The sequence below is a fragment of the Luteibacter sp. P1_D3 genome (genome assembly GCF_056406135.1).
In genome coordinates this window covers 1-41780 of record NZ_JBFUAT010000038.1, presented here as the reverse complement: position 1 = coordinate 41780, position 41780 = coordinate 1, and the positions used below count along the sequence as shown (strand labels likewise).

The following is a 41780-nucleotide window of genomic DNA, read 5'->3' as shown; positions in this document are numbered from 1 at the left end:
GTGTCCTTGTATTCCACCTGGCCGATCGTGTTGTCCGTGTTCGCACCGGTGTTGACGAAGGTCTGCGTGATCGGAATCTGGTCGCCGACCTGGATGTGCGCCTTCTGATTGTTCAGCACCACCAGCGACGGCGCGGACAACGTCTTCGTATTGCCACTGGTCTCCATCGCCTTCAGCGCGACGGACAGATTGTTGTTGACGAACGAGTAGAAGAAGCTGTCCGTGGTCGGGTTGTAGACGTTGCCGCCGCTGCCGAGTGCCCACTGCTGCTGGTTGCCCGGCTGGCCCACCGACCCGTTCTTACCGCCGACGAGGCCTTCCAGGTACCACTGCACACCGAACTGGAAATTACCGGTCAAGGCCACTTCGAGGATGCGTGTTTCGATCTGTACCTGCAGCGGCACGGCATCGAGGCGCTTGATCGCCTGCTCGATTTCCGCCCACTGCGCCGGGCGGCAACGGACCATCAGCTGGTTGTTGGAGTCCACCGAGGTGATGCGCACGCCTTCGTCGGTCGTGATGGCACCCGTGTGCGAGCGATGCGAGTTGTCGTCATCGCCAAATCCACTACCGGCGAAGCCGCTCTGCGAGYCGCCGATCGACGAACCACCGCTGCTGCCGAAGCCCGACGACGAAGAGCCGTTGATCCCGTTGCCGCCGGTCGTATTGAGGTAACCGCCAGACGACGAGGACGAGGAGCCACTGCCGAACGTGCCCGAACTGTTGCCAAAGCCGGAGCCGGAACCGTTACGCGAATCGCTGTCGCCACCAAGCGTGCCGGAACTCAGGCCCGGACCGACCTTGCCGCCACGATCGCCCGAGCGACCACCGCTGGAGCCGCCGCCGTAGATGTCGGAGAGATAATCGGCCAGGTCGGACGCCTGCACATTGCGCACGTCGTAGACGTAGAGCTGCGCTTCGTTGCCACCGCCATGGTCGATGCGATCGATCCAACTCCGTACCTCATCCAGATAGGCCGGCTGCGGGCTGATCACCACCAGCGAGTTGGTCCGCTCGATGGGGATGAAGCGCAGTAGCCCCGCCATCGGCGTATTGCCCTTGTCGCCGAACAGCTTGTCGAGCATCGGCGTGAGGTCTTTGACCTCCGCGCGTTGCAGGCTGAACACGCCCACGGACATGCCGCGCAACCAGTCCACGTCGAAGGTGGCCACGGTGCGCTGGTAATTTTCCAGTTCACTCGGCGTGCCGGCCATCACCAGCACGTTGCGGGTGGGGTCGGCGAGCAGCACGGCGTCGGCACGCGCGAACGGCTTGATCAGCTTCTGCATCTCCGTGGCGGAGATGAAGTGCAGCGGAAACAGGCGTGCCTGCAGGCCGCCGGCCGGTGCGTTCGCGCCGATGCTCGGCACGAGGTTGCCGGCGACGGCATCCTTCGCCGGCATCACCACGTAGCGACCGTTGCTGTGGACCAGCGCATTGCCGGTCCACGACAGCAGCGTCTCGAGGATCGGCAGGGCCTGCTCGGCCGTCACCGGCTGCGAGGTCGAGAAGGACACGTTGCCCTGCACGCCCGGCACGATCGAATAGTTTTCATGCAGCAGGTCGCCGAGGATCGCCTTGACGACCGACTCGACCGGCTGGTTCTCGAAATTGAAGGTCACCGTACCCGCGCCTTCGGCCACCGGCGTCGGCTTCGCCAGGCCGACCGCTTTGACGAACTCGCCCGTGCCCGTCGTCACTTCCGGCGGGGCCACGCCCGGCGTGGCCGGGTTGGTACTGGGAAGGATGACCGACCGGGGTGCGGGTTTTTCGGTGCCTGCCATGGCTTCGCGCTGCAACGCCCCGTCGTCGCGCGGCTGAGGCAGGGTCGAGCATCCGGCCAGCGCTATCGCGAGCGCCACGGCGCCGGTCAGCTTACGTCTCTGCGTCAAACAACGTACTCCCTCGTTGGTCGCAAAAGGGCCGCCGCACACGCGGCGACCCTCTCGATTGCGCCAACTCTAAAGGGAGGCTCCCACCTAGCGCTAGTTCTTACGTCTCAAGCCGTGAAGCAAGTCCGCTCATCAGCGATATGGGAGCCGCGTCAGCGGCGATAACCAGGCCGCGATCATCTGGCCCGCTGCCGCGGGATCGCCGATGAATCGGCTCCCACAGGGCTCTACTCAGCCCATTCGGCGTGGAAACTGCCCTTTTCATCCACCCGCTCGAAGGTATGGGCGCCGAAGAAGTCGCGCTGGGCCTGAATGAGGTTGGCGGGGAGCCGCTCGGCCCGATAGCTGTCGTAGTAGGCAATGGCGGCGGAGAAGCCGGGCACCGGCACGCCCACCCGGACCGCCTCGGCGACCACCTCACGCAACGCGCCCTGGTAGTTCTGCACAATGTCGCGGAAGTAGGGGTCGAGAAGCAGGTTCTTGACGTCGCCGTCGTTCTTATAGGCGTCGGTGATTTTCTGCAGGAAGCGGGCCCGGATAATGCAACCGGCGYGGAAAATCTTGGCGATGGCGCCGTAGTCCAGCTTCCAGTCGTTCTCGTCCGAGGCCGCGCGCAGCTGGGCAAAGCCCTGGGCATACGAGATGAGCTTGCTCATGTAGAGGGCGCGACGGACCGACTCCTTGAACGCGGAGCGGTCACCTGAGAACTTCTCGGCCTTCGGACCGGCCAGTTGCTTGCTCGCCGCCATCCGCTCCTCCTTCAGGGAGGACAACCCGCGGGCGAACACCGACTCCGTGATCAGCGTGAGCGGGACGCCGAGATCGAGCGCGCTCTGGCTGGTCCATTTGCCGGTGCCCTTCTGCGCAGCCCGGTCGAGGATCATGTCGACAAGCATCTTGTCGCTCTTGTCGTCTTTCTTGGTAAAGATCTTCGATGTGATCTCGATCAGGAAGCTATCGAGCTCACCCTCGTTCCATTCGCTGTAGACATCGGCCAGCGACTGGTTGTCGAGGCCGAGCACGTGCTTGAGCACGGCGTAGCTCTCGGAGATGAGCTGCATGTCGCCATATTCGATGCCGTTGTGCACCATTTTCACGTAATGACCGGCCCCGCCCGGGCCGATATAGGTGACGCAGGGCTCCCCATCCGGCGCCTTCGCGGCGATCTCGGTGAGGATGGGCGCGACCAGGTCGTACGCGTCGCGCGGACCGCCGGGCATGATCGACGGGCCCTTCAGCGCCCCCTCCTCGCCACCGGACACGCCGGTACCGATGAAGTGCAAGCCGTCCTTCGCCAGTTCCTCGCCACGGCGCACCGTGTCCTTGTAGTACGTATTCCCGCCATCGATGAGGATGTCGCCCTTGTCCAGCAAGGGGCGCAACTGCTCGATCACGGCGTCGGTGCCCTTGCCGGCCTGCACCATCAGCAGGATGCGCCGGGGTTTCTCGAGCGAGTCGACGAACTCTTCGAGCGAGTACGTCGGCACGAGCTGCTTGTCCTTGCTCTCGGACATCACCTCGTCGGTCTTTTCCTTACTTCGGTTGAAGATGGAAACGGCGTGCCCGCGGCTTTCGATATTCCAGGCCAGGTTGCGACCCATGACGGCCATGCCGATCACGCCAATCTTCTGCTTGCTCACGAGAACCTCCAGGTTGGGGAATTGCGGGAGACGGGGCTTTGGAAACCTGTCAATCAAACCGCCATTCGGGCACACGTTCTTGTTCGTATCCGGCTTTGTTGCCCAGCAACATGCACCAGCGTGAACCTTCGACGTACCACGGAACGTGATGGCGCTCGGCTATGATGGCGGGCGAACCGGCGGCGGGACCGCCCGGATGGACTCGACAACGCATGAACCAGGTGAAGTCGCATTCGCGCGACAAACGCGTCGCCAGCGCCCGTGAGGCCCTGGCCGGCCTCGTGGCCAACGGACAGATCATCGCCGTGGGCGGCTTCGGCCTCTGCGGTATTCCCGAGCTGCTGATCGAAGCCCTGCGCGATTCCGGGGTCAAGGGCTTGACCGCCGTGTCCAACAACGCCGGCATCGACGGCGTCGGTCTCGGCCTGCTGCTGGAGACCCGTCAGATCCGCAAGATGGTTTCCTCCTACGTCGGCGAGAACAAGGAGTTCGAGCGCCAGTTCCTGGCCGGCGAACTCGAGGTCGAGTTCACCCCGCAGGGCACCCTGGCCGAGAAGCTGCGCGCCGGTGGCGCTGGCATCCCCGCCTTCTTCACCCGCACCGGTTACGGCACCCAGGTGGCCGAGGGCAAGGAAACCCGCGAGTTCGACGGCAACATGTACGTGATGGAGCGCTCCATCGTCGCTGACGTCGCCCTGGTCAAGGCCTGGAAGGCCGACCCTTCCGGCAACCTCGTCTACCGCAAGACCGCGCGCAACTTCAATCCGATGGCGGCGACGGCGGGCAAGGTCTGCATCGCCGAAGTCGAGATCATGGTCGAAGTGGGCGAGCTGGATCCGGACCAGGTCCATACGCCGGGCATCTACGTCGATCGCATCGTGCACAATCCCGCGCCGTCCAAGCGCATCGAACAGCGCACCGTGCGCGCCTGAGGAGAACACCATGGCCTGGACTCGTGAACAGATGGCGCAGCGCGCCGCGCTGGAACTCTCCGACGGCGACTACGTGAACCTGGGCATCGGCTTGCCGACCCTGGTCGCCAACCACCTGCCCGACGGCGTGGACGTGTGGCTGCAGTCCGAAAACGGCCTGCTCGGCATCGGCCCGTTCCCGACCGAAGAGGAAGTGGACGCCGACCTGATCAACGCCGGCAAGCAGACCGTCACCGCGCGGCCGGGCGCGTCGTACTTCTCCAGCGCGGATTCCTTCGCGATGATCCGCGGCGGCCACGTGGACATTTCCATCCTCGGCGCCATGCAGGTCACCGCCGAGGGCGACATCGCCAACTGGATGGTGCCCGGCAAGATGGTCAAGGGCATGGGCGGCGCGATGGACCTCGTCGCCGGCGTGAAGCGTGTCGTCGTGGTGATGGAACACACCGCCAAAGACGGCACGCCGAAGATCCTCACCGAATGCAGCCTGCCCCTCACGGGCAAGGCCGTGGTCGACCGCATCATCACCGACCTGGCGGTGTTCGACGTGACGCCCGGCGGCCTCGAACTCATCGAACTGGCCCCCGGCGTCGACGAAGGTCACGTACGCGCCAGCACCGAGTGCGCCTTCACCGCGAAGCTGTAACCGGTAGGAGCCGATTTATCGGCGAAAGGGTGCTCGCGGCAACGCAGCACCCTCGCCCGCTGGACTGCAGCACCCGGGCCCGCTGCCGCGGGATCGCCGATGAATCGGCTCCTACAACGGCGAGTGGCCAGCATTCTGGGTCGCAGAAATAAAGTCGCCCCGCAGAGGACGCCTCGGTATGGGCCTCGGGGGGGGAGGTAGGCCAGATACCGGTGTTTAGCGTCGATGCGGGGCGAGGGACCTACCGACCCAGGGGGAGGGTTGATTGGTAGGTCGAGACGGATAATAGATTTCCTAGGAAATTCTCGCCAATATATCTTTCACGACTCACTTAGACGAAAATCGACTATGTTCGATCTGCGCCAGCTGCGCTACTTCGTGGAAGTGGCGGAAACCCTCAGCTTCACCCAAGCCGCCCAGCGCCTGCATATTTCGCAGCCTCCGCTGTCGCAGCAGATCCTCGCCCTCGAGGCGGATCTCGGTGTGCGCCTGTTCGACCGCAACCGTCGCCGTGTCGCCCTGACCGAGCCGGGCCGGCTGTTCCTCAGCGAGGCCAAGGCCATCCTGGCGCGCGCGGAAAGCGCACGAACCGTGGTGACCGAGGCGGCCGCCGGGTTCACCGGCCAGCTGAGGCTGGCCTATGCCGTCTCCGTATCATTTCACCGCGCGCTGCCGGAAACCTTGCTGCGCTTCACACAAGCGGCACCCGGCGTCAGCCTGCACCTGGGCGAGATGCTGACCGGCGCCCAGTACGACGCCATCCTCAGCGGACAGATCGACGTCGGCCTGCTCCGGGCCCACCCCGAGGGCGTGGCCAATGCCCGTCAGCTCAATGTCGAGGTGATCGACCACGAACCCCTGGTCATCGCCCTGCCCACCGGCCACCGTTTCGCCAGACGCGAATCCCTGCGCATGGAGGAACTGGCCCACGAGCGTTTCGTGGCCCCACCCCGGGCCCACGCAGCGACCCTGATCGACCGCCTGATGCTGCTGGCGAACAAGGCCAAGTTCCGCCCCAATGTGCGCCAGGAAGCCCAGCAGATCCCTTCCCTGCTGCCCCTGGTCGCCGCAGGCCTGGGCCTGGCACTGGTTCCGGGATCGTTGCAGTCGGTGCATCTGGACGGCGTCGCCTTCGTGCCGGTGGACGATCCGGAAGCCTTTCTCTTGCTCGCGGTGGCCAGTCGCGTGGACAATACCTCCCCCGTGCTGGAAAGCTTCCTGCGCACGGTGCGCGAGGCACGTACCGCGCTTGGCCTTGCCTGAAAGGTCAATCTTTCCCTGCGCTTGCGTAACAGCGACCGGATCGCTACAATTCCGTTTTTCCTTGTCCTTAAAGTTTCAGGAGCTAGCCGTGAAGGTGCTTTCCTCTTTGAAGTCCGCGAAGTCGCGTCACCGTGACTGCAAAGTCGTTCGCCGTCGCGGCAAAGTGTTCGTGATCTGCAAGAGCAACCCCCGTTTCAAGGCTCGTCAGCGCTAATAGCTAGCTGCGACGGGTAAAAAGAAAGGCCGCGAAAGCGGCCTTTTTTTATGCGTCACGCCAATGTAGGGGCTGATCAGCCGCGCGCCTCGGTCAGGTATGGCGAGTCCGGGATATCGCCCGTATCACCCATGAAGACGCAATTGCGCCCTGCCCGCTTCGCACGATAAAGCGCCGCATCCGCCACCACGAGCAGGCGATGCAGTTCGAAACCACACTGCAGCGTGGACGAGACGCCGAAGCTCGCGGTGACCGCCAGTTCGGGACGCGCCTGCGTAGCGGCAGTCGCCGAGATCGACAATCGCAGCTGCTCCGCACGCGCACGCGCCTGGGCGGGACTGCAATCGGGCAACAGGATCGCGAATTCTTCGCCACCGAGCCGACCGAAAACATCGCAGGCATGCAGGGCGCGGTGACAAACGTCGACGGCACGCTTGAGCACTTCGTCGCCCACGGCGTGGCCATAGCTATCGTTGACGTTCTTGAAGTGATCCAGGTCGAACAGGATCAGGCACAGCCCGCGATCGGAACGCGCACCGTAGGCAAGCACGCGATCGGCCTGCTCGACGAAGTGTTCGCGATTGCAGATGCCCGTCAGACCATCACGACGCGCCAGCTTCATGAAACGCATCTGCGAGCGGCGCAGCCAGAGAACCAGCCAGACGATAGCCGCAAGACTGGCAGCGAGAATGATGATGTAAAGACGACTGGTCTCGACGTCCTTGCGATCGAGCGCACCACTCAGGCGCAGGATTTCGTTCTGCTTGTTGAGCGACTGGACTTCGGCCTTCTTGGCGGCCACCTGTTGGTCGACCACCTGGAACGCCAGTCCGCGGGCTCCGACATCGGTCAGATACGCCTTGTCCGCCGCCATGTACTGCTCATGGTAGGCGAGCGCTGCCGCGGCATTCCCGGCCTGCTTCTCCACGCGATAGAGCACTTCGTAGGCCTCGATAAGGGCCTCGGTGTACTCGCCCTTCACCGAATTCGCGATCGCCGAATTGGCGTAACGGCGTGCTTCGGCCATCTTGCCCAAGCGGAAATAAGCCAACGCAAGCGTACCGTCCGTTTCCGATGAAAGCGTGGCGTAATTGAGTTGACGCATCGCGTCGCCATACTCGGTCAGCAAAGCGACCGCATCTTCCGGCCGCCCCTGCGCGAGGAAGATCCAGGCCATGTCGCCGCGCATGATCTGCCCGAATAACTTGTCGCCGCTAGCCATGCAGACATCGATCGCGCGAGCGAACAAGGGATCGAGCGCGCCGATCTTCTTGGCGTCGCGCTGTGCACGCAACAGGTGCTCCGCGCCCTTGCAGATGGTCTCCCCCGGCGGCGGCTCGTCGATCATCAACCTGGCGTAGGCCTCGGCCTGATCGTATTGTCCCGCGGCACTGAGCAGCTGCGATGCCTCACCCAAGCCCTGGAAGCGCGCATTCGCGTCCCTGATGGACGGCATCATGTCCTGCAGCTGACTGAGGCGAACGAAGGCCAGCTGGTAACGATGCCCTTCGCCCAGGAGATTCACCAGCGTGGCAAGGGCACGGAACCGCAGCAGGTTGTTCGGTGCGTTGTCTGCAACGTCATCGAGAATGGCTCGGCCACCCTCGAAATTGCCAAGGTAGACCGCGCGCCACCCAAGCAGGAAACGAAGCTTCCAGCGCGAGCTGTCGGCGAGCGAGGCATCGTTGGCATCCAGCTTCGACAGCATCTCGCTGAAACGCGGGAAGTCCTTCAGCTTGATGGTATCGGCCAAGTCGATAGCCTCGGCCGCGGCAGTCGCTCCGTCCTGGGGCGAAGCTGCTGCGCCGGCCACGAGACCACTGGCGACAAGGAGACCGATCGCCAATACCCATCGCAGTTGGCGGCATGCCCGCCTCATCGAATCAGAGACGCGTGTGCGACTCAGAAGACAGAGAAAGCTTATCTTCGCCTTCCTCATCCTCTTCGTCGTCCTGACGATCGTCTTCTTCTTCGCGGTCCTCATCCGGACCGTCCGGCATCAGTGCGGCGAAAAACACGCCCTGCCCGAGGAGCAAACGAAGGCCACCGGCGTTGCCGGCATGGATCTCAGCGCTCAGTTCCGGTGAGATGCCGGCGGCTTCCAGCTCGGCGGACATCTGCTCGGCCGATGCGTGACGCAAGGCGGCATCCTGTCCGACACGGGCCAGAAACTCTACAACGTTCCCCATACCTCATCCCCTGAGCACCGGGCTTGCCGGCTTTGACGGCGTCTCCTCCCCACGAGGTCGCTCGCGCGGCGATGATACCGCCAGACAGCCCGCTCGTGTAAAGCCAGCCAAAGGGCTTATGCCGCCTCGGATCGCATCAGCGATTCCAGGCGGCTGCGGATGTCGGCGTCGGGGACCATCGCCTGCGCCGGAGCCAGCGCCACGGTGTCCGATGTGGTGACAGGTGTCGCCGGAAGATCGGCCAGGCGAATGCGCCGGATGGACGGTGCCTCGATCGGCAGGGTCGGCACGCTGTAGATAATGACCGGATGGTCCAGCGGGTAGTGCCGGGCGAGCACGTCGACGAGGACCTGGCGATACGGCTCACCCGTGCTGCGTTTGCCCAGGGAGAGGTCGCCTACATGACCGACCTGCCAGAGGAACAACCAGGCCGACGGATCGACATTCCGCTTGTGCAACAGGAACTGCGTCGCCTCGAAGTGCTGGCAACCGAGCAGCCCGGGGTCGATGCCGAGATCCGCGTAGAGGCAGTCCTCGGAGGAGACGCCGGGCTCCATGCGTGCGTCGTAGCCTTCGGCGCGCGCGATCTCGATGGAGCGATGCGGTGCCAGCGCGAAGATGCCCGGATGGCCGTAAAAAACGCCGCAGACACGCTTGCCGGCACGCACCTCGGTGAGGATCGCCTCGACCATTTGCTCGTACGTCCGACGACGTGATTTGCCCTCGGCGTAGTAGGGCTGGAGGCTGCGCACGTCGGCATGCATTTCGCGCAGCCACATTTCAACCAGCGCGTCGGACACCCCGGCGAATACGACGTCCGCGCGTTCAATTTCGCTTTTCGAAATAGGCGTGAGGTGCGAGCCGAGCGTCATGCCGACGCCCACACACACCAGACTCCCCTTCGACACTCCTGGCGTATGTTCCATTGAACGCTCGTCCCGATTCACCCCGAGGCCCGTTATAACAGAGCCGCCGCCTTCTGCAAGGCGATCCACACCCCGATCAGGAACGGGATACCCACTGCGAGCCAGGCCAGCACGCCAACCACGCCGAAGGGCCCCCTTGCCGCGGCAGCGACGCTTGCGTCCGTGGCCTGGACCTCGTGCTGCAGCGCGCGCTCGCGCTTCAGCTCCTCCTCGGTCATGTGGTGCTTCGGGTCGACCGGGCGGACCAGCAGGTTGCAGATCAGGCCGATCAGCAGCAAGCCGGCGAGGATGTACAGAGTACGGTCGTAGACGAGGTTCTTGGCCACGCCAGCGCCCAGCTGCGCCTCACGGATGCCGGCAATCAGGACCGGGCCGATCACGCCAGCCACCGACCAGGCGGTGAGCAGACGACCGTGAATCGCACCGACCATCTGCGTGCCGAACATGTCCGCCAGATAGGCCGGCACCGTGGCGAACCCACCGCCGTACATCGACAGGATCACGCAGACTGTGATCACGAAGAGCGCCGCCGCGCCGAGGTGGCSGAGCGTCGGCAGCAGGCAATACAGGATGATGCCGAGGACGAAGAAGATGATGTAAGTGACTTTGCGACCGAGGTAATCCGACGCCGAGGCCCAGGCCAGGCGACCCGCCGAATTGAACAGGCTGATCAGGCCGACCAGGCCTGCCGCCGCCGCGGCGATCGCGGTCTTCTGGGCAGCGGTGAGTGCCGTCCCCGGGTCGACGCCCAGCAAGCCGGCGCCGAACACGTCCTGCAACATCGGGCTGGCCATCGACAACACGCCGATACCCGCGGTCACATTCATGCACAGCACGCCCCAGATCAACCAGAACTGCGGGGTCTTCCAGGCCTGGTTCAGATGCACATGGCCGTGGCTGATCATCGTCCGCTTGTTGGTCGCACCGGCGACCGCCGGCTGGTAACCCGCGGGCTTCCAGCCATTGGGTGTGACGCGAAAGCCGAACGCACCCAGCGACATCGCCACGAAGTAGATCACGCCCATGACGATGAGCGTGGTCGATACGCCGGCAATCTCGCCGTTCTTGAACACGTCCATGAGCTTCACCGCGATCGGTGCACCGATCATCGCGCCGCCGCCGTAACCCATGATGGCGAAGCCCGTGGCCAGGCCACGGCGGTCGGGAAACCATTTGATCAGGGTCGACACGGGCGTGATGTAGCCCAGCCCCTGCCCCACACCACCCAATAATCCGCAGCCGAGGTAAACCAGCCAAAGCTGGTGGATCGAGACACCGATCCCGCCCAGCACCAGGCCGCCACCCCAGCAGCTGGCGGCGATGAAGCCCGCCTTGCGAGGACCGGCGTGTTCCAGCCAGCCGCCCCACAGCGCCGCGGCCAGGCCGAGCATCGCAATGAAGGTTTCGAAGATGTGGTTGACCGAGGGCACGGTCCAGTTACAGGTGGTGGTCGTGAGCTGGTCGAGGAAACCCTGGCTCGCGCAGACCGCGGCATCCGCGCCCGGGACCAGCTTGGTCATCGGGATCCAGAACACCGAGAAGCCGTAGGCCATGCCGATGCACAGGTGGATGGCGAGGGCGGCGGGTGGTACTAGCCAGCGATTGAACCCCGGTCCCGCAATCGTACGTTCCCGTGCCAGCAAGCCGGCCGTCTCGTTCCCTGCCATGCGTTTTATCCCCTGCCGATGAGTGGTACTACCCGGATCGCATCTTAGGCAGGTTTTCGGCTGGCGCCACCCTACGTTGGTCTTAGTCGTTCCCGGCGGCGCCATTCGCCGGGCGGCGAATCGAAGGCGCGGCGAAAGCGGCGGGTGAAGTGGGCCTGGTCGGCCAGTCCGCAGCGAACCGCGATGTCACTGAGGGCGTCGTCGGTGGCAAGCATCAGCTCGCACGCCAGTTCGAGGCGACGCATCAGGACATAGGCGTGCGGCGTGCTGCCGAAGGTCGCCTTGAACGTGCGGAAGAAGTACGACTCGCTGTAACCGATCGAGGATGCCAGTTCGGCGATGGCGAGACGGCGTCCGATGTGCGTGTCGATGAAATGTTGCAGGCGCTCGCGCGCCCAGGGGGGAAGACGACTTTCGTTCATAGCTCTAGGGAAACGATACATTCGATGCCCTGGCGGGCCATCTTTGCGTAGRGACAGATGCGTTCGGTGTTGCGCACCAGTGCCTCGGCGACTGCGCGGTCGACACCGGGGAGCGCGATGCGAACACCGGCAACAAGGGTGAACAAGCCATCCATGGGATCGCGGCCGAAGGTCACCGATGCCGTGACCTGCGCGTCGGTCATCGACACACCCGCACGCGCCGCAAGCAGGCTAAGTGCACCGTGGAAGCATGCGGCGAACCCCGCGGCAAACAGCTCCTCGGGATTCGTGCCGCCACCGGGGCCGCCCAACTCGGCAGGCATGCGCAGCTGCAGATCGAGCGTGCCGTCCGCGGATCGGGCGATGCCCGACGCACGGCCGTGCGCCGCCTCCCCGCCCGTCACATGCACCGTGGCGGTGTACAACGGTGCGAAATCGGCCCCGGTGTAGCGATCGAGAAAGGACGCGGGAGGACGTGTCGGCTTCATCAGAGGATGCGGTCAGGCCGTGGCGACATCGGATTGTTTGAACCAGGTGACGAAGTCGATCTTGCCGAGCTTGGCGCCCGGACCGGGAACCAGCGAGTCGGTTTCCAGCACGGTGCCGAAATACAACGCCTTCGGATCGGGAATCGTCTGGCGCGGATCCTTGATCGCGGTGAGGAAGCGCTGCACGAGATCGGCCATGCGAATCTTGTCCGGACCACCGATTTCGATGATGCCGTTGACCGGCGCAGCAAGCGTCGCAGCGGTCATGGCGTCGGCGACATCTTCCGACGCGATCGGCTGCATGTTGCCGGTGGACAGGTGCACGGACTCGCCCTTGGCGCTGGCCTGGACGATACCGTTGAGGAACTCGAAGAACTGTGTCGATCGCACGATCGTGTAGGGCACGCCGGATTCACGAATCAGCGTTTCCTGTACGACCTTCGCRCGCAGATAACCGCTGTCCGGCAGACGATCGGTACCGACCACCGAGAGCGCGACATGGTGCTTGACGCCCGCTTTCACTTCCGCCGCCGCGATGTTGCGGCCCGTGGTCTCGAAGAAATCGAGCACGTCCTTGTCCGCGAACGACGGGGAGTTGGAAAGGTCCAGAACGGTGTCGACGCCGGCGACCGCCGCATCCAGCCCTTCGCCGGTCATGGTGTTGACGCCCGACGAGGGCGAGGCCGAGATCGCTTCGTGACCGAGTGCGCGCAGGCGGGTGACGACCTTGCTACCGATGAGGCCTGAGCCGCCGATGACGAGAATTTTCATGAGGTGTCTCCTGGTCGAACAAGGGGGCGCCGCGGTCCGGAAAGGATCGGGCGGGAGTGGGGAAACAGTAGGCTCGCGGCTAGGCGGCCGGTAGAACCTTGAGCAGGACTACGGTGTTGCCCGTGAGGCACCAATCGTCAGATGGCGCCGGCGAGCAGGTTGCCGAGCACCGCCGCGATCGAAAGACTGCTCACGCATTGCAGGTCCAGCGCACGTACCCGGGCAATCATGTAATCGATGAAGACGCGAATGCGCGTCGGCAACTGTTGCCGGCTGAGGTAACAGATGTAGTGCCCCCGGTCGTCCGGCGCGTATTGCGGAAGGCACGACAGCAGACGCCCGGTCCGAAGGTGTTCGCATACCTGGTAGCCGGCGAGCTGGACCACGCCACGGCCGTCTAGCGCAGCCTCCAGCAGGAGGTCGGTGTCGTTGAAGGTGAGCATGGCCTTCGGCATCACCTTCTGCAGGCGGCCGTCGACCTTAAACTCCCACTCGTGGATACGACCCGACGCCAGCCGGAAGTTGAGGCATTGGTGGTCAGCCAGTTCGGCCGTGCTAGTCGGCAAGCCGTGGACGGCCACGTAGGCAGGTGAGGCGCAGACGACCATCTGCATCGGGATGAGCTGCCGCGCGATCACCTGGCTATCTTCCAGGCGCCCGTTACGGAACGACACGTCGATCTGGTCCGTCGTGAAATCGGCGGTGTGATCGTCGAGCAGGAGGTCCACCGCGATCTCCGGATAGAGGTCACGAAAACCGTTGAGCAGGGGCGCCACCACCTTGCGACCGAAACCGACCGCCGAGCTGATACGCAGCTGGCCACGGGGCGGTCCCTCGCGGAGGTCCTGCATGTCGGCCAGCGCCCGCGTGATGCGTTCGACGCCGGGCTTGCAGTTCTCGAAGAAGATTTCGCCTTCGCGCGTCAACGCATTGCTGCGCGTGGTGCGGATGAACAGCCGTGCACCCACCTGCCCCTCCAGCTTCTGCACGCTGCGGCTAACCGCCGATCGACCAATGCCGAGACGGTCCGCCGCCCTGGCAAAGCTGCCTTCGTTCACGACAGCGATGAAGGCGATAACACCGGCGTAACTAGCGGAAAAACTCGAGGCCAGCGCGTCGACCGGTTCGGCAGCGGCGGTTTCAGGGTGGTTGATAGTCATAGTGCTCCTCCGCGTGCTTTCTTCTCGTGGCGGACAGCATGGATCTGCTCGCGCGCTCGCTCGACAAGCTCCCGGCAATGGGCAGCGTCGCTGCGCAACAGCGCTGCCACGTCATCCACGCGCATGTCGAATACCTGGCTGAGCAGGAAGGCGACACGTGCTTCCGTAGGCAAGTCATCCAGCAAGGCCAACAGTCCGGGCCACACCACGTCGAATGAGTCGTTTCGTTCGTCCATATCCAACAGACGCGGCAAGCAGGGTCGTTGTGACAAGCGCAACGATTTTTTTTAGGGGCCGATGCATCGGCTCCTACATTGGTGCCCGCGACGCAACACCGTGGTCCCGTATCCGGATCTACCGGCACCGATCGGGCGCGCCTAACCTTCGCCTCGCACTCCCTTCCCCAACGCTAACGAGGCAATGACATGCGCGTCGACTATCAGAAGCAGTCCCCGGATCTGTTCAAGAAGTTCCTCGAGTTCACGATGACCCTCAATCACTCGTCGATTGAAGATTCCATCCGCGATCTCGTCCAGCTGCGCGTCTCGCAGATCAACGGCTGCGCTTTCTGCGTGGACATGCACGTCAAGCACGCGACGATCCATGGCGAGCGTGCATTGCGCCTGCATCACGTCGCCATCTGGCGCGAGTCGAACCTGTTCACGCCGCGCGAACGCGCCTGCCTGGCCTGGGCGGAAGTGCTGACGCAGATTCCCGCGCACGGCGTTGCCGATGAGCTCTACGAGCGTGTCCGCACGCAGCTGTCCGAGAAGGAAATCTCCGATCTGACGTTCTCCGTCATGGCCATCAACGCCTGGAACCGCGTCAACGTCGCCTTCCACGTCGAGCCGGGCATTTCCGACAAGGCGTATGGCCTGGAAAAAGCCAACCTCTCCTGAGTCCCGCTTTCCCGGGCGAGACGTACACCGCCTCGCCCTCCCTGCCCCGCGAGGAACCTCCGATGAAACGCCTCACCATGCTCGCCCTGCTTTGGGCATTGATTTCCGGCAACGCTATCGCTCACGACGCGACGGCCCATGACGCGACGGCCCATGGCGATGCCAGTGCGCCGCACGCCACGGTCGCCGAAAACATGACCAAGGCCCTGCCCGACTTCCCCGGCAAGGAGATCCTCACCATCACCGTCGACTACCCGCCTGGCGCCGTCGATCCCGTGCACCGCCACGACGCGCACGCCATCGTCTATGTGCTCGAGGGATCGATCATCATGGGTGTGAAAGGCCAGAAGGAACAGGTGCTCAAGCCGGGCGACACCTTCTACGAGGGCCCGAACGACATCCACACAGTGGGTCGCAACGCCAGCAAGACCAAGCCGGCGAAGTTCGTGGTGTTCCTGCTGAAGAACCAGAACGCGCCGGTGCTTACGCCCGTCAATTAAGACAGGTTCGCCAATTCGGCGCCGTTCCACTGACGTACCCTTGTCACACAGACCAGGGGAGCTACGTCTTAGTGTCCATGAACGACGCAACTGCCACCTTCACCGCGCTCCGCCCGCGCCTGCACGGCATTGCCTATCGGATGCTCGGCTCGGTTTCCGAGTCCGAGGATGTCGTGCAGGACGTCTGGATCACCTGGAATGACGCCAACCAGGCCGCGATCGACAATGCCGAGGCCTGGCTGGTCACCACGACCACCCGGCGTGCGATCGACCGCCTGCGGGCGGCCAAGGCGCGCCGGGAGCACTACACGGGCATCTGGCTGCCCGAGCCGGTCCTGACCGAGGAGGCCGCCTCTCCCGAATCCCTGCAGGAGCTCTCCAGCGACGTGTCGGTCGCCTTTCTTCTCCTGCTCGAACGCCTCACCCCGGAAGCGCGCGCCGCCTTCCTCCTGCGTGAGGTGCTCGATGCCGACTATCCGGAGATCGCGCAGACCCTGGGCAAGACGGAGGCGGCCTGCCGCCAGCTCGTCCACCGCGCCAAGGACCAGATTCGCGACGAACGCCCCCGCCAGTCGGTCACGCCGGACGCCCACCGGCGGCTCATGCATCGCTTCGCCAGCGCGCTGTCCGCCGGCGATTTCTCCGCCATCCGCTCGATGCTGGCCACCGACGCCGTACTGATGGGCGACGGCGGCGGCAAGGTCACCAGCTTCCCGAAGCCGATGCTCGGCGGTCAGCGCATCGCCCAGCTCTTCTATGCGGCGAACCTGCGCTACAAATACGGCCTGCGCCTGCAGATCGCCACGATCAACGGCGAAACGTCGTTGCTGCGCTACCTCAACGGCGCCCTCGAATCCGTGCAGACCTACGTCATCGACGGCGACCACATCACGCAGATCCACGTCCAGCGCAACCCCGACAAGCTCGAGCGCATCCTGCAAGCCATCGCCCGGTAGGAGCCGATTCATCGGCGATACTCCCTGTGGGAGCCGCTTCAGCGGCGATTGGGTGCTCGCGATAACCTGGCCCGCTGCCGCGGGATCGCCGATGAATCGGCTCCTACCAAAGACAGCAAAAAAAACGCCCCGTGAGGGGCGTTTTTCTCGTCGCTTTGCGGCGACCGATCAGACGTAGCGAACCTTTTCGATCGAATACGTTTTCACGCCGTTCGGGGCGGTGAAGTCGAACTCGTCGCCTTCGCTCTTGCCGATGAGCGCACGAGCGATCGGCGAGGAGACGGCGATCAGGCCCTTCTTGATGTCGGCCTCGACGTCGCCGACGATCTGGTAGGTCACCGCGGTGTCGGTGTCCACGTCGATCAGGTCGACGATGGCGCCGAACACGATGCGGCCACTGGCGACGTTCAGGCGCTCGGTGTCGATGATCTCCGAGTTCGACAGCGCGGCTTCCAGCTCCGCGATGCGACCTTCGTTGAAGCCGTGTTCCTCGCGGGCGGCGTGGTATTCGGCGTTCTCTTTCAGGTCACCATGCGCACGCGCCTCGGCGACCGCGGCGATGATCGCCTGGCGCTTCGGGCCCTTCATGTGTTCCAGCTCCCCACGCAGGCGATCGGCGCCCTTCTGGGTCATCGGAGGACGGCTGCTCATACATTCAGCTCCTTGTGCAGGTCCTGCAGGCTGTTCACTTCACCGTTGGCGTGGAAGTCGAGCGAATGCACCAGGGCACGCGCGCCTGCGACCGTCGTGGAATACGTGACGCGCTGCTGCAGCGCTTCACGGCGGATCGAGAACGAATCGGAGATGGCCTGCTTGCCTTCCGTCGTGTTGACGATATAGACCACTTCGCCGTTCTTGATCAGGTCGACGATGTGCGGACGGCCTTCGAGCACCTTGTTGATGCGCTCGCACGGCACACCGTTGTCCTGCAGGAACTTCGCCGTGCCCGAGGTCGCAACCACGACGTAGCCACGATCGGCGACGTCCTTCGCGATCGGCAGCAGGCGATCCTTGTCGGCATCGCGCACCGACATGAACACCTTGCCCTTGGGCGGCGCCTTGATACCCGCGGCTTCGTGGCCACGTGCGAAGGCGGCACCGAAGGTGCGGCCCACGCCCATCACTTCGCCGGTGGACTTCATCTCGGGGCCGAGAATCGGGTCGACGTTCTGGAACTTCAGGAACGGGAAGATCGCTTCCTTGACCGAGTAGTACGACGGGATGATCTCCTTCGTCGTGCCCTGCTCGACCAGCGTGCGTCCGGCCATGGCGCGCGCGGCGATCTTCGCCAGCGACATGCCCGTGGCCTTGCAGACGAAGGGCACCGTACGCGAGGCGCGCGGGTTCACTTCGAGGATGAAGACGTCGTCGCCCTGGATGGCGAACTGCGTGTTCATCAGGCCGATGACCTTCAGCTCACGCGCCAGCAGGGTGACCTGGCGGCGCATTTCGTCCTGCACTTCCTGCGAGAGCGAGTACGGGGGCAGCGAGCACGACGAATCGCCCGAGTGCACGCCGGCCTCTTCGATGTGCTCCATGATGCCGCCAACCAGGACGTTGCCGTCCGCATCGGCGACGATGTCCACGTCCACTTCCACCGCGTGGTCGAGGAAGCGGTCGAGCAGCACCGGGGAATCATTGGAGACCTGCACGGCATCGCGGATGTAGCGCGAGAGGTCGGCGTCGGCGTAGACGATTTCCATGGCGCGGCCACCGAGCACGTAGCTCGGACGCACGACCAGCGGGTAGCCGATCTCGCGGGCCAGGGCCAGCGCTTCGTCCGCGTTGCGCGCGGTGCGGTTTGGCGGCTGCTTGAGGTCGAGCTTGGTAATCAGGTGCTGGAAGCGCTCACGGTCTTCAGCCAGGTCGATCGACTCGGCGTTGGTGCCGATCACCGGCACGCCGGCGGCTTCGAGCGCACGCGCCAGCTTCAGCGGGGTCTGGCCGCCGTACTGCACGATGACGCCCTTCGGCTTCTCCAGATCGACGATCTCGAGCACGTCTTCGAGCGTCAGCGGCTCGAAGTACAGGCGGTCGGAGGTGTCGTAGTCCGTCGAGACGGTTTCCGGGTTGCAGTTGACCATGATGGTTTCGAAACCATCCTCGCGCAGGGCGAGCGCCGCGTGCACGCAGCAGTAGTCGAACTCGATGCCCTGGCCGATCCGGTTCGGGCCACCGCCGAGGACGATGATCTTGTCGCGGTTGGTCGGGTTCGCTTCGCACTCTTCCTCGTACGTGGAATACATGTACGCGGTGGTGGTGGCGAATTCGGCGGCGCAGGAATCGACGCGCTTGTACACCGGACGGACGCCGAGCGTGCGGCGCAGGTGACGCAGCGCGCCTTCATCGGTGCCGACCAGCTCGGCCATGCGCGCGTCCGAGAAGCCCATGCGCTTGAGCTCACGCATGCGCTCGGCGTTCAGGGCGGTGAGACCCTGGCGCTGCATTTCGCCTTCGGTCATCACGATGTCTTCGAACGCGGCGAGGAACCACGGATCGATACGCGTGAGGTCGTGCACTTCTTCCAGCGAGAGGCCGGCACGGAAGGCGTCGGCGACGTGGAAGACGCGATCCGGACGCGGCTCGCGCAGTTCGCGCTTGAGCGTCAGGAAGCCTTCCTCGCTACCGATGTCCAGGCCGGTCGGGTTGAGGCCGGTCTTGCCGATTTCCAGGCCGCGCAGGGCTTTCTGTAGCGACTCGTGGAAGGTGCGGCCCATCGCCATCACCTCGCCCACCGACTTCATCTGGGTGGTCAGGCGGGCGTCGGCGGCCGGGAACTTCTCGAAGGCGAAGCGCGGGATCTTGGTGACGACGTAGTCGATGGACGGCTCGAACGACGCCGGCGTGAGGCCACCGGTGATGTCGTTGCGCAGTTCGTCCAGCGTGTAGCCGACGGCGAGCTTGGCGGCGACCTTGGCGATCGGGAAGCCGGTGGCCTTGGAGGCCAGCGCCGACGAACGCGACACGCGCGGGTTCATTTCGATGACGACCACACGGCCGTCTTCAGCATTGATGCCGAACTGCACGTTGGAGCCGCCGGTATCGACACCGATCTTGCGCAGCACCGCGATGGACGCGTTACGCAGGCGCTGGTATTCCTTGTCGGTCAGCGTCTGCGCCGGCGCGACGGTGATCGAATCGCCGGTGTGCACGCCCATCGGATCGAAGTTCTCGATCGAGCAGACGATGATGCAGTTGTCCGCCTTGTCGCGGACCACTTCCATCTCGAATTCCTTCCAGCCCAGCACCGACTCCTCGACCAGCACTTCGTGCACGGGCGAGAGCTCGAGGCCGCGGCCGACGATCTCGATGAACTCTTCCTTGTTGTAAGCGATGCCGCCACCGGAACCGCCGAGCGTGAAGCTGGGACGGATGATGGTCGGGAAGCCGACGGTGGTCTGGATTTCCAGCGCCTGCTCCATCGATCGCGCCACTTCCGCCTTCGGGCAGTCCAGGCCGATGTCGGCCATGGCGTGGCGGAACAGGTTGCGGTCTTCGGCCATGCGGATGGCTTCGCGCGACGCGCCGATCAGCTCGACGTTGTACTTCTCGAGCACGCCGTTGTCGGCGAGGTCGAGCGCGCAGTTGAGGCCGGTCTGGCCGCCCATCGTCGGCAGCACCGCGTCCGGGCGCTCCTTGGCGATGATGCGCTCGACCGTCTGCCAGTTGATCGGCTCGATGTAGACGGCGTGCGCCGTCTCCGGGTCGGTCATGATCGTCGCCGGGTTGGAATTGACCAGGACGACGCGGTAACCCTCTTCCTTCAGCGCCTTGCAGGCCTGGGCGCCGGAGTAGTCGAACTCGCAGGCCTGGCCGATGACGATCGGGCCGGCACCGATGACGAGGATGGTCTTGATGTCTGTGCGCTTGGGCATGGTTTCTCTCGCGAATCGAAGCGGATGGTTGAGTGGGTGGCTAGCGGCGCGTCAGGACGCGCGCTTGGCCTTGTGCTCTTCCATCGAGGCGATGAACGTGTCGAACAGGTAACCGACGTCTTCGGGACCCGGGCTGGCTTCCGGATGGCCCTGGAAGCAGAACGCCGGGCGATCGGTCAGTGCGAAGCCCTGCAGGGAGCCGTCGAACAACGAGGTGTGCGTCACGCGCACGTTGGCCGGAAGCGTTTCCGCGTCCACCGCGAAGCCGTGGTTCTGCGAGCTGATCAGCACGCGGCCGGTGTCGAGATCCTTCACCGGGTGGTTCGCGCCGTGATGACCGAACTTCATCTTCAGCGTCTTCGCGCCGATCGCCAGGGCGAGGATCTGGTGGCCCAGGCAGATGCCGAACAGCGGGATCTTCGTTTCGAGGATCTGCTTCGTGGCTTCGATCGCGTAGTCGCAGGCGGCCGGATCGCCCGGGCCGTTGGCCAGGAAGATGCCGTCCGGATTCATGGCGAGCACTTCAGAAGCCGGCGTCTGTGCCGGGACCACGGTGATGTCGACGCCGCGGTGGGCGAGCAGGCGCAGGATGTTCTGCTTCACGCCGTAGTCGTAGGCCACCACGCGGAATTTCTTCGGCGCGTTGAAGAAGGCCTGCTTGTCGAGGTCGTAGGTGCCCTCGTTCCACTGGTAGGTCTTGGTGGTGCTGACCACCTTGGCCAGGTCCATGCCGTTGAGGCCCGGGAAGGACTTCGCCTTGGCGACCGCGGCGTCGACGTCGATGGCGTCACCGGCGACGATGCAGCCGTTCAGCGCGCCCTTCTCGCGAAGGATGCGCGTGAGGCGGCGCGTGTCGATACCGGCGATGGCGACCACGTTGTGGCGCTCGAGGTACYGCGGCAGCGGCTCGGTGCTGCGCCAGTTGCTGGCAAGCCGGGGCACGTCGCGGACGATCAGGCCCGCCGCATGAACGCGGTCAGCCTCGACGTCGACGTCGTTGGTACCGGTGTTGCCGATATGGGGGTACGTCAGGGTGACGATCTGGCGGGAGTAGGACGGGTCGGTCAGGATTTCCTGATAACCGGTCATGGCGGTGTTGAACACCACCTCGCCAATCGTTTCGCCTCGTGCACCGACCGCGTGGCCGTGAAAAATGCTGCCGTCTTCAAGAGCAAGCAGAGCAGGAGTACGCATGATGGGCCGCCTTTCAGGTGCAGCAAAGCCCGCAAGCCTGCTAGAAGCGGCTCGTGGGCCTTGGGGATAAGGGATCGCTGGGCGGGTATGAATGATAGGCGTGAAGGGGCTTCTTGTCCATCGGAAAACCATGAACAGCCGTGTAGGAAAAATCACTGGCGCCCGGGCATGACACGATACAATACCGCCCGAGGTACCTAGCCGAGATTCGCCCGCATGCTGCTCGACCCCGCCCGTCTGGAGCGTCCCGACACCGACATCCGGCATGAACCGTTTTCGTTCATGATCGCCCACGGCCAGTTACCGGACGAATCGCGCAACGATCTGGAACGCGACTTCCCCCAGTACACCAGCGCGGGATTCTTCCCCTACGACGCCAGCGACTGCGGCCCGTCGGTGAACGAGCTGGTCGAACAGATGACCTCACGGGCGTTTTCCTCGGCTATCGGGCGCCATTTGGGCATCCCTGGCCTGGCGGACTACCCCACCCTGGTCACCCTGTGCCGGCTGCTCAACCGCCGCCACGGCACCATCCACACCGACAGCAAGTCGAAGATCGCCACCGCGCTGATCTACCTCAACCCGATGTGGCCCGACACCAGCGACGGCTGCCTGCGCTTCCTGGCCTCGATCGACGACATCGACAACACGGTAGCGCCGGAGCTCAAGCCGCTCTACGGCGAGTTCGCCGTGTTCCGCCGCGCCGAGAACTCCTTCCACGGCCACCTGCCCTACGAGGGTGAGCGCCGGGTCATCCAGGTCGCCTGGCTGACCTCCGAGGAAGAAAAGGCCCGCAAGACCAAGCGGGGCAAGTTCTCCCGGGTGTTCAAGAAGATCTTCGGCAAGCTCGACCGCCAGCACGGCGCCGGCCGCGACCGCAGCGCCAGCCACCGCGACTGACAGGCTAACCGCCACCCTCGCCCTCGCTCGGGTAGGAGCCGATTCATCGGCGAACGGGTGCTTGCCGCAACCTGGCCCGCTGCCGCGGGATCGCCGATAAATCGGCTCCTACCGGGCAGTGGGCAGTGGGCGGTGACGGTATCAGTGGGCGCCGAACCACCACCCGACGAACACCGCGAACACCCCATACAGCCCGCCGATCGGCATCAGCCAGCGCGCCTCGACCGATCCCCGCCGGAACATCGCCCACAGCGCCACGACGGCGACCATGGTGACGCCGCCGGCCACGATCAGCGGCGTATCGAACAGCCACGGGGTGCCAAACAGCGCCAGCGAACTCGGAATCGTCGCCTGGATCATCATGGCGCCCGAGATGTTCGCCAAGGCCAGCCGCTCCTTGCCCTGCCGCACCCAGATCAGCGCATTGACCGTCTCCGGCAGCTCGGTGGCGACCGGGCTCAGGACCAGGGCGACGATGTGCGGTGATAGATGGAAGAAGTCGCCGAACGCCTCGAGCTGCCAGACAAAGGTGCGCGAGGCGATGGCGATGACGACCAGCGCCAGGCCGGTCTGCAGCATCACCCAGTTCATCGAGGGATTAGCGTCGTGCGGGCGGAAAGTGAGCGGTTCGAGCTCGTCTTCCCCCTCGGGCGCGCTGGTGTCGTCGCGCATTTCGCGCCAGACGTAGGCCACGTAAGCCAGCAGGAAAAGCACACCCAGCCAGGGTTTCCACGCGAAGGCGACGAGGCCGAGGCCCACCTTCACCACGAAGATCGCGAGGAACCAGGACTGGTCGCGGGCCAGCCGCTTGTTGTCCACACGGACCCGCAAGTCCGGTCTTTTCAAACGCTTGCGACCCGCATATAAAGCGAAACCGACCACCGCATAGGCGATCGTGGCGAGCACCAGCGGACCACCGAGGGCCGCACCGACACCGATGTCCCGCGCTGCCGGGGTCTTCCCGAACATCACGGCGACGAAGGTCACGGCGCTTTCCGGCAGCGCCGTGCCGAAGGCGGCAAGCACCGTACCGGTAGCCGTGGCGCCGAGATTGAGCTTGCGCCCGAACCATTCGACGCCGTTGACGAAGTATTCGCAGGCGAAATAGATAGCCCCGGCCGAAACCAGGAACAAAAAGCATGTCAGCAGCATGTTTCATCTAAGGCCGGGCGAGCGAGGTATACCGATGGCACAGCCACATCGCTCGCCCGGCCCGGGTAAGCATGTCGCTGGCCAAAGGTCTCGCCGGGCGGGCAGCGCACTCTCCGGGCGCTGTGCCGTTCGCGCCATGGGGCACGAGGCCACCAAGTATGTTGACGCGAACTCCTCGGGGCAGAGGATGGCTACTCCCCAATGACTTCGGCGCGGATCTTAACACGCGTTCGAGGATCTCGCAGGGTCACATCTTGCTGGCGATGACGTCTTCGATGGACCAGGTACCGGGGGCGCGGCCGGCGATCCAGTTGGCGGCCTCGAGGGCGCCGCGGGCGAAGATCGAACGATCGGTCGCCCGGTGGGCCAGTTCGATGCGCTCGCCCTGCCCCATCAGCAAGGCCTGGTGCTCGCCGACGATGTCGCCACCACGCACCACGGCGAAGCCGATCGTGCCGGTCTTGCGCGCACCGGGGCGGCCTTCACGGGCATACACCGCCAGCTCCTCGAGCGTGGCGCCCCGACCTTCGGCGGCCGCGTGGCCAAGCGCCAGCGCCGTACCGGACGGTGCGTCTTCCTTGCGGCCGTGATGCGCTTCGACGATGTCGAGGTCCCAGCCTGGCAGCGCGGCAGCGGCTTCGCGCAGCAGACGCGTGAGCACGGCGACGCCGAGGCTGAAGTTGGCGGCGCGCAACACGGCGATGCGCTCGGCGGCCTTGGTCAGGCGATCTTCCAACGCGGGCTCGAGGCCGGTCGTGCCGGTGACGAGTGAGGCGCCTGACGCTTCGCAATAGTCGAGCGCGGCACCGAGGCCGTCCGGGCCACTGAAGTCGATGACGACATCGATATCGCCGGCGTCGGTCCAGTCGGTGAAGCGCAGCGCGGAGACATCGCCGAACGCGGCCTTGCCCAGACGCGGCGATCCGGAGGAAACGATCGCCCGTACGAGTTCGAAGCGTTCGTCCTCACGCACGAGGCCGAGCAGCGCGGTGCCCATGCGGCCGGAGGCGCCGCTGATGGCGAGACGGGCGGGACGGGTCATGGGGCTGCCTTCTGCACGCGAGGGGAAGGCGAATCGTAGCAGGCGCCCAAAAAGAAAACGGCCCCTACAACGCAGCGGTTGTAGGAGCCGATTCATCGGCGAAAGCAAGTCGCGAGAACGTCTGAACGGTTCGCTGCGCAGGGATCGCCGATAAATCGGCTCCTACCGAGCAGGTGGTCGCGATGTTCAGCCGTGGTCGCGATGGGCAGTCTGTGTCGCTGTTTACGAAGTCACGCGCGACCAGAAGTCTTTGACGCCGTCGATGAACGTCGTCGAGCGCGGTGTGTGCTTGGCGGCGCCTTCACCGACGAACGTGGCCTCGAGCTGCGTGAGCAGTTCGCGCTGTTCCTTGGTCAGGCGCACCGGCGTTTCGACGACCACCGTGCAGATGAGGTCGCCGGTGCCGCCACCGCGAACCGACTTCACACCACGGCCGCGCATGCGGAACTGGTGGCCCGTCTGCGTCTCGGGCGGCACGTTGACCGGGATCTCGCCTTCAAGCGTAGGCACCATGAGCTCGGTACCGAGCGCGGCCTGGGCGAACCGGATCGGCACTTCGCAGTAGAGGTCGCTGCCGTCGCGCTGGAAGATGGCGTGCTCGCGCACACGGACTTCCACGTACAGATCGCCCGACGGCGAACCGGCAGGACCGGCCTCGCCCTGCCCCGTGAGGCGGATGCGATCGCCGTTGTCCACGCCCGCGGGAATCCGCACCGACAGCGTGCGCTCTTCCTCGAGGCGGCCTTCGCCATGGCATTTCTTGCAGGGCTTGTCGATCTTCTGGCCGGAGCCATGGCAGGTCGGGCAGGCCTGCTGGATGGAGAAGATGCCGTTCTGCATGCGCACGCGGCCGTGACCGGCGCAGGTGCTGCACTTGGACACCTTGCCGTCTTCCGAACCGGAGCCGTTGCAGTGGTGGCAATTGACCTGGGTCGGTACTTCGATCTTCTTCTCGACGCCGAACACGGCTTCCTCGAGATCCAGATCCATCATGTAGCGCAGGTCGGCGCCACGACGGGCGCGCTGGCGCCCGCCACCGCCGCCGAAAATGTCACCAAAGATGTCGCCGAAGATATCGCCGACGTCGCCGAAACCGGCGCCACCGCCACGACCGAACCCACCGCCCTCGAAGGCGGCGTGTCCGTGCTGGTCGTACATCGCGCGCTTCTGCGCGTCGGCCAGCACTTCGTAAGCCTCTTTGGCTTCCTTGAATTTGTCGATCGCTTCCGGGTCGTCCGGATTGCGGTCAGGGTGATACTTCATCGCAACGCGACGAAACGTCTTCTTGAGGTCACCCTCGGTCACGGTGCGTTCCACACCGAGAATTTCGTAGTAGTCGCGCTTGGCCATTACACGTGTGCTTTCCCTGGACTATCGATACCGCGCTGCGGGCATGAAGCCCGCAGCGCGTCGTTACTTACCGAAGAAGACGACTTACTTCTTCTCGTCCTTGACTTCGGTGAACTCGGCGTCGACCACGTCGTCCGGCTGGGCCGAACCACCGCCCGGCGCCGACTGCTGCGCGGTGTCCTGCGAACCACCGGACTGTGCCGCTGCGGAGAGCGCCTGGGCGACCTGCTCGAGGTTGGTGATCTTCGACTCGATCACGTCCTTGTCTTCACCACCCAGGGCCTTCTCCAGCTCGGAGACCGCGCTGTCGATACCGGCCAGCTGCTCGGCCGGAATCTTACCGCCATGCTCCTTGAGCTGGCTGCGCGTGGCGTGGACGAGCTGGTCGCCACGGTTACGCACCTGCACGAGCTCGTGGAACTTCTTATCTTCCTCGCGGTTCGCTTCCGCGTCCGCCACCATGCGCGCGACTTCTTCGTCCGAGAGGCCCGAACCGGCCTTGATCTCGATCTTCTGTTCCTTGCCGGTGTCCTTGTCCTTCGCCGACACGTGCAGGATGCCGTTGGCGTCGATGTCGAAGGTCACTTCGATCTGCGGCTGGCCGCGCGGAGCCGAACGGATGCCAGAGAGGTCGAACTTGCCCAGCGACTTGTTCGCATTGGCACGCTCGCGCTCGCCTTGCAGCACGTGCACGGTCACGGCGGTCTGGTTGTCGTCGGCCGTGGAGAAGGTCTGCGAGGCCTTGGTCGGCACCGTGGTGTTCTTCTCGATCAGCTTGGTCATCACGCCACCCATCGTCTCGATACCGAGCGACAGCGGGGTGACGTCGARCAGCAGCACGTCCTTGACGGTACCGCCCAGCACGCCGCCCTGGATCGCGGCGCCGACGGCGACGGCTTCATCCGGGTTGACGTCCTTGCGCGGCTCGCGGCCGAAGAAGTCCTTCACGGCTTCCTGGACCTTGGGCATGCGGGTCTGGCCACCGACGAGGATCACCTCGTGGATGTCCGAGATCTTCAGGCCGGCATCGTTCAGCGCCGTGCGGCACGGATCGATCGTGCCCTTGACCAGGTCTTCCACCAGCGACTCGAGCTTGGCGCGGGTCAGCTTGATGTTCAGGTGCTTCGGACCCGAGGCATCGGCGGTGACGTACGGCAGGTTGACGTCGGTCTGGTGCGCCGAGGACAGCTCGATCTTCGCGCGCTCGGCGGCGTCCTTCAGGCGCTGCAGCGCGAGCTGGTCCTTGCGCAGGTCGATGCCCTGCTCTTTCTTGAACTCTTCGACGAGATAGTCGATGACGCGGTTGTCGAAGTCCTCACCACCGAGGAAGGTGTTGCCGTTGGTGGACAGCACCTCGAACTGCTTCTCGCCGTCGACGTTGGCGATCTCGATGATCGAGACGTCGAACGTGCCGCCGCCCAGATCGTAAACGGCAATCTTGCGGTCGCCCGTGGCAGCCTTGTCCAGACCATAGGCCAGAGCAGCCGCGGTCGGCTCGTTGATGATGCGCTTGACGTCGAGGCCGGCGATCTTGCCTGCGTCCTTCGTAGCCTGGCGCTGGCTGTCGTTGAAGTAAGCCGGGACGGTGATGACCGCCTCGGTGACCGCTTCACCGAGGAAGTCCTCGGCGGTCTTCTTCATCTTCATCAGCACCTTCGAGGAGACTTCCTGCGGTGCCATCTTCTTGCCGTCGGCGGTCTGCACCCAGGCGTCGCCGTTATCGTGCGCAACGATGCCGTAGGGAACCAGCTTGAGGTCTTTCTGCACTTCGGCGTCGGTGAATTTGCGACCGATGAGGCGCTTCACCGCGTAGAAGGTGTTGTACGGATTGGTCACGCTCTGGCGCTTGGCCGGCGCGCCCACGAGGACTTCGTTGTCCTTGGTGAAAGCCACGATGGACGGCGTGGTGCGATCGCCCTCTGCATTCTCGATGACACGTGCGGTCGAACCTTCCATCACTGCGACGCAGGAGTTGGTCGTCCCGAGGTCGATACCGATGATCTTGCCCATAGTTACGTTGCTCCGAATTTCATGCGGCCCCCGCGGCCGCGACTGCTAAGGAAAATGGGGGTAACCCCCATCGATTCAATATCTTTGGTGACGCTGTTCAGTGGTCGCGCACCACGGCGACGAGCGCCGGACGCAGCAGACGGTCGTTCAGCACGAAGCCCTTCTGGACCACGGCGACGACGGTGTTGGGCGCATGCTCGTTCGACTCGACCGAGCTGATCGCCTGGTGATGCTCCGGATTGAACGGCTGGTGAAGCGGGTCGACCATGGTCAGGCCATTGGCCTCGGTGACCTTCTTCAGCTGATCGAGCGACATCTGCAGGCCTTCGCGGAGCGTCTTCGCATCCGCCGCCTCGTTGGTCAGGCCCAGGGCGATGCCGTCGTAGACCGGCAGCAATTCGGCGAGCAACTTCTCGTTGGCAAAGCGGCGAGCCTGATCGACATCGCGCTGCATGCGACGACGCTGGTTCTCGATCTCCGCCTTTTCGCGCAGCACCGTCTCGCGGGCCTGCGCCAGCTCGGCTTCCATCGTGGCCAGCTGAACGCCGAGGGCGTCGAGCTCAGCCTGGATGGCGCTGTCGGCCGCGCCGTCCTGCGCCGGATCCGGCGCGTGGGGATCGTTGTTTTGCATGTTTACTCCAAATGTCAGCGTACCGACCCCTCCGTGGAAGGGTCGAACATTCGCGGGAAATACTAAACCCGCCTCCCGTGGCGGTTTATGAGGTCGCCGCGGCGCGATTCAAGGCGTCGCTGAGCAGTCCGGCGGTGGCTTGTACCACGGGGATCACTCGCTCATATGCCATACGCGTCGGTCCAATAACTCCGATCGCGCCGAGCATGCGGCCCTTGGTGCCGTAGGTGGCGGTGACGATGCTGCAGCCGTCGAGGGCCGAAAAACCGGACTCCTCGCCGATGAACAGGCGCACGCCAGGGGCTTTGACGCACATTTCCATGAGCTGAAGCAGGTCGCGCTTCTGCTGGAAGGCGTCGAAAAGATCGCGGAGCCGCTCGATGTCGGCCAGCTCCGAATAACCCATCAGGTTGGTCTGGCCGCTCACCAGCACGTCGTCGGCGTCCTCATCGGCGCTGAACGAGGCGGTGGCCAGTTCGACCACGCCAGTGAGCAGGCGGTTGAGTTCGCCGCCCGCTTCGCGCAGCTCGGTGGCCAGATGGGCGCGGATGTCCGCCAGGCGGAAGCCGGCGAACTGGGCGTTGAGATAGTTCGCCGCCTGCTCAAGCTCCGCCGACTCCAGCGGACGGACGAGCTGGACCACACGGTTCTGCACCTGGTTATCCGAGAAGACCAGGATCACCAGCACCCGCGCATCGGGCAGGTTCACGAAATCGATATGGCGCAGCGGAAAGTCGCCCTGGCGCGGCACGGTGACCACGCCGGCGAAGTGGGTCATGGCCGAAAGCAGGTGCGACACATTGCCGAGCAGGTCGCGTGTCGTCGTCTGGTGCGGCGGCAGGCCGCCCTGCAGGCGGGCCATGTCGTCGCGCGGCAGCGGCTTGAGCTCGAGCAGGCTGTCGACGAACAGGCGCAGCCCGCGTGGGGTGGGAATACGACCCGCCGAGGTATGCGGCGAGGAGACCAGCCCGGCCTCTTCCAGGTCGGCCATGATGTTGCGGATGGTCGCCGGGCTGACTTCCAGGCCCGAGGACTTCGCCAGCGTGCGTGAGCCGACCGGCTCCCCATCGGACAGATATTGAGAAATCAGGGTACGCAGCAGCCGGCGCGCGCGTGCATCGATGTCGTGACCGGAAAACGGATTCATGCGCGTGGGCGGGCCGGAGGGGTTGGTTCGTCCGGCTATCAATAAGGTCTCGACGCCCTTGTTGCAAGTCTCGGCTTCTGCGACGCGCCTCCCGCTACAATCGGCGCGATTCCATCCGCCGCCATCGGTAGCCATGCTCACCTCGCTCTACGTCCGCCAATTTGCCGTTGTCGAAGAAGCCGAGATTGCCTTCGGGCCCGGGCTCACCGTGGTCAGCGGCGAGACCGGCGCCGGCAAGTCCCTGCTCGTGGACGCCCTGATGCTCCTGGCCGGCGCCCGCGCCGACAGCGGTATGGTCCGCTCCGGCAGCGACCGCGCCGAGCTGGCTGCGGAATTCGACCTCACCGGCCTGCCCGAAGCGACTGCCTGGCTCCGCCAGGAGGAACTGGACGATGGCGAGACCTGCCAGCTGCGCCGGGTGATCCGCGTCGAAGGCAGCTCGCGCGGCTGGATCAATGGCCGCCCGGCGAGCCTCGCGCAGATGTCCGCGCTGGCCGCCCTGATCGTGGAGATCCACGGCCAGCACGAACACCAGGCCCTGCTCTCGCGCCAGCACCAGATGGCCCTGCTCGACGCCTACGCCGGCAACGAGGTGCTGCAAACCAGCGTCCGCGACACGGCGAAGTCGTGGCGCGAGGCCGTCGCGCGCATCCGCAGCCTGTCCGGCGGCGACGATCGCGAGCGTCAGATCGAACTGCTCGCCCACGAACTGGAAGAACTGGACCGCTGGGCCTTGTCGCCCGCTGCCCTGGAAGAACTCGAAGCCCAGCATCGCCGCCTGGCCAACGCCGGACGTCTGGCCGAGGGCGCCAATGGCGTCGTCGAGATCCTCGACGGCGAGAGCGAGTTCGCGGTGGGTCGTGCCCTGCTCCGCGCGCACGCCGAGCTCTCGCGCCTCGCCGAACTGGACGCCTCCCTGGTCCCAACCCTCGAATTGCTCGACAGCGCGCAGATCCAGGTAGGCGAAGCGGTGGACGGCCTCGGTCGCTACGCCCAGGACGTGGAACTGGATCCCGAGCGCCTCGCCGAGGTCGACACTCAGCTCACCCACCTGCACGACCTCTCGCGCCGCTACCGGCTACCGATCGAGGAGCTGACGGTGAAAGCCGAAGAGATCCGCGAGCGCCTGGCCGAACTCGAAGGCGCCGGCGATGCCCTGGATCGCCTCGGCCGCGAACGGGATCGCCTGCACAAGGCCTATGACGAAGCCGCCGCGTCGCTATCCGCCGCGCGCACCGCAGCCGCTGGCCGTTTGGGCACATCGGTCGCCGCCCTGATGGGCGAGCTCGGCATGGCCGGCGGTCGCCTGGAGGTCTCGCTCGAGCGCGTCGAAGGCAACGAGCCCGATCCGCAGGGCCGCGAACGCTGCGAGCTACTGGTCAGCGCCAATCCCGGCCAGCCGCCGCGCCCGCTACGCAAGGTCGCGTCCGGCGGCGAACTCGCCCGCATCAGCCTGGCCATCGAAGTGGCCACGCTGGGCAACGACAACATCGGCTGCATGATCTTCGACGAAGTGGACACCGGCATCGGCGGCGCGGTCGCCGAAGTGGTCGGCCAGAAACTGCGCGCCCTCGGCGAGCGCGTCCAGGTGATGTGCGTCACCCACCTGCCCCAGGTCGCCGCGCAAGGCCACGCCCATCTGCAGGTCGCCAAGGAAAGTGACGGCGAAGCCACCCGCACGCGCATCCACACCCTCGACGCCGCCGGCCGCCGCGACGAGCTATCACGCATGCTCGGCGGCGTGGAAATCACCAAGGAAACCCGCGCCCACGCGAAAAAGATGCTCGACCGGGCGCAGGGCTAACGAGGGCGCAGGGCTAACGAGCTTGCCGCCGTGTCGCCGATTCCGGCTCCTGGTAGGAGCCGATTCATCGGCGATCCCTGCGAAGCGCAGTGTTCAGGGGTGTCGCGACCTGGTGTTCGCCGATGAATCGGCTCCTACCAGAGCATCCATCCGGCTAGGCGCGGATGAGGCCCCGCTCCTGCGCCATCCGGTAAAGGTCGAGTTCCGACCCCGCATTGAGCTTGTTCATGACCGCGGCGCGGTGGATATAGATCGTCTTCTGCCCGATGCCCAACTCGGCCGCCACCTGCTTCGGCGCCCGGCCTGCCGCCAGCAACAGGAAAACCTCGCGCTCGCGCGCCGTCAGCCGGTTGAAGGGATCAAGGTCCACCGAGGACCGGCCCGAGCGACGCTCACGCAGATCCGAGCTCAGGTACTGCTCGCCGCTCAGCACCGCGCGCACGGCAACCACGAGCTCCTCGGGTGCCACGCCCTTGGTCACGTAACCGCGCGCGCCGCGGCGCAACGCCTCGGAAACGTAAGGTTCGCCGTCGTGCATGCTAAGCACCACGATCTTCATGTCCGGGGAGATGCTGGCCAGATGCTCGATCAGGGGCAGACCGCTGCCGTCGGGCAAGGACAGGTCCACCGCCACCAGATCGGGGCGATGCTGGGTCACGGCATCGACCGCCTCATCGGCGTTCTTGGCCTCTGCGACGACATCGAGGTCAGGTTCCAGCTCGATCAGGCGTTTGAAACCCTCACGAACGATGGCGTGGTCATCTACAAGGACGATTCTTGGCATGGACAGAATGTAACAGGCTCGCCCGACGCGTGCGTATGGGTGGAAGCGTGCAACGTTACGTGAGGTTCGGCGTGTAACATTCGGGGGATGCGAGTAAACGCCCTCACCCGGTTCGCCGGCCCCCTGTTCGCCCTCCTCTATGCGGCGGCCTGGATTCTTCTTTGGCCGACCGAACAGCCGTATTGGGTGCTGCCTTTCGGCCTGCGCTTCGGTGCCCTGCTTCTTATGAGGACGCGCAACTGGTTCTGGATCCTCGGTGCCGAGATCCTCGCCAGCGCCTTCTGCGAGTGGCGTAGCGGCCTGCCGATCGGTGGTGCGGGCTTCGTGCTCGGCGACGCGCCCGAGCCGCTAATGGTCGCCGCCTGCCTCTGGCTGCTGCGCCGCGCCCACCTGCATGCCAGCCTGAACACCCCTGAAGACGTCGCCCGTCTCCTTCTGTCGGCCATGGTCACGGCCACGGTCGCCACGGCCGGCAACGCCGCGATGATGGCTTCGCTGCACCCCGCTGCGCCGGTGGAAATGCTCGGCACCACCTTCGGCAGCGACCTGCTAGGCAACTACCTGGGCGTGCTGCTGGTCGTGCCAGTGATGATCCTCACCTTCCGCGAACGGCCCACCCAGTCCGCTCTGGCCGAGTTGATGCTCGACGGCCTGCTGGTGATGCTGCCGTCGCTGGCGATCCTGGTGACCCTGGCCGAGTACTCGCCCCAGCCGCAGTTCGCCCGCGTGCTTTCGCTGGCCCCGGTGCTGTTCTTCGCGTTCCGGCATGGCTGGCGTGGCGCCGGCCTGGCCATGCTCATTACCAGTGTCGGCCTCAATGTCACCGAAGACATGATCGGCCGCGGCGCGCCGACGGCCGCCGCTCACCTGTTCCTCGCCGTGGCGGGTACCGGCACCCTCATGCTCGGCGCCGCCACCGACGCCCTGCGTCGAAGCAGCGAGCGTGTCGCCCAGCAGAACACCCACCTGGCCGCCGCCAACCAGCGCCTCGACCAGCTCGCACGCCAGTTGCGCGATGCCGCCCGCGGCAACCTCCAGGCCGAAGAAGACCTGCGCAAGCACATGGCCGCCGAGCTCCACGACGAACTGGGCCAGAACCTCACCGCCATCCAGACCCACCTGAAGCTGGCCCAGCAACGGCTGGGCAACGCGGGCCTGGACGACATCGGCCAGTCCATCAACGGCATCCTTGGTCACATGCGCCGGGCCCTGCATAAGATGCTGGACAGCCTGCGACCCTCCGTTCTGGACGAATTCGGGCTGCTCCGGGCGCTGGACGAAGGCCCCGTGCGGGACATGCTCACCGCCGCCGGCATCCACTACGTGACCGACCTGCGGGGCGAACCGCGCCTGCTCGACGACGAGACACTTACCGCTATTTATCGTGTCGTGCAGGAAAGTGCGACCAATGTGGTTCGCCATTCAGGTGCCAAAGAACTGAAATTGCGGCTACGCATCGGACTGCGCGACAGCGGCCCGGTGGCTATTCTCGACATTCGTGACGACGGCACCGGCCTGCCTGCGACCCCTAGGCCGATCCGTACAGACGGTGGTGGGCGCGGCCTACAGGGTATGAGCGATCGCATCACGGCCCTCGGCGGCATCTTTCGCATCCATCCCGAGCCCATCGGACTACACCTTCGCGTGCTGCTACGCAGCACAAGTATCGGAACTCACATAGGAAATTTTCCGATACCGGGTCGGTGAACGGTTCGTTACGATTCCGTCATCGATGTGGGGGAGCCGCCGTCGAGAGACGGTGAGCCCAGGTCGGTCGTGGGGACGATCGACCTGATGAGGCGACAGGATGTCAGCCTCGCCGATGCGAAGTGGTGAAACGTGGATCCAGCGAGCAACTCGCGATTCACGAACCATGGAAACATCGGATCAAGCCGCTGGTGGACAGGAGTCCGCCAGCGGCGTTTTTATGTGTGCCGCCCCAACCCGCACGCCCCCGCTCAAACCGCACGACCCCGCTCTCCTGTAGGAGCCGATTCATCGGCGATAACCAGCCCGCCGCAAGCCCCATCGCCGGCATAGCCGGCTCCTACCAAAGCAGCCCGCACAAAGAAAAAGGCCCCCTCTCGGGAGCCCTTCTCATCTGCCAAGCCGCGAAAACCTCGCCTCAGCGCTTCTTCTTCGGACGCACATACAGCACCAGGCTGTGATCCTCGATCACGTACCCGTGGCGTTCCGCGATTTCATGCTGGAGGCGTTCGATCTCCTCGCTGATGAACTCGATGACCTTCCCGCTGTCCACATCGATCATGTGGTCATGATGCTTGCCGCGATCCAGCTCGTAAACGGCCTGCCCGCCCTCGAAGTTGTGCTTCATGACGATGCCAGCAGCTTCGAACTGGGTCAGTACCCGATACACCGTGGCAAGCCCGATGTCTTCCTGGTGCGCAAGCAGACGCTTGTAGATGTCTTCGGCGGTAAGGTGGCGCTCGTCCGCCTCCTCGAAGATCTGCAGGATCCGCATGCGCGGGTGTGTGACTTTAAGCCCCGCTTTACGCAGTTCTTTTGTTTCCTGGTCCATTAGAGACCCCCTCGCGGTGCCGTCAGGCGCTTAGTGTATCATCGCAGGCTTCACGATCCGGACGTTACTACGCATGCAAAAGCTCATTCGCCGCACGCTGGGTATAGCCATGATGGCGGTCGCCATCGGGGGCTGCAGCCTTATCTATACCCCCGACGTGCAGCAGGGCAACCTGCTCGACAAGAAAAACGTCGAACAGCTGCAGCCGGGTCTGACCAAGCGCCAGGTCCTGGTGTTGCTGGGCACCCCTTCGGTGGCCTCGCCCTTCGATAACGACCGTTGGGACTATGTGTCCACCTTCTCGCATCGTGGCGGGAAGATGACCACCCGTACGCTCACGCTGACCTTCAATAACGACACCCTGGTCCGTACCGAAGGCGATTTCTTCGCCCAGGACGCCCAGCAGCTGTTGAAGGACTCGAAGAAGTACAAGAACGATCCGGTCAACGGCACCAAGGGTGACAAGAACACCAGCGCCAACGACAAGAAGGATGACGACAACGGCGGCATCTTCGGCGGCGGCTCGTCGGACGACAAGAAGTAAGACGGCCCTTCAGGCGCCGCGCTTGGCGCGGCGCCGCCTGGCCTCCATCGGATCGAGCGTGAGCGGCCGGTACAGTTCCACCCGGTCGCCCTCCTCCAGCACACGGTCCGCGGCCACCTTCTTGGCGAAGATGCCCAATCGGGCCGGGTGCGGCGTCACCCCGGCGGGCAGACCGCCCCGAGCCAGCTCGATCGCCTGCCAGGCCGTCGTACCCGACGGCACGACGAGGGCAAGGACGACCTGGCCCTCCGGCCCTGCGTAAGCCACCTCGACGCTGAGCTCAGCCATACTGGCGGCGCGCCTCGTCACAGAAGTCATCGACCATCCGGTTGGCCAGTTGCTGGAAGCCCATCCTCAGCACCGCGCCACCCAGGCCGGCGTAGTCGAAATCCAGCGCCAGGGCGATCTTGCAGCCGACATCGCCCAACGCCTGGAAGGTAAACACCCCATCCAGCGAGCGGAACGGGCCTTCCACGAATTTCATGGCCAGGCTGTGGGGCTTGTCGGTGGTGTTCCGGGTGGTGAAGCTCTGCTTGATCCCGGCGAACTTGAGATCCAGCCGTGCCACCAGCACGTTGTCTTCCCGCTCGAGCACTTCAGCGGCGTCACACCAGCCGAAGCGCTTTGGGTATGCTTCCACATCGTTGACCAGGTCGAACATCTGCGCGGGCGTGAAAGGCACGATCGCACTGCGGCGGATTTCAATCACTGCTTTGACCTCGTCTCATTTGCCGGCTCACGGACCCGCCGGCCTTGTATCAGGGATCCGATAGACCGATTTTAGCGGACATGGCAAAAGCGAAACCGAAGGACACGGAAAAAGACGGCGGCGGCACGATTGCGCTGAACAAGCGCGCGCGCCACGAATATCACATCGACCAGCGCTTCGAGTGCGGCATGGCCCTGGAAGGCTGGGAGCTGAAGTCCCTGCGTGCGGGCCGGATCAACTTCGGCGAGGGCTGCTACGCGATCATCCAGCACGGTGAGGTTTTTCTCGTCGGCGCCCAGATCCCGCCGCTGATCAGCGCCTCCACCCACGTGATCGCCAACGACCGGCGCACGCGCAAGCTGCTGCTCCATCGCGAGGAAATCGACCGCCTGATCGGCGCCGTCGAGCGTAAGGGCTACACCCTGGTGCCCACCGCGATGTACTGGAAAAACAACAAGGTGAAGTGCGAAATTGGCCTGGCCAAGGGTAAGCAGGACCACGACAAGCGCACCGCGGAGAAAGAACGCGAGTGGGCGGTCGACAAGCAGCGGGTCATGCGCTCCCACAACAAGATGGGCTGACCTGAACGGAAGGGCGGCGCCCATTGTGAGTGGCCTGTCCCGGCCATATACTGAGAGATGTAGTCTCACCACGTTTTCCCCGGGGATGTTCTGGTTTCGACGGGGGTAGTGCGATCTACTGGTGCATGCCGAGGGGGTAGCTTTCCTCGTTAAACCAGCTGCAAAAACTATAGTTGCCAATGACAACTACTACGGTAATGACGCTTCGGTGGCTCTCGCCGCCTAAAGCGTTCGGCCCCTAAAAAAGGCCCTACCCCCGAACCGATCTTGTGCTCATGCTCGTCGGTGTAGGGTCACTATCATGAGACCGCCGAAAGACTCTCCATCTGTGGGTCTGACGCTAGATCAATCAGGTATGTCCGTCGGTGCGCTTCGCACACCGTGCTGCTGGCGGACGAGATCTAACGGTGAGCTAAGCATGTAGATCTGGAGATTAAACGCCTTCGGACGCGGGTTCGACTCCCGCCATCTCCACCAATAAAGATGAGCCCCGACCGGAGACGGTCGGGGCTTTTTCTTTGCGGGAGTTGCGACCCGCATCGAGTCTCCGTCTCCGCGGGCGTGCGAATATCAGCTCTGAGCTCTAAGGAGAGGGATCGCCGGATATGCACACCAGACCCATGATCTGCCTGTTATTTCTCTGCGCCACCACCATCGGAACGGAAGCCTACGGCATGAGTGAGTCCCGGAGCGCGCACGGCGCGCTTCCCGTATCGCTTCCCTTCGCAGTCGATACCGAAGGCAAGAGCATCACCATCCCGTTCGACGTTCGCCAGGGCGAGGTCGATACGAAACGCCGGCTCATGATCGCTCTGGATGTCCCCCACGGGCCGAAGCTGCCTGCCGTCGACGATATTCAAGAGAACTCGCGGTCCATGCGAGTCAAGATCTTCTACGACGATCACGGTACCCGCGTACCTGTCGAAACGGAAGATGACGCGACCATCGTCGCCAGGAATACCGATCAACCCTTGCCACATAGCGACAGATCCCAGTGCCGCCTCGAGCTCTACGCCACTGTCGACAATGAATCTCACATCTCCGTATGCGGCTTCTACGCGAAACGATACGGGCACTACGTAGCTGAAGTCTCGACGATAGAACCGATGCCCACGTTCAAGGGCGTCGCCAGCACGATTCGCATCGACAAGTTCTACAACACCAGCGAGTAGCGCCGACTTCAGGTGAGATCTCACTCATCACCGCCTAAGCCACAAACCCAGGTGATGAAAGAGCACCCAATGGTCGCCCTCGCGCTGGAGATAGACCTTGATCTCGTCACCCGGCCGAACCTTAAGGCGCATGGTATTGGCCCCACCCACCCAATGTGCCGGGACGTGGGTATTCGAGTAGCCCGTGAACTGAAGCGAGCGATCCTCCGCCGACAGACTTCCTTTCTCGACGCTACTCACGTCCATCGTCACCGTGTAATGAGCGGTCACCAGAGCCCCTTCCTTCTTCCCGCCTGGATACGTGGAGTCATCGCGTTCGGAGACCGCCGTTACGCGGCCACTTGCGATCAGCGTTGCGTCAGTCGCCAGTTGCGCGTCGCTGACAGGTGGAACTTCCGCCTGGACTGCCGCGCTAACCGCAAGGCCCAACGCGAACGACGCAACGCAAAAGTAGGTCAAAAGCTTGCTTCTCATGACTCGATATCCTTGTTCTTCTCACATGAGCCACTACACCGTTCGCGAGGCCTCACCCGTGTCGTCCCGCGCTAACGAGACCCCTGCTGCCGACACATCCTCGCCTGCGCCTGCGCCGTACCTCACGGGATCCTCGGGATTCTGTGATGCAGCGGGCACATCCGTGCTGATAAAGGAGAACCTCACCCGGGGGCAACCATGGATCTCGCATCGCATCTACTGAGTCCCGAACCTCTGGGTTGGCTCGCCTCGCTTGTCCTGCTGTCGACCATCGGCCGACAAATCTGGAGGCAGGCGCATGCACCCACCGTGGAAGGGGTTTCCAAGTGGCTTTTCATCGGTCAGATGGCAGCGTCCCTGCTGTATCTCGTGTACAGCGTGCTGGTGAAGAATCCTGTTTTCATCGCCAGCAACGCCGCCCTCCTGGTCGCTGGCGTAACGGGCCAAGTGATCTACCTGAGGCGCCGCCATGAGCAGGTCGGGAACGCCGATGCCTAAGCCGAATGAAGACACGCCTCCCAAGCCCAAGGGCCTGAGAAGGTTTCTCGGCGCACTCGGCCCTGGCCTGACCGCCGGGGCCGCAGACGATGATCCCTCCGGCGTTGCCACGTTTTCGGTGGTGGGCGCGAAGTTCGGCACTCAGTTCTTGTGGACCGCCCTTCTCACCTGGCCGCTGATGGCGGTCGTCCAGATGATGTGTGCCCGGGTCGGCATGGTCACCGGCAAAGGCCTGGGCGGGGCGTTGCGGGAGAAGTTTCCGCGCTGGCTCGTCGGCATCGGGGCCGTCGCCCTCCTCGCCGCGAACCTGCTGAACATCGCGGCCGATCTCGCCGGCATGGGCGATGCCATGGAAATGCTGCACGCCGGTCCGCGCCTGCTGTGGGTGTGGGTCTATGGGATCGGCATCTGCCTGCTGGCCATCCGCCTGCGCTATCAACAGCTGGCCAGCGTCCTGAAATGGCTCGCCATGGTCCTCCTGGCTTACATCGTGACGGCCTTTCTGGTGAAACCCCATTGGGGCCAGGTTGCCCACGATACCTTCCTTCCCTCGCTTCCCCACGGCAAGGAGGGATGGAGTTCCCTGGTGGCGCTCTTCGGCACCACGATCAGCCCCTTCCTGTTCTTCTGGCAGGCGAGCCAGGAAGTGGAAGAAGACAAGGCCAAGGGCCGGCGCCTCCTGGCGTGGCGACGCAACGCGACCAGGCGTGAGCTGGGCGACCGAAAGCTCGATGTCTGGACAGGTACGTTCTTCTCGAATCTGGTGATGTTCTTCATCATCCTCACGGCCGCCTTTACCTTGCACGCCCATGGCAAGGACGTGCAGTCGACAAGGGATGCCGCGAGCGCGCTGCAACCGCTGGCTGGCGATTACGCCTTCCTGCTTTTCACCGGCGGGCTGGTCGGTGCGGGACTGTTGGCCATTCCGACGCTGGCGGGTTCGGCGGCATACGCCTTTGCCGAGACCTTCGACTGGGTTTCCGGCCTCGACAAGCGGTTCAAGCGAGCGGTGTCGTTCTATGCCGTATTCATCGTCGCCACGGTCGGCGGTGCGCTGCTGGACCTTTTTCACCTCGATCCGGTCAAGGTGCTTGTCTGGTCGGCTGTCGTCAACGGCATGCTTGCGCCCTTCCTGCTGGTCACCCTGCTCCTGGTCACGGGCGACAACAAGATCATGCAGGGGCAACCCAGTCCTCTGCTTAACCGAGTCGTCGTCGGATTCACGGCGCTGTTGATGTTCGGCGGCTTGGGCGCAATGGCTTTCCTCGGCGCCTAGCGAGAAACCTGACGAGCTCTGTGAAGGCGATCGTCAACCTTGGGGACTCATCGCCCACCTGCCTTTCAACAAGTAGGGACCACGATGCTGCTTTACCCCGGAGGCAGCACGAATGAAGGCACTGACCTATCACGGCTCCAAAGACGTCCGCGTCGAGACCATGCCCGATCCGACGATCCTCGCGGGTGACGACGTCATCCTTCGCGTCACTGCCACGGCCATCTGCGGCTCGGATCTGCACCTGTATCACGGCAAGATTCCGGAGACCCAGCACGGGGATATCTTCGGCCACGAATTCATGGGCATTGTGGAAGAAGCTGGCTCTGAGGTGACCAACGTCGCCGTTGGCGATCGTGTCGTCATCCCCTTTGTCATCGCGTGCGGCAAGTGCTTCTTCTGCGAGAACGATCAGTTCGCCGCGTGCGAGACCACGAATCCGGACCAGGGTGCCAGCCTGCGGAAGCGTCCCAAGATGACGCCACCCGCGGCACTCTTCGGCTACTCGCATCTCTACGGAGGGGTACCCGGCGGTCAGGCGGAGTTCGTCCGCGTACCCAAGGCCAACGTCGGCCCGTTCAAGGTTCCCGGCAGCCTTGCCGACGAACGCGTTCTATTCCTCTCGGACATCCTGCCGACGGGCTATCAGGCGGTGCTGAATGCGAAGATCGAGCGCGGCTCCACCGTCGCTATATTCGGCGCAGGACCGGTCGGCCTGATGGCGGCCGCTTGCGCACGCATGCTCGGCGCAGAACGTATCTTCATGGTCGATGAGGAACGTTATCGCCTCGATTTTGCGGTCTCCGCATTTGATGTCATACCTGTCGACTTCAGCGCCACCGACCCGTCCGAGTTCATCCTCGAACAAACAGCAGGCCGAGGCGTCGACGCCAGCATCGATGCGGTCGGGTTCGAGGCGAAGGGAAGCACCACCGAGACCGTTCTGAGTGCCCTGAAACTGGAAACGAGTTCAGGCGAAGTCGTTCGCCAATGCATTACTGCCACGCGCCGCGGCGGCGTGGTCAGCATCCCGGGCGTCTACGCGGGCTTTATCCACGCCTTCCTGATCGGCGATGCGTTCGACAAAGGCCTCACCCTTGCGATGGGACAGACCCATGTGCAGAAGTACCTGCCCGAGCTCCTCAATTTCATCGAGGACGGCAAACTGCAGCCGGACATCATCATTTCGCACCGCATGAAGCTCGCGGATGCGGCGCGCGGCTACGAGATCTTCGATAAGAAGGAAGAAGATTGCCGCAAGGTCGTGCTGACGCCCTGAGTTGTGCCCATGACACACCACCGGCGCCGCATGGGCGCCGGTGGTATGAGGGGAAATCAGACCTTGCCTAACGCAATCCCGACGTCGGCTGCCATGAAGTAAACCTACTTCACGGCGAGGTAGAGATCAGGCTGCCGCTTTGAACTCGGCCAAAAGCTCTGCCTTCCGGGCTTCCATGCGGGTGCCCAGCTCGTTGAGCTCCTCCTTGCTCAGCAGCTTCTTGGCGTCCTTGAACATCTCCTGCTCTTCTTCCTCGA

At 64.2% G+C, this 41780-nt stretch carries 41 protein-coding genes, 1 other RNA gene and 1 riboswitch; of the genes, 17 read left to right on the top strand and 25 right to left on the bottom strand.

Annotated features, from left to right (window positions below; all coding sequences use genetic code 11):
• Window positions 1-1892 (bottom strand): secretin N-terminal domain-containing protein (locus tag AC1DYM_RS19505; RefSeq protein ID WP_477341151.1); only part of this gene is annotated, 1892 nt, incomplete at its 3' end.
• A gap of 227 nt (window positions 1893-2119) precedes the next feature.
• On the bottom strand, window positions 2120-3532 hold the full coding sequence (gene gndA / locus AC1DYM_RS19500; protein WP_477341149.1) for an NADP-dependent phosphogluconate dehydrogenase: 1413 nt from the start codon (window positions 3530-3532) through the stop codon (window positions 2120-2122).
• Window positions 3533-3744: 212 nt separating this feature from the next.
• Between gndA and AC1DYM_RS19495 the strand changes: the two genes are divergently transcribed.
• From AC1DYM_RS19495 to ykgO, 4 genes are all read left to right on the top strand, one after another.
• The gene (locus AC1DYM_RS19495; protein ID WP_477341147.1) at window positions 3745-4464 is read left to right on the top strand and encodes a CoA transferase subunit A; all 720 of its coding nucleotides are present in this window, start codon (window positions 3745-3747) and stop codon (window positions 4462-4464) included.
• A gap of 10 nt (window positions 4465-4474) precedes the next feature.
• Window positions 4475-5110 (top strand): CoA transferase subunit B, encoded by a 636-nt coding sequence (locus AC1DYM_RS19490; protein ID WP_477341145.1) that lies wholly within the window; start codon window positions 4475-4477, stop codon window positions 5108-5110.
• A 348-nt stretch (window positions 5111-5458) separates the two neighbouring features.
• Window positions 5459-6373 (top strand): LysR substrate-binding domain-containing protein, encoded by a 915-nt coding sequence (locus tag AC1DYM_RS19485; RefSeq protein ID WP_477341144.1) that lies wholly within the window; start codon window positions 5459-5461, stop codon window positions 6371-6373.
• Window positions 6374-6461: 88 nt separating this feature from the next.
• On the top strand, window positions 6462-6587 hold the full coding sequence (ykgO, locus tag AC1DYM_RS19480) for a type B 50S ribosomal protein L36 (RefSeq protein WP_029213509.1): 126 nt from the start codon (window positions 6462-6464) through the stop codon (window positions 6585-6587).
• Window positions 6588-6663: 76 nt separating this feature from the next.
• Here ykgO and AC1DYM_RS19475 read toward each other — a convergent pair whose 3' ends face one another.
• From AC1DYM_RS19475 to AC1DYM_RS19435, 9 genes are all read right to left on the bottom strand, one after another.
• A complete protein-coding gene (locus AC1DYM_RS19475; RefSeq protein ID WP_477341142.1) occupies window positions 6664-8340 on the bottom strand; it encodes a GGDEF domain-containing protein in 1677 nt (558 codons plus the stop codon).
• 130 nt (window positions 8341-8470) lie between these two features.
• Window positions 8471-8776, bottom strand: a complete 306-nt coding sequence (locus tag AC1DYM_RS19470) for a hypothetical protein (protein WP_477341140.1) — start codon at window positions 8774-8776, stop codon at window positions 8471-8473.
• Between the two features lie 116 nt (window positions 8777-8892).
• Window positions 8893-9702, bottom strand: a complete 810-nt coding sequence (locus AC1DYM_RS19465) for an SAM-dependent methyltransferase (RefSeq protein WP_477341138.1) — start codon at window positions 9700-9702, stop codon at window positions 8893-8895.
• 32 nt (window positions 9703-9734) lie between these two features.
• Entirely contained in the window at window positions 9735-11369 is a 1635-nt protein-coding gene (locus AC1DYM_RS19460; protein WP_477341136.1) for an OFA family MFS transporter, read from the bottom strand.
• A gap of 71 nt (window positions 11370-11440) precedes the next feature.
• Entirely contained in the window at window positions 11441-11791 is a 351-nt protein-coding gene (locus AC1DYM_RS19455; protein ID WP_052767035.1) for a helix-turn-helix domain-containing protein, read from the bottom strand.
• A complete protein-coding gene (locus tag AC1DYM_RS19450; protein WP_477341134.1) occupies window positions 11788-12279 on the bottom strand; it encodes an Ohr family peroxiredoxin in 492 nt (163 codons plus the stop codon). The genes AC1DYM_RS19455 and AC1DYM_RS19450 overlap by 4 nt, the downstream gene beginning before the upstream one ends.
• A gap of 12 nt (window positions 12280-12291) precedes the next feature.
• A complete protein-coding gene (locus AC1DYM_RS19445) occupies window positions 12292-13050 on the bottom strand; it encodes an SDR family oxidoreductase (protein ID WP_477341132.1) in 759 nt (252 codons plus the stop codon).
• A 137-nt stretch (window positions 13051-13187) separates the two neighbouring features.
• Entirely contained in the window at window positions 13188-14210 is a 1023-nt protein-coding gene (locus AC1DYM_RS19440; protein WP_477341130.1) for a LysR family transcriptional regulator, read from the bottom strand.
• The gene (locus AC1DYM_RS19435; RefSeq protein WP_477341128.1) at window positions 14207-14464 is read right to left on the bottom strand and encodes a sigma factor-like helix-turn-helix DNA-binding protein; all 258 of its coding nucleotides are present in this window, start codon (window positions 14462-14464) and stop codon (window positions 14207-14209) included. Before AC1DYM_RS19435 ends, AC1DYM_RS19440 begins: the two co-directional genes overlap by 4 nt.
• Window positions 14465-14635: 171 nt before the next feature.
• Between AC1DYM_RS19435 and AC1DYM_RS19430 the strand changes: the two genes are divergently transcribed.
• From AC1DYM_RS19430 to AC1DYM_RS19420, 3 genes are all read left to right on the top strand, one after another.
• Window positions 14636-15109: a carboxymuconolactone decarboxylase family protein gene (locus AC1DYM_RS19430; RefSeq protein ID WP_477341126.1), complete on the top strand. Its 474-nt coding sequence runs from the start codon at window positions 14636-14638 to the stop codon at window positions 15107-15109.
• A 62-nt stretch (window positions 15110-15171) separates the two neighbouring features.
• Window positions 15172-15609, top strand: coding sequence for a cupin domain-containing protein (locus tag AC1DYM_RS19425; RefSeq protein ID WP_477341124.1), 438 nt, complete (start codon window positions 15172-15174; stop codon window positions 15607-15609).
• Between the two features lie 77 nt (window positions 15610-15686).
• Window positions 15687-16565, top strand: coding sequence for an RNA polymerase sigma-70 factor (locus AC1DYM_RS19420; RefSeq protein ID WP_477341122.1), 879 nt, complete (start codon window positions 15687-15689; stop codon window positions 16563-16565).
• A 168-nt stretch (window positions 16566-16733) separates the two neighbouring features.
• Here AC1DYM_RS19420 and greA read toward each other — a convergent pair whose 3' ends face one another.
• The 3 genes from greA to carA are packed head-to-tail and all read right to left on the bottom strand — an operon-like array spanning window position 16734 to window position 21634.
• Entirely contained in the window at window positions 16734-17216 is a 483-nt protein-coding gene (greA, locus tag AC1DYM_RS19415; protein ID WP_046966309.1) for a transcription elongation factor GreA, read from the bottom strand.
• On the bottom strand, window positions 17213-20440 hold the full coding sequence (carB, locus tag AC1DYM_RS19410; protein ID WP_477341120.1) for a carbamoyl-phosphate synthase large subunit: 3228 nt from the start codon (window positions 20438-20440) through the stop codon (window positions 17213-17215). The genes greA and carB overlap by 4 nt, the downstream gene beginning before the upstream one ends.
• 51 nt (window positions 20441-20491) lie before the next feature.
• Window positions 20492-21634, bottom strand: a complete 1143-nt coding sequence (gene carA, locus AC1DYM_RS19405) for a glutamine-hydrolyzing carbamoyl-phosphate synthase small subunit (RefSeq protein WP_477341118.1) — start codon at window positions 21632-21634, stop codon at window positions 20492-20494.
• A gap of 216 nt (window positions 21635-21850) precedes the next feature.
• Between carA and AC1DYM_RS19400 the strand changes: the two genes are divergently transcribed.
• Entirely contained in the window at window positions 21851-22534 is a 684-nt protein-coding gene (locus AC1DYM_RS19400) for a 2OG-Fe(II) oxygenase family protein (protein WP_477341116.1), read from the top strand.
• A 141-nt stretch (window positions 22535-22675) separates the two neighbouring features.
• Here the strand turns inward: AC1DYM_RS19400 and AC1DYM_RS19395 are convergent, their stop codons facing one another.
• From AC1DYM_RS19395 to hrcA, 6 genes are all read right to left on the bottom strand, one after another.
• Window positions 22676-23686, bottom strand: a complete 1011-nt coding sequence (locus AC1DYM_RS19395) for a sodium:calcium antiporter (protein ID WP_477341114.1) — start codon at window positions 23684-23686, stop codon at window positions 22676-22678.
• 36 nt (window positions 23687-23722) lie between these two features.
• Window positions 23723-23898, bottom strand: a riboswitch (yybP-ykoY riboswitch).
• A 35-nt stretch (window positions 23899-23933) separates the two neighbouring features.
• Entirely contained in the window at window positions 23934-24728 is a 795-nt protein-coding gene (gene dapB / locus AC1DYM_RS19390; protein WP_477341112.1) for a 4-hydroxy-tetrahydrodipicolinate reductase, read from the bottom strand.
• 222 nt (window positions 24729-24950) lie between these two features.
• Window positions 24951-26078 (bottom strand): molecular chaperone DnaJ, encoded by a 1128-nt coding sequence (gene dnaJ, locus AC1DYM_RS19385; RefSeq protein WP_046966303.1) that lies wholly within the window; start codon window positions 26076-26078, stop codon window positions 24951-24953.
• Window positions 26079-26162: 84 nt separating this feature from the next.
• Window positions 26163-28088: a molecular chaperone DnaK gene (gene dnaK, locus AC1DYM_RS19380; RefSeq protein ID WP_477341110.1), complete on the bottom strand. Its 1926-nt coding sequence runs from the start codon at window positions 28086-28088 to the stop codon at window positions 26163-26165.
• A 97-nt stretch (window positions 28089-28185) separates the two neighbouring features.
• Window positions 28186-28719 carry a nucleotide exchange factor GrpE gene (gene grpE, locus AC1DYM_RS19375; RefSeq protein WP_046966301.1) on the bottom strand — a complete coding sequence of 178 codons (534 nt, stop codon included), beginning with the start codon at window positions 28717-28719 and terminating at the stop codon, window positions 28186-28188.
• 85 nt (window positions 28720-28804) lie between these two features.
• A complete protein-coding gene (hrcA, locus tag AC1DYM_RS19370; RefSeq protein WP_046966300.1) occupies window positions 28805-29866 on the bottom strand; it encodes a heat-inducible transcriptional repressor HrcA in 1062 nt (353 codons plus the stop codon).
• Between the two features lie 133 nt (window positions 29867-29999).
• On the opposite strand from hrcA, the gene recN reads away from it, so the two are divergent.
• Window positions 30000-31670 carry a DNA repair protein RecN gene (recN, locus tag AC1DYM_RS19365; protein ID WP_477341107.1) on the top strand — a complete coding sequence of 557 codons (1671 nt, stop codon included), beginning with the start codon at window positions 30000-30002 and terminating at the stop codon, window positions 31668-31670.
• Window positions 31671-31824: 154 nt separating this feature from the next.
• On the opposite strand, the gene AC1DYM_RS19360 is transcribed toward recN, so the two are convergent.
• Complete coding sequence (locus AC1DYM_RS19360; protein ID WP_046966299.1) at window positions 31825-32454, bottom strand: response regulator transcription factor; 630 nt, start codon at window positions 32452-32454, stop codon at window positions 31825-31827.
• A gap of 87 nt (window positions 32455-32541) precedes the next feature.
• Here AC1DYM_RS19360 and AC1DYM_RS19355 point away from each other — a divergent pair, with 87 nt between their 5' ends.
• Window positions 32542-34161, top strand: coding sequence for an MASE1 domain-containing sensor histidine kinase (locus tag AC1DYM_RS19355; protein ID WP_477341105.1), 1620 nt, complete (start codon window positions 32542-32544; stop codon window positions 34159-34161).
• A gap of 418 nt (window positions 34162-34579) precedes the next feature.
• On the opposite strand, the gene fur is transcribed toward AC1DYM_RS19355, so the two are convergent.
• Window positions 34580-34993 carry a ferric iron uptake transcriptional regulator gene (fur, locus tag AC1DYM_RS19350; protein WP_046965876.1) on the bottom strand — a complete coding sequence of 138 codons (414 nt, stop codon included), beginning with the start codon at window positions 34991-34993 and terminating at the stop codon, window positions 34580-34582.
• A 73-nt stretch (window positions 34994-35066) separates the two neighbouring features.
• Between fur and AC1DYM_RS19345 the strand changes: the two genes are divergently transcribed.
• A complete protein-coding gene (locus AC1DYM_RS19345; RefSeq protein WP_477341103.1) occupies window positions 35067-35537 on the top strand; it encodes an outer membrane protein assembly factor BamE in 471 nt (156 codons plus the stop codon).
• Window positions 35538-35546: 9 nt separating this feature from the next.
• Here the strand turns inward: AC1DYM_RS19345 and AC1DYM_RS19340 are convergent, their stop codons facing one another.
• On the bottom strand, window positions 35547-35825 hold the full coding sequence (locus AC1DYM_RS19340; RefSeq protein ID WP_477341101.1) for an RnfH family protein: 279 nt from the start codon (window positions 35823-35825) through the stop codon (window positions 35547-35549).
• Window positions 35818-36246 (bottom strand): type II toxin-antitoxin system RatA family toxin, encoded by a 429-nt coding sequence (locus AC1DYM_RS19335; RefSeq protein ID WP_046965873.1) that lies wholly within the window; start codon window positions 36244-36246, stop codon window positions 35818-35820. The genes AC1DYM_RS19340 and AC1DYM_RS19335 overlap by 8 nt, the downstream gene beginning before the upstream one ends.
• An 80-nt stretch (window positions 36247-36326) precedes the next feature.
• On the opposite strand from AC1DYM_RS19335, the gene smpB reads away from it, so the two are divergent.
• From smpB to AC1DYM_RS19320, 3 genes are all read left to right on the top strand, one after another.
• A complete protein-coding gene (gene smpB, locus AC1DYM_RS19330) occupies window positions 36327-36827 on the top strand; it encodes an SsrA-binding protein SmpB (RefSeq protein ID WP_046965872.1) in 501 nt (166 codons plus the stop codon).
• Between the two features lie 81 nt (window positions 36828-36908).
• Window positions 36909-37304: a transfer-messenger RNA gene (gene ssrA, locus AC1DYM_RS19325) on the top strand.
• Between the two features lie 197 nt (window positions 37305-37501).
• Entirely contained in the window at window positions 37502-37999 is a 498-nt protein-coding gene (locus AC1DYM_RS19320; protein ID WP_477341098.1) for a hypothetical protein, read from the top strand.
• Window positions 38000-38026: 27 nt separating this feature from the next.
• Here the strand turns inward: AC1DYM_RS19320 and AC1DYM_RS19315 are convergent, their stop codons facing one another.
• On the bottom strand, window positions 38027-38473 hold the full coding sequence (locus AC1DYM_RS19315; RefSeq protein WP_477341096.1) for a hypothetical protein: 447 nt from the start codon (window positions 38471-38473) through the stop codon (window positions 38027-38029).
• A gap of 198 nt (window positions 38474-38671) precedes the next feature.
• On the opposite strand from AC1DYM_RS19315, the gene AC1DYM_RS19310 reads away from it, so the two are divergent.
• The 3 genes from AC1DYM_RS19310 to AC1DYM_RS19300 all read left to right on the top strand — a co-directional run bounded on the left by AC1DYM_RS19310 (window position 38672) and on the right by AC1DYM_RS19300 (window position 41523).
• Complete coding sequence (locus AC1DYM_RS19310; RefSeq protein ID WP_046965868.1) at window positions 38672-38971, top strand: hypothetical protein; 300 nt, start codon at window positions 38672-38674, stop codon at window positions 38969-38971.
• Window positions 38964-40247 (top strand): Nramp family divalent metal transporter, encoded by a 1284-nt coding sequence (locus tag AC1DYM_RS19305; protein ID WP_477341094.1) that lies wholly within the window; start codon window positions 38964-38966, stop codon window positions 40245-40247. The genes AC1DYM_RS19310 and AC1DYM_RS19305 overlap by 8 nt, the downstream gene beginning before the upstream one ends.
• A 112-nt stretch (window positions 40248-40359) precedes the next feature.
• Complete coding sequence (locus tag AC1DYM_RS19300) at window positions 40360-41523, top strand: zinc-dependent alcohol dehydrogenase (protein ID WP_477341092.1); 1164 nt, start codon at window positions 40360-40362, stop codon at window positions 41521-41523.
• Window positions 41524-41780 lie beyond the last annotated feature (257 nt).

What these genes read in the sequence shown, in the direction of transcription:
- AC1DYM_RS19495 (WP_477341147.1), top strand. Translation starts at nt 3,745, where the DNA reads ATGAACCAGGTGAAGTCGCATTCGCGCGACAAACGCGTCGCCAGCGCC.
- AC1DYM_RS19490 (WP_477341145.1), top strand. Translation starts at nt 4,475, where the DNA reads ATGGCCTGGACTCGTGAACAGATGGCGCAGCGCGCCGCGCTGGAACTC.
- AC1DYM_RS19485 (WP_477341144.1), top strand. Translation starts at nt 5,459, where the DNA reads ATGTTCGATCTGCGCCAGCTGCGCTACTTCGTGGAAGTGGCGGAAACC.
- AC1DYM_RS19470 (WP_477341140.1), bottom strand. Translation starts at nt 8,776, where the DNA reads ATGGGGAACGTTGTAGAGTTTCTGGCCCGTGTCGGACAGGATGCCGCC.
- AC1DYM_RS19465 (WP_477341138.1), bottom strand. Translation starts at nt 9,702, where the DNA reads ATGGAACATACGCCAGGAGTGTCGAAGGGGAGTCTGGTGTGTGTGGGC.
- AC1DYM_RS19455 (WP_052767035.1), bottom strand. Translation starts at nt 11,791, where the DNA reads ATGAACGAAAGTCGTCTTCCCCCCTGGGCGCGCGAGCGCCTGCAACAT.
- AC1DYM_RS19440 (WP_477341130.1), bottom strand. Translation starts at nt 14,210, where the DNA reads ATGACTATCAACCACCCTGAAACCGCCGCTGCCGAACCGGTCGACGCG.
- AC1DYM_RS19430 (WP_477341126.1), top strand. Translation starts at nt 14,636, where the DNA reads ATGCGCGTCGACTATCAGAAGCAGTCCCCGGATCTGTTCAAGAAGTTC.
- AC1DYM_RS19425 (WP_477341124.1), top strand. Translation starts at nt 15,172, where the DNA reads ATGAAACGCCTCACCATGCTCGCCCTGCTTTGGGCATTGATTTCCGGC.
- AC1DYM_RS19420 (WP_477341122.1), top strand. Translation starts at nt 15,687, where the DNA reads ATGAACGACGCAACTGCCACCTTCACCGCGCTCCGCCCGCGCCTGCAC.
- greA (WP_046966309.1), bottom strand. Translation starts at nt 17,216, where the DNA reads ATGAGCAGCCGTCCTCCGATGACCCAGAAGGGCGCCGATCGCCTGCGT.
- carB (WP_477341120.1), bottom strand. Translation starts at nt 20,440, where the DNA reads ATGCCCAAGCGCACAGACATCAAGACCATCCTCGTCATCGGTGCCGGC.
- AC1DYM_RS19400 (WP_477341116.1), top strand. Translation starts at nt 21,851, where the DNA reads ATGCTGCTCGACCCCGCCCGTCTGGAGCGTCCCGACACCGACATCCGG.
- AC1DYM_RS19395 (WP_477341114.1), bottom strand. Translation starts at nt 23,686, where the DNA reads ATGCTGCTGACATGCTTTTTGTTCCTGGTTTCGGCCGGGGCTATCTAT.
- dapB (WP_477341112.1), bottom strand. Translation starts at nt 24,728, where the DNA reads ATGACCCGTCCCGCCCGTCTCGCCATCAGCGGCGCCTCCGGCCGCATG.
- dnaJ (WP_046966303.1), bottom strand. Translation starts at nt 26,078, where the DNA reads ATGGCCAAGCGCGACTACTACGAAATTCTCGGTGTGGAACGCACCGTG.
- grpE (WP_046966301.1), bottom strand. Translation starts at nt 28,719, where the DNA reads ATGCAAAACAACGATCCCCACGCGCCGGATCCGGCGCAGGACGGCGCG.
- hrcA (WP_046966300.1), bottom strand. Translation starts at nt 29,866, where the DNA reads ATGAATCCGTTTTCCGGTCACGACATCGATGCACGCGCGCGCCGGCTG.
- recN (WP_477341107.1), top strand. Translation starts at nt 30,000, where the DNA reads ATGCTCACCTCGCTCTACGTCCGCCAATTTGCCGTTGTCGAAGAAGCC.
- AC1DYM_RS19360 (WP_046966299.1), bottom strand. Translation starts at nt 32,454, where the DNA reads ATGCCAAGAATCGTCCTTGTAGATGACCACGCCATCGTTCGTGAGGGT.
- AC1DYM_RS19355 (WP_477341105.1), top strand. Translation starts at nt 32,542, where the DNA reads ATGCGAGTAAACGCCCTCACCCGGTTCGCCGGCCCCCTGTTCGCCCTC.
- fur (WP_046965876.1), bottom strand. Translation starts at nt 34,993, where the DNA reads ATGGACCAGGAAACAAAAGAACTGCGTAAAGCGGGGCTTAAAGTCACA.
- AC1DYM_RS19345 (WP_477341103.1), top strand. Translation starts at nt 35,067, where the DNA reads ATGCAAAAGCTCATTCGCCGCACGCTGGGTATAGCCATGATGGCGGTC.
- AC1DYM_RS19340 (WP_477341101.1), bottom strand. Translation starts at nt 35,825, where the DNA reads ATGGCTGAGCTCAGCGTCGAGGTGGCTTACGCAGGGCCGGAGGGCCAG.
- smpB (WP_046965872.1), top strand. Translation starts at nt 36,327, where the DNA reads ATGGCAAAAGCGAAACCGAAGGACACGGAAAAAGACGGCGGCGGCACG.
- AC1DYM_RS19320 (WP_477341098.1), top strand. Translation starts at nt 37,502, where the DNA reads ATGAGTGAGTCCCGGAGCGCGCACGGCGCGCTTCCCGTATCGCTTCCC.
- AC1DYM_RS19315 (WP_477341096.1), bottom strand. Translation starts at nt 38,473, where the DNA reads ATGAGAAGCAAGCTTTTGACCTACTTTTGCGTTGCGTCGTTCGCGTTG.
- AC1DYM_RS19310 (WP_046965868.1), top strand. Translation starts at nt 38,672, where the DNA reads ATGGATCTCGCATCGCATCTACTGAGTCCCGAACCTCTGGGTTGGCTC.
- AC1DYM_RS19305 (WP_477341094.1), top strand. Translation starts at nt 38,964, where the DNA reads ATGCCTAAGCCGAATGAAGACACGCCTCCCAAGCCCAAGGGCCTGAGA.
- AC1DYM_RS19300 (WP_477341092.1), top strand. Translation starts at nt 40,360, where the DNA reads ATGAAGGCACTGACCTATCACGGCTCCAAAGACGTCCGCGTCGAGACC.